49 protein-coding genes, 4 tRNA genes and 1 pseudogene are annotated in these 55,981 nt (G+C 70.5%); 19 read left to right on the top strand and 35 right to left on the bottom strand.

Annotation, left to right across the window (positions count from 1 at the left end; all coding sequences use genetic code 11):
* Positions 1-1,443: 1,443 nt before the first annotated feature.
* The 4 genes from ABGB17_RS30345 to ABGB17_RS30360 form a co-directional block, all read right to left on the bottom strand.
* Positions 1,444-1,517 (bottom strand) — tRNA-Phe (locus ABGB17_RS30345).
* A gap of 26 nt (positions 1,518-1,543) precedes the next feature.
* Positions 1,544-1,618 (bottom strand) — tRNA-Asp (locus ABGB17_RS30350).
* A 107-nt stretch (positions 1,619-1,725) separates the two neighbouring features.
* Positions 1,726-1,798 (bottom strand) — tRNA-Glu (locus ABGB17_RS30355).
* 84 nt (positions 1,799-1,882) lie between these two features.
* Entirely contained in the window at positions 1,883-3,478 is a 1,596-nt protein-coding gene (locus ABGB17_RS30360) for a metallophosphoesterase (RefSeq protein WP_347635647.1), read from the bottom strand.
* Between the two features lie 138 nt (positions 3,479-3,616).
* Between ABGB17_RS30360 and ABGB17_RS30365 the strand changes: the two genes are divergently transcribed.
* Together ABGB17_RS30365 and ABGB17_RS30370 are read left to right on the top strand one after the other, a co-directional pair.
* A complete protein-coding gene (locus ABGB17_RS30365; protein WP_347635649.1) occupies positions 3,617-3,958 on the top strand; it encodes a metallopeptidase family protein in 342 nt (113 codons plus the stop codon).
* Positions 3,959-4,107: 149 nt separating this feature from the next.
* Entirely contained in the window at positions 4,108-5,400 is a 1,293-nt protein-coding gene (locus tag ABGB17_RS30370; RefSeq protein ID WP_347635652.1) for an MFS transporter, read from the top strand.
* Here the strand turns inward: ABGB17_RS30370 and ABGB17_RS30375 are convergent.
* Positions 5,397-5,789 carry a PspC domain-containing protein gene (locus ABGB17_RS30375; protein WP_347635656.1) on the bottom strand — a complete coding sequence of 131 codons (393 nt, stop codon included), beginning with the start codon at positions 5,787-5,789 and terminating at the stop codon, positions 5,397-5,399. The two genes, ABGB17_RS30370 and ABGB17_RS30375, sit on opposite strands and share 4 nt — an antisense overlap.
* Positions 5,790-5,932: 143 nt before the next feature.
* Between ABGB17_RS30375 and ABGB17_RS30380 the strand changes: the two genes are divergently transcribed.
* Positions 5,933-6,004 (top strand) — tRNA-Lys (locus ABGB17_RS30380).
* 571 nt (positions 6,005-6,575) lie between these two features.
* Positions 6,576-6,650: pseudogene (locus ABGB17_RS30385) on the top strand (acyl-CoA dehydrogenase family protein); the annotation flags it as partial.
* A gap of 208 nt (positions 6,651-6,858) precedes the next feature.
* Here the strand turns inward: ABGB17_RS30385 and ABGB17_RS30390 are convergent.
* On the bottom strand, positions 6,859-7,605 hold the full coding sequence (locus ABGB17_RS30390; RefSeq protein ID WP_347635659.1) for a hypothetical protein: 747 nt from the start codon (positions 7,603-7,605) through the stop codon (positions 6,859-6,861).
* A gap of 419 nt (positions 7,606-8,024) precedes the next feature.
* A complete protein-coding gene (locus ABGB17_RS30395) occupies positions 8,025-8,510 on the bottom strand; it encodes a transposase (protein ID WP_347635663.1) in 486 nt (161 codons plus the stop codon).
* 688 nt (positions 8,511-9,198) lie between these two features.
* On the opposite strand from ABGB17_RS30395, the gene ABGB17_RS30400 reads away from it, so the two are divergent.
* Positions 9,199-9,492 carry a hypothetical protein gene (locus ABGB17_RS30400; RefSeq protein ID WP_347635666.1) on the top strand — a complete coding sequence of 98 codons (294 nt, stop codon included), beginning with the start codon at positions 9,199-9,201 and terminating at the stop codon, positions 9,490-9,492.
* On the opposite strand, the gene ABGB17_RS30405 is transcribed toward ABGB17_RS30400, so the two are convergent.
* The 5 genes from ABGB17_RS30405 to ABGB17_RS30425 are packed head-to-tail and all read right to left on the bottom strand — an operon-like array spanning position 9,489 to position 11,019.
* Positions 9,489-9,740, bottom strand: a complete 252-nt coding sequence (locus ABGB17_RS30405; RefSeq protein WP_347635670.1) for a hypothetical protein — start codon at positions 9,738-9,740, stop codon at positions 9,489-9,491. The genes ABGB17_RS30400 and ABGB17_RS30405 overlap by 4 nt on opposite strands.
* Complete coding sequence (locus ABGB17_RS30410; RefSeq protein WP_347635673.1) at positions 9,727-10,137, bottom strand: RNase adapter RapZ; 411 nt, start codon at positions 10,135-10,137, stop codon at positions 9,727-9,729. The genes ABGB17_RS30405 and ABGB17_RS30410 overlap by 14 nt, the downstream gene beginning before the upstream one ends.
* Positions 10,134-10,373 carry a hypothetical protein gene (locus ABGB17_RS30415; protein ID WP_347635676.1) on the bottom strand — a complete coding sequence of 80 codons (240 nt, stop codon included), beginning with the start codon at positions 10,371-10,373 and terminating at the stop codon, positions 10,134-10,136. Before ABGB17_RS30415 ends, ABGB17_RS30410 begins: the two co-directional genes overlap by 4 nt.
* Positions 10,370-10,597, bottom strand: a complete 228-nt coding sequence (locus tag ABGB17_RS30420; protein WP_347635680.1) for a hypothetical protein — start codon at positions 10,595-10,597, stop codon at positions 10,370-10,372. The genes ABGB17_RS30415 and ABGB17_RS30420 overlap by 4 nt, the downstream gene beginning before the upstream one ends.
* Positions 10,597-11,019, bottom strand: coding sequence for a hypothetical protein (locus ABGB17_RS30425; RefSeq protein ID WP_347635684.1), 423 nt, complete (start codon positions 11,017-11,019; stop codon positions 10,597-10,599). The genes ABGB17_RS30420 and ABGB17_RS30425 overlap by 1 nt, the downstream gene beginning before the upstream one ends.
* A gap of 18 nt (positions 11,020-11,037) precedes the next feature.
* Here ABGB17_RS30425 and ABGB17_RS30430 point away from each other — a divergent pair, with 18 nt between their 5' ends.
* The 3 genes from ABGB17_RS30430 (at position 11,038) to ABGB17_RS30440 (ending at position 16,697) form a co-directional block, all read left to right on the top strand.
* The gene (locus ABGB17_RS30430) at positions 11,038-11,208 is read left to right on the top strand and encodes a hypothetical protein (RefSeq protein ID WP_347635687.1); all 171 of its coding nucleotides are present in this window, start codon (positions 11,038-11,040) and stop codon (positions 11,206-11,208) included.
* A 455-nt stretch (positions 11,209-11,663) separates the two neighbouring features.
* On the top strand, positions 11,664-14,261 hold the full coding sequence (gene rph, locus ABGB17_RS30435; RefSeq protein ID WP_347635691.1) for a rifamycin-inactivating phosphotransferase: 2,598 nt from the start codon (positions 11,664-11,666) through the stop codon (positions 14,259-14,261).
* Between the two features lie 102 nt (positions 14,262-14,363).
* Positions 14,364-16,697, top strand: a complete 2,334-nt coding sequence (locus ABGB17_RS30440; protein ID WP_347635695.1) for a hypothetical protein — start codon at positions 14,364-14,366, stop codon at positions 16,695-16,697.
* Between the two features lie 19 nt (positions 16,698-16,716).
* Here the strand turns inward: ABGB17_RS30440 and ABGB17_RS30445 are convergent, their stop codons facing one another.
* Both ABGB17_RS30445 and ABGB17_RS30450 read right to left on the bottom strand, forming a co-directional pair.
* Positions 16,717-17,535 (bottom strand): sugar nucleotide-binding protein, encoded by an 819-nt coding sequence (locus tag ABGB17_RS30445; RefSeq protein WP_347635697.1) that lies wholly within the window; start codon positions 17,533-17,535, stop codon positions 16,717-16,719.
* A 264-nt stretch (positions 17,536-17,799) separates the two neighbouring features.
* Positions 17,800-18,246: an ester cyclase gene (locus ABGB17_RS30450; protein WP_347635699.1), complete on the bottom strand. Its 447-nt coding sequence runs from the start codon at positions 18,244-18,246 to the stop codon at positions 17,800-17,802.
* A gap of 216 nt (positions 18,247-18,462) precedes the next feature.
* Here ABGB17_RS30450 and ABGB17_RS30455 point away from each other — a divergent pair, with 216 nt between their 5' ends.
* A complete protein-coding gene (locus ABGB17_RS30455) occupies positions 18,463-19,395 on the top strand; it encodes a hypothetical protein (protein WP_347635701.1) in 933 nt (310 codons plus the stop codon).
* Between the two features lie 61 nt (positions 19,396-19,456).
* A complete protein-coding gene (gene nhaA, locus ABGB17_RS30460) occupies positions 19,457-21,253 on the top strand; it encodes a Na+/H+ antiporter NhaA (protein ID WP_347635703.1) in 1,797 nt (598 codons plus the stop codon).
* 8 nt (positions 21,254-21,261) lie between these two features.
* On the opposite strand, the gene ABGB17_RS30465 is transcribed toward nhaA, so the two are convergent.
* Positions 21,262-21,639, bottom strand: coding sequence for a VOC family protein (locus ABGB17_RS30465; RefSeq protein ID WP_347635706.1), 378 nt, complete (start codon positions 21,637-21,639; stop codon positions 21,262-21,264).
* A 90-nt stretch (positions 21,640-21,729) separates the two neighbouring features.
* Positions 21,730-21,978 carry a hypothetical protein gene (locus ABGB17_RS30470; protein WP_347635708.1) on the bottom strand — a complete coding sequence of 83 codons (249 nt, stop codon included), beginning with the start codon at positions 21,976-21,978 and terminating at the stop codon, positions 21,730-21,732.
* A 141-nt stretch (positions 21,979-22,119) separates the two neighbouring features.
* Here ABGB17_RS30470 and ABGB17_RS30475 point away from each other — a divergent pair, with 141 nt between their 5' ends.
* Positions 22,120-22,734, top strand: a complete 615-nt coding sequence (locus ABGB17_RS30475) for a hypothetical protein (RefSeq protein WP_347635712.1) — start codon at positions 22,120-22,122, stop codon at positions 22,732-22,734.
* A 4-nt stretch (positions 22,735-22,738) separates the two neighbouring features.
* On the opposite strand, the gene ABGB17_RS30480 is transcribed toward ABGB17_RS30475, so the two are convergent.
* From ABGB17_RS30480 to betA, 8 genes are all read right to left on the bottom strand, one after another.
* Positions 22,739-25,918 carry a 2Fe-2S iron-sulfur cluster-binding protein gene (locus tag ABGB17_RS30480; RefSeq protein ID WP_347635716.1) on the bottom strand — a complete coding sequence of 1,060 codons (3,180 nt, stop codon included), beginning with the start codon at positions 25,916-25,918 and terminating at the stop codon, positions 22,739-22,741.
* A complete protein-coding gene (locus ABGB17_RS30485) occupies positions 25,915-26,181 on the bottom strand; it encodes a sarcosine oxidase subunit delta (protein ID WP_347635718.1) in 267 nt (88 codons plus the stop codon). The genes ABGB17_RS30480 and ABGB17_RS30485 overlap by 4 nt, the downstream gene beginning before the upstream one ends.
* 13 nt (positions 26,182-26,194) lie before the next feature.
* The gene (locus ABGB17_RS30490; RefSeq protein WP_347635722.1) at positions 26,195-27,391 is read right to left on the bottom strand and encodes a sarcosine oxidase subunit beta family protein; all 1,197 of its coding nucleotides are present in this window, start codon (positions 27,389-27,391) and stop codon (positions 26,195-26,197) included.
* A 14-nt stretch (positions 27,392-27,405) separates the two neighbouring features.
* Positions 27,406-29,826 (bottom strand): FAD-dependent oxidoreductase, encoded by a 2,421-nt coding sequence (locus tag ABGB17_RS30495; RefSeq protein WP_347635725.1) that lies wholly within the window; start codon positions 29,824-29,826, stop codon positions 27,406-27,408.
* Between the two features lie 159 nt (positions 29,827-29,985).
* The gene (locus ABGB17_RS30500) at positions 29,986-30,981 is read right to left on the bottom strand and encodes an ABC transporter substrate-binding protein (RefSeq protein ID WP_347635729.1); all 996 of its coding nucleotides are present in this window, start codon (positions 30,979-30,981) and stop codon (positions 29,986-29,988) included.
* 80 nt (positions 30,982-31,061) lie between these two features.
* Positions 31,062-33,032: an ABC transporter permease subunit gene (locus ABGB17_RS30505; RefSeq protein WP_347635733.1), complete on the bottom strand. Its 1,971-nt coding sequence runs from the start codon at positions 33,030-33,032 to the stop codon at positions 31,062-31,064.
* Complete coding sequence (locus ABGB17_RS30510; protein WP_347635872.1) at positions 33,029-34,051, bottom strand: glycine betaine/L-proline ABC transporter ATP-binding protein; 1,023 nt, start codon at positions 34,049-34,051, stop codon at positions 33,029-33,031. Before ABGB17_RS30510 ends, ABGB17_RS30505 begins: the two co-directional genes overlap by 4 nt.
* A 242-nt stretch (positions 34,052-34,293) precedes the next feature.
* Positions 34,294-35,949 carry a choline dehydrogenase gene (gene betA, locus ABGB17_RS30515; protein ID WP_347635745.1) on the bottom strand — a complete coding sequence of 552 codons (1,656 nt, stop codon included), beginning with the start codon at positions 35,947-35,949 and terminating at the stop codon, positions 34,294-34,296.
* Positions 35,950-36,074: 125 nt separating this feature from the next.
* On the opposite strand from betA, the gene ABGB17_RS30520 reads away from it, so the two are divergent.
* A complete protein-coding gene (locus ABGB17_RS30520; protein ID WP_347635749.1) occupies positions 36,075-36,845 on the top strand; it encodes an IclR family transcriptional regulator in 771 nt (256 codons plus the stop codon).
* On the opposite strand, the gene ABGB17_RS30525 is transcribed toward ABGB17_RS30520, so the two are convergent.
* Positions 36,835-37,950, bottom strand: a complete 1,116-nt coding sequence (locus tag ABGB17_RS30525; RefSeq protein ID WP_347635753.1) for an aromatic ring-hydroxylating dioxygenase subunit alpha — start codon at positions 37,948-37,950, stop codon at positions 36,835-36,837. The two genes, ABGB17_RS30520 and ABGB17_RS30525, sit on opposite strands and share 11 nt — an antisense overlap.
* A gap of 603 nt (positions 37,951-38,553) precedes the next feature.
* On the opposite strand from ABGB17_RS30525, the gene ABGB17_RS30530 reads away from it, so the two are divergent.
* Together ABGB17_RS30530 and ABGB17_RS30535 are read left to right on the top strand one after the other, a co-directional pair.
* Positions 38,554-39,303: a GntR family transcriptional regulator gene (locus tag ABGB17_RS30530; RefSeq protein WP_347635876.1), complete on the top strand. Its 750-nt coding sequence runs from the start codon at positions 38,554-38,556 to the stop codon at positions 39,301-39,303.
* A 120-nt stretch (positions 39,304-39,423) separates the two neighbouring features.
* Positions 39,424-39,801, top strand: a complete 378-nt coding sequence (locus tag ABGB17_RS30535; RefSeq protein WP_347635757.1) for a hypothetical protein — start codon at positions 39,424-39,426, stop codon at positions 39,799-39,801.
* 124 nt (positions 39,802-39,925) lie between these two features.
* Here the strand turns inward: ABGB17_RS30535 and ABGB17_RS30540 are convergent, their stop codons facing one another.
* Positions 39,926-41,248, bottom strand: coding sequence for a hypothetical protein (locus ABGB17_RS30540; protein WP_347635761.1), 1,323 nt, complete (start codon positions 41,246-41,248; stop codon positions 39,926-39,928).
* Positions 41,249-41,407: 159 nt separating this feature from the next.
* On the opposite strand from ABGB17_RS30540, the gene ABGB17_RS30545 reads away from it, so the two are divergent.
* Both ABGB17_RS30545 and ABGB17_RS30550 read left to right on the top strand, forming a co-directional pair.
* Positions 41,408-41,977, top strand: coding sequence for a gamma carbonic anhydrase family protein (locus tag ABGB17_RS30545; RefSeq protein ID WP_347635764.1), 570 nt, complete (start codon positions 41,408-41,410; stop codon positions 41,975-41,977).
* 42 nt (positions 41,978-42,019) lie between these two features.
* On the top strand, positions 42,020-43,372 hold the full coding sequence (locus ABGB17_RS30550) for a hypothetical protein (RefSeq protein WP_347635766.1): 1,353 nt from the start codon (positions 42,020-42,022) through the stop codon (positions 43,370-43,372).
* A gap of 673 nt (positions 43,373-44,045) precedes the next feature.
* On the opposite strand, the gene ABGB17_RS30555 is transcribed toward ABGB17_RS30550, so the two are convergent.
* The 7 genes from ABGB17_RS30555 to ABGB17_RS30585 all read right to left on the bottom strand — a co-directional run bounded on the left by ABGB17_RS30555 (position 44,046) and on the right by ABGB17_RS30585 (position 50,864).
* Positions 44,046-44,327: a metal-sensitive transcriptional regulator gene (locus ABGB17_RS30555; RefSeq protein WP_347635770.1), complete on the bottom strand. Its 282-nt coding sequence runs from the start codon at positions 44,325-44,327 to the stop codon at positions 44,046-44,048.
* A 28-nt stretch (positions 44,328-44,355) separates the two neighbouring features.
* Positions 44,356-45,432: a glycosyltransferase gene (locus ABGB17_RS30560; RefSeq protein WP_347635774.1), complete on the bottom strand. Its 1,077-nt coding sequence runs from the start codon at positions 45,430-45,432 to the stop codon at positions 44,356-44,358.
* Positions 45,429-46,238 carry a hypothetical protein gene (locus ABGB17_RS30565; RefSeq protein WP_347635778.1) on the bottom strand — a complete coding sequence of 270 codons (810 nt, stop codon included), beginning with the start codon at positions 46,236-46,238 and terminating at the stop codon, positions 45,429-45,431. Before ABGB17_RS30565 ends, ABGB17_RS30560 begins: the two co-directional genes overlap by 4 nt.
* A 94-nt stretch (positions 46,239-46,332) precedes the next feature.
* Positions 46,333-48,480, bottom strand: a complete 2,148-nt coding sequence (locus ABGB17_RS30570; protein WP_347635782.1) for a (Fe-S)-binding protein — start codon at positions 48,478-48,480, stop codon at positions 46,333-46,335.
* Positions 48,481-48,651: 171 nt separating this feature from the next.
* Positions 48,652-49,245: a TetR family transcriptional regulator gene (locus ABGB17_RS30575; protein ID WP_347635785.1), complete on the bottom strand. Its 594-nt coding sequence runs from the start codon at positions 49,243-49,245 to the stop codon at positions 48,652-48,654.
* Positions 49,238-50,035 (bottom strand): class I SAM-dependent methyltransferase, encoded by a 798-nt coding sequence (locus tag ABGB17_RS30580; RefSeq protein ID WP_347635789.1) that lies wholly within the window; start codon positions 50,033-50,035, stop codon positions 49,238-49,240. Before ABGB17_RS30580 ends, ABGB17_RS30575 begins: the two co-directional genes overlap by 8 nt.
* Positions 50,036-50,048: 13 nt before the next feature.
* A complete protein-coding gene (locus tag ABGB17_RS30585; protein ID WP_347635793.1) occupies positions 50,049-50,864 on the bottom strand; it encodes a sugar phosphate isomerase/epimerase in 816 nt (271 codons plus the stop codon).
* A 145-nt stretch (positions 50,865-51,009) separates the two neighbouring features.
* On the opposite strand from ABGB17_RS30585, the gene ABGB17_RS30590 reads away from it, so the two are divergent.
* From ABGB17_RS30590 to disA, 3 genes are all read left to right on the top strand, one after another.
* A complete protein-coding gene (locus ABGB17_RS30590) occupies positions 51,010-51,708 on the top strand; it encodes a class I SAM-dependent methyltransferase (protein ID WP_347635797.1) in 699 nt (232 codons plus the stop codon).
* Positions 51,709-51,744: 36 nt separating this feature from the next.
* Positions 51,745-53,175, top strand: coding sequence for a DNA repair protein RadA (radA, locus tag ABGB17_RS30595; RefSeq protein WP_347635801.1), 1,431 nt, complete (start codon positions 51,745-51,747; stop codon positions 53,173-53,175).
* Between the two features lie 96 nt (positions 53,176-53,271).
* On the top strand, positions 53,272-54,360 hold the full coding sequence (gene disA, locus ABGB17_RS30600; RefSeq protein WP_347635805.1) for a DNA integrity scanning diadenylate cyclase DisA: 1,089 nt from the start codon (positions 53,272-53,274) through the stop codon (positions 54,358-54,360).
* 7 nt (positions 54,361-54,367) lie between these two features.
* Here disA and ABGB17_RS30605 read toward each other — a convergent pair whose 3' ends face one another.
* The gene (locus ABGB17_RS30605; RefSeq protein ID WP_347635809.1) at positions 54,368-55,009 is read right to left on the bottom strand and encodes a hypothetical protein; all 642 of its coding nucleotides are present in this window, start codon (positions 55,007-55,009) and stop codon (positions 54,368-54,370) included.
* A gap of 75 nt (positions 55,010-55,084) precedes the next feature.
* Positions 55,085-55,960, bottom strand: coding sequence for an A/G-specific adenine glycosylase (locus ABGB17_RS30610; RefSeq protein WP_347635812.1), 876 nt, complete (start codon positions 55,958-55,960; stop codon positions 55,085-55,087).
* Between the last annotated feature and the right edge of the window lie 21 nt (positions 55,961-55,981).

Genomic DNA, 55,981 nt, shown 5'->3' on the forward strand with positions numbered 1-55,981 from the left:
ACGGCCATCGCCTTGGTTCTCCTTCGATCGTGGAACATCGAAAAGGATCACGCGATGGCCGTCCTCGTTTCACGACGCCACGCTGACTACCAGCCGAAACTCGTACACCACCTCCGTGGACGCAACCAGGGTTCGAACCCCGAGCTGACAGGCGCGCACGATGGTGGAATCCACCGCCACCAGCCAGTCGATGTCCCCCCCACACGTCCACATCCGCCTGCATGGCCTGCAGCGTCGCGGTGAAGGTGCCATCCAGGGCCCATCGACGGAACCGCGTGTACAGACTCTGCCAAGATCCGTACCGGGGCGCTCCCGCTCCCCTCGATCTGCGTAGAGCGCTCATAGAGCACCGCAAGCGGCAGTTCGCCGACCGGCCGGACCGCTCATACCGCCCCAGGTCGTCCGCGACATCGTCGGCCACAGCGACATCCAAGTCACCATGACGATCTACGCCCACGCCTCCCTTGATGACAAACGAAACGCGCTCGGCAAACTTGGTGAGGCACTGCAGTGAGGCGTACGCCACGCCCGGCACTCGTCCGGGCGTGGCTATCCACATACTTGTCCACAGAAAATTTGTGTGTCACGATCTCAGGCAGCGGAGCTATGCCTTCGCTAGGCCTCACACCATGTGCGGGCCTTTTTTCATGTGTGGACTCCGTGGCAGAAAGCCACTGGCGGAGGGTCCAATCGCATACCCCGCACCACACGGTGTGGGGTTTTTATTTCCCACACCAGGAGATCCTCGGGTGCACGTCCTCGGTTACCTGGCATCAGGGGGAGCCGTCACGGCCGTAGCTTGGGCCGCCGTACAGATCGTGCGCGCTGTGCTCAACTACCGCCTGGCTCGGCTTGCGCTTCAGCGCACCCCCGAAGACCAGATGGCCAACACACTTCGCGCGCTCAACGGTGCTCAGCGCATCCGTAAGAGCTAACCGAAGCTAAGGCCAAAACCGGACATGTCGCCTGAGCGGCGAAGCTCTAGGCTTCGTTGCAGTCTTAAAACTGCATGGAGTCTTAATGGCGAACGAGGCAGTACGTCTCTCAGATCACCTTGGACAGCTGACAGCAGCACTGCACACAGGCGCCCACGTACCTGCCGGCAGGCTCTGGGGCCTGCCGGATCTTGGAGAGGACGACTGCTGGGTGGATATCGCTGGAGCTTCAGCACTCACTAGCTGCCTGCCGAAGACGATCAGCGGGTGGCTGAGCCGTCAAGGGCCGAAACGAAACCCGTTCCCAACCCCGCAGCGACTCTTGTATCGGCTCTACTGGCGTCGTTCTGCCATACAGGAGTGGCTGGTGCGAGAGCAGACCTTGTGAGAACCGCTTACAGCCGACTCAGTTCTTACATAGAGCCATTGCTGTCAGCGTTGCTGTCACTGAAGATCAAAAACGCCCCGTAGCACTGATGCTCGGGGCGCTTTGGCTGTTCAGGTGATGTGGTCAGGGGCGGGGTCGAACCGCCGACCTTCCGCTTTTCAGGCGGACGCTCGTACCGACTGAGCTACCTGACCTCGGTGGTGACGGGCACCTACCAGAGCGGTCCTGACGGGACTTGAACCCGCGACCTCCACCTTGACAGGGTGGCGAGCACTCCAAACTGCTCTACAGGACCTTGCTGTACTGAACCGGGGCGGCTTGCCCCGGTTGCGCTCGCTTAGCTTACCAGTTCGGCGGAGATCGGTGACCTCCGGTCGTTCCGGTGAGCGGTTAGCTCACGCGTGCCCCCAACGGGATTCGAACCCGTGCCGCCGCCTTGAAAGGGCGGTGTCCTAGGCCGCTAGACGATGGGGGCTCAGGACTTTCGCCCTGGTTCCGTGACGCCGTCCGTCGGGGACCTCTGAAGCATAGGGGACCATGGGCCCTGATGCCAAAGTGGTCATCCTCTGACCGGCGTGGCGGTGGCGGTGGTCTTCTCTCCCGATGGCGTCGGGGTGGAAGACGGCTCCGGAAGAATTGTACGACCAGGGTTGCTCTCCAGGTGACGCTGTATTTGTACCCACTGCTCCCCGAGGCCGCCGAGGGTGACGTCGTCCCAGGCCTGCAGGCGTTGGGTGGTGCGGTCGAAGTACAGGACGGAGGCCTGGATGGGGGTGGGTTCGTCGTGTTCCAGGCCGCGCAGGCCCGCGCTGCCTGTGGAGCCCTGGATCATCAGCCGGGTCCCTGACGGGAGCATTTCGGTCGACCGTTCGTGAACGTGGCCGCTGAGGACGAGTGGCACGGCGCCGTCGAAGGCGCGTCCGATGGTCGGGTCGTGCACGGCGACCACACCCACAGGAAGCTTGGCGGCGGCTGCTTCCGTACCGCTGGCCTTGCTGGTGGCCGGCGAGGGCGTTTTCGTGCTCTTGGGGACGGACGGGGGCACCAGACGGGACGCGTGGGAGCGGCCGAGGCGTTCGAGGGCCGCGGGGTCGGAGTCCACTTGCACGCTTTTGTCGGGGGTGAACCGCGGGTCGCCGACACCGTAGATCCGCAGGCCGTCCACGTTCTTGACGGCGCCGTCCAGGACGACGGCGTTCTTCTGGCGGGCGATGGCGCGCTGGGTGTCCATCGAGTCGTGATTGCCGCGTACATAGACGTACGGCACCTTCAGCTTGCCGATCTCCTCGACGAACTTGTTCTCCGCCTTGGTGCCGTGGTCCGCGATGTCCCCGGTGTCGATGATCATGTCGATCTGGAACTGTTCCATGAGCGAACGGATTGTGCTCCAAGCCACCGGGTTGAGGTGGATGTCCGAGACATGCAGCACGCGCAACGTGTTCGGGTCGGGTGAGTACACCGGCAGCGTGCTGCCGGCGTGGTAAAGCTGCGAGACGTTCGTGACAAGCTTGGCGAGCTGCGCCTGGTACTCGGAGAACCGGTTGACGATCGACTGGGCGTTGCCGATGAGTGACGGCACGCCCGTGAGCAGGCCGGTGTACCGAGGCTCGGAGATCGAAGCCGGGTTGAAGGTCATCGCGGCCAGCGCTCCCGCCAGCACCAGGCCGCAGAGGCTGGTCAGCCCCGTCAGCAGGGCCCTGCGCCACGTGCGGAAGACGACCAGGCCCACCACGATCGCCCCACCGACCGACCAGAGGGCCGCTCTGACGAGCAGATCGCGCAGCCCGGACTGGAGATCGGCCTCGATGAGGCCGGGCAGCGTCTCAGCCCACCGCGGGCTCTCCAGGAGCCGCTGAGCGATGTCCGTGTGGATGCCGTTCAGGCTGAGCTGCAGTTGCAACGGCCCCTGATGGGAGTCGAAGCGCAACGTGCCGAGCGGCCGGACGTCCAGAACCGTCTGCCCCCGCCACGAGGGCTGGAGGCTCATACCGATCTCGGCGGGCCCGACGGCCGTGCTCACATGGGCGCCTACGGCCAGTCCCAGCCACGCGCCGGCCAGGGCCGCGATGCCGACGAGCAGGACTGATGCCGTACGCCGTACGGCCCGCCGTCCGGCGAATCGCCGGCCCGCGTCCCTCCACCGTGTGACAGTCATCGACGCCTTGCTACCCGAAAACGCCGCACAATTCATAGCCGACACGAGTCAGCTCGAGTTCATCTCCCGGTCAAGTCCGCTACGGGGCCACACAGGACGGCGTGCGCGCCCGGCGCGGTGCGGTGACACGATGGCAGAGTGATCGAGGTTTCGCGGGGCAGGTTCGAGGAGCTCGTGGCCGAAGCTCTGGACACCGTTCCGCCTGAACTGGCCCAAGTGATGGACAACGTCGTCGTGGTCGTCGTAGACGACCCACCCGAGCCGGGCCTGCTCGGGCTCTACACGGGCATCCCGCTGACCGAACGTGGCGACTGGTATTCGGGCGTGCTCCCGGACCGGATCGAGATCTACCGGAACCCCATCTGCGAGATGTGCCGTACCGAGGATGAGGTCGTGGAGGAGGTGCAGATCACCGTAGTTCACGAAATAGCACACCATTTCGGAATCGACGACGACCGCTTGCACGAATTGGGCTGGTAACCCTTTCACCTGGTCGAACACTCCCATACTGGGTGGTGAGCAGAACCTATCCTGCGATTGGGCTTGCGCAACGACGCCTGCCATGGGCACCGTAGGTGACATACTGAACACGGTCTGTCAGGACGGCCCAGCGAGCCCAGCGGAGACATATGGCGGCCACAAGGCCAGGCCGGCTGCCCGGGCGGCACCGCCGCTCGCCAGAAAGCCAAGCGACGTACGGCGAAGTCATCGCCATCGGCGAATTTCGCGCGTTGTGGGGCGGTCAGTGCCTTTCCTTGCTCGGCGACCAGCTCGCCCAGGTCGCCCTCGCCCTGCTCGTCTACGACCGCACCGGCTCCCCGCTCGCCACCGCAGGTGTGTACGCCCTGACGTACCTCCCGCCGATCGTCGGAGGCCCGTTCCTGGCCGCTCTGGCCGACAAGTACGCGCGCCGTCGCATCATGATCGTGTGCGATTTAGCACGTGCCGCCCTGGTCGGGCTCATGGCCGTGCCCGACATGCCGTTCTACGCGCTGTGTGCCCTGGTATTCCTGGTGGTGCTGCTCAGTTCCCCGTTCACGGCGGCCCGGGCCGCGCTGCTGCCGGAGATCCTGGAGGGCGACCGGTACGTCGCGGGCTCCGCACTGCAGAACATGACGAACCAGGCGGTCCAGATGCTGGGCTTCGCCGCGGGCGCCGGGGTCATCGCGGCCATCGGGGCCCATTACGGCCTGGCCCTGGACGCGGCGACCTTCCTGGCGTCCGCGCTGATCATCGCCCTGGGCGTCCGCCGCCGACCGCCGCCTGAACCCGACACCAGCGTGCCGATCTCCATGTGGGCCATGACCAAGACCGGAGCGCGACTCGTCTTCGGCGACCGCCGCCTGCGCGTACTGGTGCTGTTCGCCTGGCTCTGCGGCTTCTACGTGCTTCCCGAAGGCATCGCCGTCCCGTACGCCGCGACTTTCAGCACCGACCCGCGGACCGTCACGCTGCTCACCGGCCTGCTGATGGCCGCCATGCCCACCGGCACGGTGCTCGGCGCGTTCTTCTTCGGCCGTTTCGTCACCCCCACCCGGCGCCTGCGGGCCATGGGCTGGATGGCGATGCTGAGCTGCGCCCCCTTGATCGGCTGCGCGATGCGGCCACCCGTGGCCGTCGTCCTCGCGCTCTGGGTACTGGCCGGAATCGGGGGCGCCTACCAATTGGCGGCAAACGCCGCGTTCGTCCAGTGTGTCCCCGCCAACCGACGGGCCCAAGCCTTCGGCCTGGTGCAATCCGGCCTGCTGGGCGTCCAAGGCATCGGCATCCTCATCGGCGGCGCCGCGGCCCAAGCCCTCGGCCCAGAGCCCGTAGTAGCCCTGGCAGGCGCCGCCGGGCTGGCCGCGGCCGCACTGCTGGCCATGCTCTGGACCGAGTCCCGTACCGAGATAATCACCAGAGTCCGCACCCAGGTGACCTAGAACTTGGCCGGCGGCTCATCCGTCGGCGCCTGTCGCGGCGCGTCCTGCACCGACCCCTCACCCGGCTGCTTCCACTTGGTGGCCGCCTGCTGCCAGTGCCCCGAAGCCTGGTGCCACACCGAGTTCGAGTCACTCTTCTGCCGGTTGATGAGGTCCTGGACGATCGAGGTGCTCTTCCCCTCTGCCGGGATCAGCAGCCAAGCGACCGCGTAGATCCCGATGCCGAGCCCCCCGAAGAAGGTGGCGACGGCAAGCCCGAGCCGAAGGATGTTGGCGTCGACCCCCAGGAACTCCCCCGCCCCCGAGCACACCCCCGCTATGATCTTCCCCTGGCGAGTGCGCCGCAGTTCCTTGGCCGACTGGTACCCGTAGCTCTTCATCTCGTTCATGCCTCCAGACTGCCCCCCACACCGCCAATAGCACATAGGGATTCCCCCTGGCCCAACCCTGGCCACCCCCTGAACCCCCCACCACCCCGCAACGGCAAGCCAGTCGCGCAAGTCACGGTACGCTCAGTACCCTGCATCTATGCGGGCCGCTAGCTCAACGGCAGAGCTGCGGACTTTTAATCCGTAGGTTCAGGGTTCGAATCCCTGGCGGCCCACCTGCTGAAGTACCCCTAGTGGATCTTGCCCCGACTAGCACTACAGCCACTTGCTACAGCCAAGAGGCGGCGTCCCGGGCCATAGCCGCACCGCGCGCCCGCTGGACCGAGCGAACCGGCCGACCGTACCGGGATGATCGCAATTCCAAGCCCGAGGTCCCGGAGCGGCTGAGGTGGAAGCCTGATCACCCCGCCGGTTGCAGTTTGGGTTGCAGTTCAGAGGAGTTCAGAGCTGTTCAGGCCGGACTACTTATGCCCACTGACCTGCCACGGACGCCGGATCGCGTGGTCAGAGCCGCAGAGCTTGATCGAATCGTCTTCTTTTAATCCGCAGATCACCCGCGGCGGCTTGCATAGGATGGCCTGCCGTACAACGACTTGCCCTTTTCGACTTGGATAACACTCTCGTTGATCTCGACCAGGCCTCAAGGCGTGCGGTCGCGAGTGCTCCGGGTCATGGTCTGTTCCGTATGAAGCTGGAAGGCACCAGCAAGAGACAGAAGAGGCCGGAAGGCGTACAGCCTGGTCAGATGCTTGATCGAAGGATCTGACCAGGTGGCCGGGCTTCCTGTCGGAGATCACCCAAATCTACGAGGGCACCAACCAGATCCAGCGCATGGTCATGGCCCGCCGGCTCCTCAAGTAGGCCGCTGAACAGCGAGAACCCGGCCCTGAGGAAGCTCCGGGACCGGATTCACCATGTCGGTGCATGATCTTAGGGGAAGGCTCGTTCCGTCCTGTTCCGTGGGACGCCGCGGGATTCCGTCGTGGACCATGCGGCCGACGCGCCATGACCGTGCAGGGCACTGGCGCGGCGGTTCCGGTCTTTGCTCGCCGGGGCTCGCTGCGGATCCCTATGAGACGGCGGCCAGGGCGAGCAGCGGCTTCTCCAAGGTTTCAGCGATCTCGGAATTGGTTGCGCGTAGCTCGCGCAGAAGCGCTCTAGTCGCTGCTCCAAGGGCGCGGGAGAGTTCGTCGGCGTCGAGGGTACGTACGAGCGCTTCTTGGACGGGCCCGGTGACGTCAGGAGGCAGATGGTCGGCGCCCTTGGCGTGAGCCACGGGGTGGCCCAGCCGAAGACAGGCAAGGGTCAGAGTGTGGTCGCGGACGCCGCTGATCCAGTATTCCGCCTGCCACAGAGCTCCACGCTCGACAGAAATCCGGGCGTGGAGAACATGGTGCCAAGCAAGGCCGATCAGGTGTCCAGGGTCGACGGATCCGGGTCGCCGCGCCACCGCGTCGCCAAAGACGACTCGAAAGCCTCCGGTGCCGAGCGGACCGAACGCAGCAGCAGGGGTGAACCCCAGATCGATCTCGAGCAGTTCCCCAAGAAGGAAGGCCCGATAGATCGCAGAGCCGGCGCGAAGGTCGAAGTGGTGTATCGCGCCGAGCTCGCGGTACACGAAGGCGCTCCAGTCGCTCAGTGCCTCCTCTACCGCGATGCCGTCCGCCACTCCGAAGAAGAGGTCGACATCGGACCAGCGGTCCTCGGCGTCTCGTGCGGCGGAGCCGGTGATCGCGGCACCGACGATCCGCTTGTCCTCCTGGGCTCGCTCCAGCAGCTGCGTCCGCACATGCTGGCGTCGATCCACCATGAACATGATTTGATCATAGTGGGTGACGTTCTCATGTTCTGTGGTATTTCGTGACCATGCGGGCGCACAGGGCAACGGACTGGCCGCCGGGACCGCTTCGGCTCTCAAGCCGTCGTGACTTCACGCATCAAAATCAGTGACCGGCAGAAACCACCCGGTGAACCGAGACCAGGTTGACTCAGGGAACTGCCGCGGCCCTCTTTCGTCGGGCCTTGCCATCGGGCAACAGGGGTGAGGTGACAGCAGCAGTGGCAGCAATATCCCCCACGAGAACATCCTTCGGCAGCCGTTCACAACTTCTGACCACGATCACCGGTGCCCGAGATAAGCGGGAAGGTCCTCGCTGGAGATCAGCCCCATTGCCGCAGAAAGATGGACGCGTTGACTAAAGGATAACCGTGCTTAGAGAGGTTTAATGGCTGGGATTACGGGGGTCGGAAGTCCAGGCCGGTCTTGGCGAGGAAGCCGGTGAGGCGGGCGGGGCGGTATTGCATCCGTTTGAGCCGGTTCTTCACCAGGGCGATCAGTTGGTCGACGGTGCGTATGGCGAGGTTGGCCAGGCTCTTCTTCATGTGCGCCCATACGGCCTCGACCGGGTTCAGCTCGGGGGCGTGGGCGGGCAGGTAGAACACCGTCAGCCATGGGCGGGCGGCGATCAGCCGTCGCATCTCCGCCGAGGTGTGGGTGTTCAACTTGTCCCACACCACCACGATCGGCCCGGCGAGCTGCTGATGGGCGGCGTCGAACAAGGCGGCGTAGTCGGCCTCACAGAACCCTCGGCGTTCGCCCGTGCGCCCGCGGTGGGCCCGCATCCGGTAGATCAGCCGCGGCCGCGCCTGTGGGGTGCCGGGCCGGGGGGCGATCAGGCCGGCGATCGACACGCGTCCGGTGCCCTTGACCGGCAGCGACACGCTCGGGGTGTGGCCCTTGCGGCCCCAGGTGCGGCGCTTGGGGGACCTCAGGGTCTGCCCGGCCTCGTCCTCGAAGCACAGCCACGCCTCCAGCGTCCACAGACATGGATGGACATCAGTGGATGATGATGTAGAGGTAGCACGCCGTGGGCAGGCGTCGCGCACGTCGATGGACGTCCAAGGACGTTCCTCGGCCGACTTTCAATCCGTAGGTTCAGGGTTCGAATCCCTGGCGGCCCACCTGCATATCCCTTGATCAATGGTCCCGGGAAAACGGCCTTAACGATCTCCCGCCGGACCATTGCCGGACCATCCCGCAGGCGATCATGCGGACCTGGTGTCTTGGCACGCTCTCCCGGCACGCGGGATCATCGCCGCCGTGGCCGCCACCGCGAGCTCGGGTACCACACTGGTGTAGGTGTCCGCAGTGCACCAGTACTGCCGGTGCCTCAGCGTCGGCGACACCACCTTCATGTCGACGCCGGCTGAAGTTTTCACGGCTGTCGTGGGGGTTTCCTCCTGGACTGTCCGGTGAAGTTGACGCACGGGGGAGCGCGTGAAACAAGGACTGCGGATGTGGCCGAGCTCCTTGAGGAAGCGCCGCTGTCCCGAGCGGCGATCATCGCCATCGCGCCAGCGTTGCTCCTAGGGTCATGCTCGGCGGGTGGTTGGCCTTAACCGAGGGGACATGATGCGTCGACTTCGCACGGCTGTTGCACTTGCCGGCATCGCCACCGGACTGCTGATGGGCCTGGGGACCCCGGCCCAGGCCGCCGCGCCCACGGATCGCTCCGCCGTCACCACAGTCGCAGCTCCCGGCTGGTGGCGGTTCGGCGTGTATTACACCTTGGACGCCTGCCAGTATTTCGGCAACAGCCTGACCCAGAGCCCTCAGTTCTCGTCGTACTACTGCAGTCAGTCGGTGTGGGATACCGTCGATCAGAGGTATTACTGGGGCCTGTGGGTCTACCAGGTCGCCTAAGCGGCTTGGCCGGCGGGTGCACGGGTGATACGGATGCCCAGCCGCCGGGCCGTGCGCTGTGCCCAGGCGCGGCCGCTCAAGGTGACCAGCACCTCGCAGATCAGGCCGCTGGCGAAGAGGAGCACCGGGGGCGTGGTCCCGGCGTGGGTGGCCCATAGGTAGGCACCCAGCCGACCAGAGCAGCGGCCGTCATCGCCGACCAGGACGCCGAGCGCGAGCGGGCCGGGCGGGCGATCACTGCTCGCCACCCGCGCCGTGCGTGGTGAGCGGCAGCAGCGGCTTGGCCACGTCGCGGTGTACCACCTCGGCCGGCACGCCCCCGGCGCGCACCCGGGCGGCGACCGCCTCGGCCAGGGCGACCGCGCGGTGACGGCCACCGGTGCAGCCGATCGCTACCCTCACCACCTGGCCGCCGGCGGCGCGCATGCTCAGTGCGTACGCCGCGGCGATGTCGATGACGCACGTCGCGCCGGGGGTGGCAAGGACGTGGCGGCGTACCGCGGCGTCCAGGCCGGTCAGGTCCCGCATGATCGGGTCGTGGTGCGGGTTGCGCAGCTGGCGGCGCGTGTCCACGGTGAGGTCGGCCATCGGCGGGGCGTCGGGGTGGCCGTACCCGAACGAGATGATGCGGATGTGCCCGGTCATCGGCGCTCCCCGCGGCCGCAGGGCTGCCAGACCAGGCGCCGCAGCACGCGGACCGGCGCCGGGACGTGCAGGCCCAGGTACAGCGCCACCACGGCGACCGCGGCGGGCCGGCCGTAGGGGGCGGGTAGCGCGATCCAGAACTCGACGGCGAGCACGGTGGTCAGGGCCGTGGTGTAGGTGCCGTGCATGAGGCGCCAGACCTGGCGCATGGTCCAGGGACGGGGGTGAGGGGTCATGAGGTTCTCCAGTGGTTGCGGGCCCGCAGGCCGAGCACCAGGCCGAGGGCGGCGCCGGCGGCAAGGACGGCGATCCACGCGGTGAACACGGTCGTGGTGGGGGCGTCGGCCAGGTGCAGGGCGGCGCCGACGCCCCCGGCCAGGACGGCGGAGATGGCCAGGGCGGCGGCGACGTAGCGGACGGGGCGGGGGCGGTCGGTGTCGTCGGTGCTGTGGCGGCCCATCAGGGGGTCCCTCCGGAGGTGGTGGTGTGGGCGTAGGGGCCCGGCCCGTTGACCGGCGCCGGCGATGCGGGCGGGAGAGCTTGGGCGGTCTGTGCGGCTGTCTGCCGGGCGGCTTCTTCCTCGCGGTCCACTTCGACGTCGGTACGGATCCGCCCGGCCGTCCGGGAGCTGATCTGGCAGGCCTTGGCGAGGCGGTCGCGGCCCACCGTCATGCCGAGGTCCGGGGCGATGCCGTAGACGATGCGGGCGATGTCCTCGCGGCCGGCCGGGGTGGGCTGGTCCGCCTGGTCGGTGGTGTCCTGGCCGTCGGCCGCAGGCTCGGTGGTGACGGTGGTGGGGAACAGGCGGCGCGGGGTGTGCACGAACAGGTGCGTGCCGCAGAAGATCATCCCGATGGCCAGGAACGCGACCACCAGCACCACGCCCCAGGGCAGCGGGGCATGAATGATGATTTGCAGGCTTTCCGCGCGCTCAAGTCCGCGGTGCGCAGGCATAGCAAGGACGCGCCGGTGGTCGAGCGGGCCATCGCTCTGTGCCACCTCATCGATCTGGCCACGGTGCTCGGCGAGCCCACCGATCCCTGGGTGCCGATTTGCGTGGTCTGGAACTGACCTCCAGCGACAGGCAGCGCATCGAGTCGGAACTCGGGCATCTGGCCGGACTTCAGGAGTGGCTGCCCTGACGGCAAGGAGATCTCACTCCTTGCCATTTCCAACGTATAGCGCATGGGGGGGCTTGCGGCAAGACCGGGGTCTTGCCGCAGAATCGGCGGCCGGACACGGCACCGACGAGGAAGTTGGGGGCACGACGTGGGGGTGTTGTCGATGGACGGGGGACGTGGCGACCTCGGACCGCTGATGGGATCGGCGGTGCGGGTGCGGAGGGCTGACGCGGAGGTGCGGGGGTGCGCGCCGCACGACCGGGCGGAGCGGGCGGTCGGCTCGGCAGAGGGAAACCGGCCGGAGATGAGGAGGTGCCTGACAGGAGGTTCGGCACAGCTTGGGGCGCCGGTGAGTCGATCGGCCGTCGCAGTGCGGGGGGGCGCGGCTGCGCCGGAGGTGGCGCGATGAGCGAGCGGTATGTGTTGGATCTTCGAGAGGTCGACGAGGCGCAGGTCGCGGTGGTCGGCGGCAAGGCGGCGCATCTGGGCGGGCTGTCGCGGATCGAAGGTGTCCGCGTGCCGGCGGGGTTTTGCGTGACGACGGCCGCCTTCCGGCGGGTCATGGCGGAAGCGGCCTCGGTCGACGATCGGCTCGATCGGTTGTCGCGCCTGGGCCCGGATGAGCGGGAGGCGATCCGCACGCTCAGCGCGGAGATCCGGCGGATCATCGAAGGGGTCGCCGTCCCGGGTGATCTGGCGGCGGCGATCACCGGCGCGCTCGCCCGGCTCGGCGGGCAAGGCGCCTACGCGGTGCGATCCAGTGCGACGGCTGAGGACATGCCGGCGGCTTCCTTCGCGGGCCAGCAGGACACGTACTTGAACGTCGTGGGGGCGGCGGCGGTCCTTCAGCACGTCAGCCGGTGCTGGGCGTCGCTGTTCACCGAGCGGGCCGTGACCTACCGCTCGCGTAACGGCTTCGACCATCGGAAGGTCCACATGGCCGTGGTCGTGCAGCAGATGGTCTTGCCGGATGCGGCCGGCATCCTGTTCACGGCCGACCCTGTCACGGGTGACCGGAAGGTCGCCACCGTGGACGCCGGCTTCGGCCTCGGCGAGGCGTTGGTTTCCGGCCTGGTGAACCCGGATGTGTTCAAGGTGCGTGACGGCGAGATCGTCGCCAAGGTGATCGCCGCCAAACAGCGCGCCGTTCACGCCCTGCCGGGCGGCGGGACGCGGGAAGTGGCGATCGACCCGCGGCGGCAGGAGCAGCCGGCGCTGACCGACGCGCAGGTCGTGCGGCTCGTGCGGCTCGGGCGGCGGATCGAGGCGCATTTCGGCCGCCCCCAGGACATCGAATGGTGCCTGGCCGGCGATGACTTCCAGATCGTGCAGAGCCGGCCGATCACCACACTGTTCCCCGTCCCCGCGGCCCGCGACCAGGAGAACCACGTCTATCTCTCCGTCGGTCATCAGCAGATGATGACCGACGCCATGAAGCCGCTGGGACTCTCCATGTGGCAGCTCACGGCCATGGCGCCGATGCACGAGGCAGGCGGGAGGCTGTTCGTCGACGTCACCCGGCACCTGGCCTCGCCCGCGAGCCGTGCCGGCTTCCTGGAGATGGCGGGGAGGTCCGATCCGCTGATCAGGGACGCGCTGGAGACCGTCCTCGGCCGCCAGGGTTTCGTCCCGGCGCTCCCGGACGGCGGCCCCGGCGGGCCGCCGGCCGGCGGCGCGTCCGCCCCGATCGAGACCGATCCGGCCATCGTCACCGAGCTGATCGAGCGCAGCCAGGCGTCCCTCGCCGCCCTGCGGCGCGACATCCGGACGAAGACCGGACCGGCGCTGTTCGACTTCCTGCTGGAGGCCTTCCAGGAGCACAAGCGGGTCCTCAGTGACCCATTGAGCATGCAGGCGATCATGGCGGGGATGGAGGCCACCTGGTGGCTCAACGACCGGCTGGGTGAATGGCTGGGCGAGAAGAACGCGGCCGACACCCTCACGCTGTCCGCCCCCGGCAACGTCACCTCGGAGATGGGACTGGCGCTGCTCGACGTCGCGGACGTGATCCGCCCCCATCCGCAGGTGGTGGCGTTCCTGCGGGGCGTCGAGGACGACGGCTTCCTGGACGAGCTGCCGAAGCTCCCGGGCGGGACAGAAGCACGCGACGCCATCGAGGCCTACCTCGACCGGTACGGCATGCGCTGCGTCGGCGAGATCGACATCACCAGGCCGCGTTGGCGCGAACGCCCTGCCACGCTCGTGCCGGTGATCCTCGACAACGTCAGGAACTTCGAGCCGGGCGCCGCCAAGCGGCGTTTCGAGCAAGGACGGCAGAAGGCGCTGACGAAGGCGCAGGAGGTGCTCGAACGCCTGCGGGCGCTGCCGGACGGGGAGCACAAGGCCGACGAGACCAAGCGGATGATCGACCGGGTCCGGACCTTCATCGGCTACCGGGAGTACCCGAAGTACGGCATCATCAGCCGCTACTTCGTCTACAAGCAGGCCTTGCTGGCCGAGGCCGAGCGCCTCGTGCAGGCCGGCGTGCTCCGCGAGAAGGAGGACGTCTTCTACCTCACGTTCCAGGAGTTCCACGACGTCGTGCGCTCGAACCAGGTCGACGACGAGCTGATCCAGCAGCGCAAGGACGCTTTCCTGTCGTACCACGCGCTCACGCCGCCCCGGGTGCTGACCTCGGACGGCGAGGTCATCGCCGGGGCGTACCGACGAGACGACGTGCCGGCCGGCGCCCTGGCCGGCCTACCGGTCTCCGCCGGGACCATCGAAGGGCGCGCCCGCGTCGTCCTGGACATGGCCCAGGCTGATCTCGAACCGGGTGACATCCTCGTCACGACCCACACCGACCCGAGCTGGACCCCCCTCTTCGTCGCCATCAAAGGCCTGGTGACAGAAGTCGGAGGATTGATGACACACGGCGCGGTGATCGCACGGGAGTACGGCCTGCCGGCCGTCGTCAGCGTGGTGGACGCCACTCGGCTGATCCCCGACGGGCAACGGATCCGCGTGCACGGAAGCGACGGGTACGTCGAGATCCTGCCCTGACCGGCCGCTCAGGGAGAAGGCCGGCACCTGCCACGGTTGATCAACTTTCCGGCGGCTCGCTAGGGTTGCTCGCTTTGACCGCTTCACTCCGATGAGATGGCCATGCGTCGATACCGTTTCGGCAGGATCGCCACCCTGATCGCGCTGGGTTATCTCACCGTGGTCGCCGGGTTGGGCGTCTACGCGCTGACCACCGCGCAGGGTGGCCTCCTCTGGGAGATCGTCACCCGCGACCCTGGCATGGAGTGGTTTCTCGGCCCCGGGGAGAAGACCCTCACCGTCCCGTGGGGGCTGACGGTCGTCCTGATTCTCATCGGAGCGCTTCAGGCGTGGGCCCTGTGGCAGGTGCTGCGCGGGCGCGCCAGGGGCGAGCTGACACACCGGGGCAGGAAAGTCGGCCTGCTGCGGCTCGCCCTGTATCTCAGCGTCGGCTACAGCCTGATCAGCATCGCCGGCATGCCGCTGATTCACGCATGGAGTATCTACTGGGTCTGGTCAGTGACGGGAATCGCCTGCGGTTGCGTTCAACTGGCCATCGTCTGGCTGTTCTTCCTGGTGCTCCGGGACACCGTCTCCCAAAGGTTGCGGCTGTTTTCCCTGGTCGTCGGAACCATCGCCGTCGTGAGCAACCTCGGTCAGGAAATCACCGACATCTTCGACCTGCACTCCGCTGGGTGGATCTTCGACCTGGCCGGGGGGTACGGCTACGTCTGGGTGGCATGGTCGGTGTCGATTCTCATCGCCCAGGCCGAGGATCCACGCTGGAGCGCGGCGACCGTCCGGACAGGCGTCGTCGCGCAGACGATGTCGGTCCTCCAGCCCACCGGGACGGTCTCGTTCGGCGACAGCGGGTTCCCGAGCATCCTCACGGTCTACACGCTCCTCGGTGCTGCCAGTGTCTTCGGACTGGTCTGGGACGCCAGGACCGCCCACGAGCTGGCGGCCCCCCTTCCCCAGCCGGACCCGGGACGCGTGCCGGTACGGCAGGCGGCCAGGTGGTGGCCGTTGGCCGCCGTGGCCGTCGCGCTGCCGCTGATCCCTGCCGTCGTCAACTTGGTGAACGGCACGTACCTCTGGATCGGCCCCAGAGGCGTGATCGAGCGGTTCGTCCGCGTGGACGGGGGCAGCGGGAACGCTCTGGCCTGGCTCGGCCTGGACGTCTTCGTCGGCGTCGGCGGCCCCGCGCTGCTGATCTTGGCCGCTGTTCTGCACCGGACCCGCCGTACCCTGCGGTTCACGACGCTGTCGCTGGTCATCGCCGCTGCCGTGGGCTTCGCCAGCGCGCTCACAGCGACGCCCGTGCCTGAAGACTTCGGCGATTTCTACGAAGGCACACAGATCTACCCGGAGAGCCTGTTCAGCCAGAAGCACGCCGGTGAGATCTTTCTCGGCATCTCACCGGCGTGGTACGGCGCGGCCTTGCTCGTCTCCGCCCTGCTCCTGCTGGTGCTGTACCCGATCCCACCGGCCCGGCGCGTGAGCCGCCGCATGCTCCTGCCGGCCCAGGTCGCCACGCTGGTCGCGCTCGTGTTCGTGCCCGCGGCGGACCTGGTCCCCGGCCCGGTCACCCCGGCCGAGGACTGCACCCCACGCGAGGCGTGGAGCGGCGAGCCCGAGGGTCCTGAGCTCACCAGGGACCAGCGACTCGTGTGCTCCCTCCGGCAGGGAAATGTGATCAAGCTCCCCGCCGCCACGCCTGACGCCATGGTCCTCACCCACGCCCGCTGGCTGTGCGGCATCTACACCCGCAACGATCCCCAGGAGGTCGCCCGCCTTCAGACGACGCAGGGACTGACGCGCGACGCTCTGACCTACCCGCTCGCAGAGATCTGCCCCAGCGCCGGCGCCGTGGTCAAGGCCGCGGCCGCTGAACAAGACCGGGAGTTCCAGGAGTGGGAGGCCGACGCGCAGCGCATGTGCGACTCGAGCGCGCCCCACCGTCCGCTCGTCGAACCAGCCAAGACGATCCGCATGAAGGAACCCCAGTGGACGGACTACGGGGTCGTGGAGGCGTACGAGCCCACCGAGGACGGTGGGGACCCGTACGAGGACGGTCTGCTCGACAAGGCTCAGGACAACGGTCTGGTGGCCGCCCTTCCCGGTCACCTGACGATCCTGACGCACTCCGACTTCGACCTCTGCGTCACCCTGGAGACCTACACCCGCCGCCCACCGGTGGAGACCAAGGGCTGGGACCACGTCGTCGAGGTCGGCTACGAAAGCCCCACCGGCGAGATCGTGCTCAGGGACGATCTCAGCGGAACCGAGTTTCCCGACCTGTCGCTCAACGGCCGGGCGGGTCACTACCGGATCCGCGTTCACTACGACTGGTTCAAGTGGCAAGGACCACAAGAGGGCGGCCAGCGTCTGCTGATCATGGCGTTCCCCGGGAAGGGCGACAAACCGGTCACGTACCGCAAGCCGTCTCAGCGGTGACACGCACCCTTGGGGCGGCTCAGGTCAGGAACTGCCGGGCGCCGCGCAGCTTGGTTGTGAGGCGCTGTTGGGTCATGGTGCAGTCCAGGCGCACATCCAGGGGGCCGGGGATGGTGGTGTCCGCTCGTCGGCCTGGTGGCAATCGGGCCGGGTCCAGGTTGTCGCGCCGGGCGATGAGGAGGCCCAGTTCGTAGCGGCTCAGGGCGTCGGTGCCGGCGATGTGGTGGATGCCGTGGTGTTCGGATGCGGCCAGTTCCAGGAGTGCGGCGGCCAGGTCGGTTACGTGTACGGGGCATCGTATGTCGTCGGTGAACAGCGTTCCTCTTGTTGCGCCGGTGGCGAGTGAATGCACGAGGGTCTCGTGGGGGGAAGTGCCGTCACCGATGATCAGGGATGTGCGGGCTGTCACCGCGGTTGGTGCGATCGCGGCCACCGCTGTTTCGGCGGCGGCTTTGGCGGCGCCGTACGGGGTGATCGGGTCGGGGAGGCATGTCTCGTCGTAGTGGATCGCGATGCCGGAGAAGACCGCGTCGCTGGACACCTGGACCAGGCGGCTGCCTGACGCGGAGGCGGCCAGGGCGACGTTCACGGGCCCGATGGCTGTGGTCGGCCAGTCCGTCTGGCGGTACGCGGCGTTGATGACCACCTGTGGGTGAGATGCGGCGATCAGGGCGTTGACGTCTTCTCGGCGGCGCACATCGAGTGGCAACCAATCGACACCTGCGGTCTGTCCTGATCGGGTCAGGTAGGTCGCGGCCACCTCGTGATCGGCGGCCAAGGACTGGCGGACCAGTTCGCTGCCGAGGAGACCGGTGCCGCCGATGATGAGGAGTCTCATGGGGGGTCACCGTAGTTGGTCGCTTCGATTGGTCCAGTCGGCGGGCTGCAGAAGAGTCCCTGGCCCTTCTGACCAGCCATAGCTGGTAGAGGGCTTCTTCCGTGGGAGGGGGAATGGGGATTTCGAGGGTTGAGGGGGTTGTCCAGGAGCATTTCCAGGCGCTGTGCGGCTTCGAGAAATGACAGGATGGCAGCTTTTCGCGCAGAGGGCGTTCTGCTTGGTGTATATCTGTGCCGCTTATGGAGGGCTAGGGCAGTTGCCGTATCAGGGGGAGGGGTCGCCGTGGGCTGGGAAGTACAGGGTGGCGCCTAGTTGGGCGGCGAGTTCCATCTGGTCGTAGAAGATGCGGTGGCTGGCGATCAAGCCGGTTTCCAGGTGGGAGACGCTGCAGGCGCGGACGATTATGGGGCGGGCGGTGGGGGCGGCGTAGTCGCCGCCGGGGATCAGCCAGGGGCCGTTGTGGGTGCCGGTGAGGGTGTATTCGACGATCACGGAGTCGGCTTGGACGGTTACGGTCTGGGGGGTGCATCGGGAGTCGGGGAAGGCTTCGATGAACTGGGCGTAGTAGGAGGCGATCTCTTCGCGGCCCTGGCCTACGCCGTCGGGGGCCACCAGGACGGCTCTTGGGGTGAAGCAGCCGGACAGCAGGTCCAGGTCGTGGTGGTTGAAGGCCTTTCTCAGCTGGATCAGGGCGGACACGGGGTCGTACATGGGGGACGGTCCTTCGCAGTGCCGGCACTTCCGCTGGTAGGGCTTGTGATAGTTCATCACGGTTGTGATGGGTGTTGAGTAAAGGAACCTTAGATCCTTCTTGGGCTGGGCACTGGGCGGTGTCCGGATCTGGTCAGGTGCGCTCTCGCCATGGGTGGCGCGGGGGTAATACGGTCTGATCCGCCGGACGGTGGGAGAAAGGGTGAGAGGGCGGAAATGACAGAGAACGTTCCTGAGGAGTCGGGGAAAGAGAAGGAATTAATCTTCAAGGACAAGTTCTCCGGGCCCACCGGGGAGCATGTGAAGGTGCAGAACGAACGGGTCGCGGAAGCGTGGCGGATATTCCAGGAACTGGACCGCGTCCCGGTGACCGGGAACGAGCGCACGGAAGTCGAGAAGGCACTGGGACGTGAGACGCCCGCGACGTTCACGCAGCCGTTGCTGGAGAGGATCGAGCGGGTGACCGGGCAGGGGCCCAGGCTGAGCGGGACGGTCGCGGCCAGGTACGGCGGGACGTGGGCGAACACCAGCCTCTTGGCGACACCCAAAGGGGGGCACCAGGTGGACGCCACCGGGTACAACGCGGTGCACGTCTTCGGCTCGGCGCTCGGCGAGGTCCCCAAGGAGGAGCGTCACGAGGTGGTCTGGCGGGTGACCGTCGAGACGGTCATCCCGAAGTATCCGCTGGCCGTGCAGGACACCGAGCCGTGGGCGGGGGAGGTCGGTGAGTGGCTGGAGGTCTTCGTGCACGAGTTCACGTTGCACGCCGAGACCTATGTCAACGCGATCGGCGCCTACCTGGCGGGGGCCGTGTGGCCGACCACCTTCCAGTCGACCGAGCATTGGTTGTTCGTGCAGCAGGGGTTACCTCGTTATCTGCTCCTGCTGCACCGGATTCGCCAGAAGTACCCCGCCCATGAGAACGCTTACATGAAGTCGCTGCGGCCCTGGGCGTTGACACAGACCAAGGTCCCCCCTGCCGTCGCGAACGTGGTGGGGGGCAACCCGAACATCGAAAATCTTCGTGAACTCGCGTTGTTCTACGGCAAGGAACAGCCGGCGGAGGTGGACATGAAGCTCAGCGCCTGGCTGAAGGAGCGTCTCGCCCCGCTCGTCACGGCGCCTCCGCTGGACGGCTGGCTGCGCTGAGCGGGTACCCGGCCGTGTCCCCGGCGAGGGTACTCGTACACTCGCCGGGGGGAATCACACGATGCGCACCTTTCTCAAGACCGAGGTGGGTAGCACCAGCGTGCTGCTCGTGGCCACACTTGCCGGGCTGGTGTGGGCGAACTCGCCGTGGGCGGATACGTATGAGCGGTTCTGGCATCTCACGCTGGGGATCTCGTTCAACGGGGACACGTTCTCGCTGGATCTGCGGCACTGGGTGAACGACGGGCTGATGACGGTGTTCTTCTTCGTCATCGGGCTGGAGATCTCCCGTGAGGTGGCTGTGGGGCAGTTGCGGGACCGGCGGCTGATCGCGGTGCCGGCGGTGGCGGCGCTGGGTGGGATGGTGGTGCCGGCGGGGGTGTACCTGCTGGTGAACGCGGGTGGGGCGGGGGCAGGTGGGTGGGGGGTGCCGATCGCCACGGACACGGCGTTCGCGCTCGGGGTGCTGGCCATCGTGGGGGCGCGGTGCCCGGAGCCGTTGCGGGCGTTCCTGCTGACGCTGGCGATCGTGGACGATGTGCTGGCGATCCTCGTGATCGCCGTGTTCTACACCGAGGACCTTTCGGTGGCCGCGCTGCTGTGGGCGGTGGCGTTGCTGGCGTTGATCGTGACGTTGCGGTGGTTGCGGTTCTGGCGGGCACCCGCGTATGTGATCCTCGGGTTCGCCCTGTGGCTGGCGGCGCTGCGCAGCGGGGTGCATCCCACGCTCGTGGGGATCGCGCTCGGGGCGCTGGTGCTGGTGTACGCGCCGCGTGAGCACCAGGTGATGCTCGCGGGTGAGGCGGTGCAGGAGTTCACCAGCAAGCCGAACGCGCGGCTGGCGGTCCAGGCGGCGCGGACGGTGCGGCAGGCGGTGTCGGTCAACGAGCGGCTGCAGGTCATGCTGCATCCGTGGAGCAGCCACGTCATCGTGCCGATCTTCGCGTTGGCCAACGCGGGGGTGCGGCTGGACGGCGGGTCGCTGCGCCACGCGGTGGGGTCCGCCATCACGTGGGGGATCGTGCTCGGGCTGGTGCTGGGAAAGCTGGCCGGGATCTCGCTCGGTACGTGGATCCCGTTGCGCCTCAACTGGGGTGTGCTGCCGGGCAACCTGGTGTGGGGGCAGATGCTGGGCGGGGCGGCGGTCTCCGGCATCGGGTTCACGGTCTCACTGTTCATCGTGGACCTCGCCTTCACCGACGCCGTGATGCGCACCGACGCCAAGATCGGCATCATCGCGGGGTCGCTGGTCGCGGCGATCCTCGGCTGGGTGATCTTCCGCATGGCGTGGGACCAGGGTGGCGTCTGCGCGCCGCCGCGCACCGGGCCCGAGGAGATACTCCCCGAGACGCTCGCCGTGCCGGTCCACGAGGGAGATCACGTGCGCGGTCCCGAAGATGCCACGGTGACGCTGGTGGAGTACGGCGACTTCGAGTGCCCGTACTGCGGGCGGCTGCACCAGGTGCTGGAACGGCTCCAGGAGCGCCATCCCGATCTACGGGTGGTCTTCCGGCACTTCCCGCTCCGCGAGTTGCACCCGCACGCCGCCCCGGCCGCGCTGGTCGCCGAGGACGCCGCCGACCACGGCAGGTTCTGGGAGATGCACGACACCTTGTTCGCGAACCAGCGCCACCTGAACCACCCCGACCTGGAGAAGTACGCCCGTTCGCTTGGTGTGGAGCCGTGGCGCCGGGTGCCCGAGCATCTGGAACGCATCGCCGCGGACGAGGAGTCCGGCCGGAACAGCGGCGTCCGCGGCACTCCGACGATCTTCCTCAACGGCGCCAGGTACCACGGCCACCACGACCTGGAGTCGTTGTCCAAGGCGGTCGCGGAGCTCCAGCGCGCCACGCGCTAGGACCGGGGTCAGGGGATCCAGAGGCAGAAGGGGTGGCCGGCCGGGTCCAGGTAGACGCGGACGTCGTCCTGCGGCTGGTACGGCGCCAGGGTCGCGCCGGCCGCCTCGGCGTGCGCCCCTGCCGCGTCGAGGTCCTCGACCTCTATGTCCAGGTGCGTCATCATCTGCTGGTCGCCGGGGCCGGCGGGCCAGGTGGGACGGACGTACGCCTTCTCCGTCTGGAAGGACAGGCCGGTGCCACCGCCGGGAGGGCGGAGGGTGACCCAGTCGCCCTCGTCGTCCTTGATCGGCCAGCCGAGGAGACGCTGGTAGAAGGCGGCGAGTTCGCGAGCGTGCGGGGCGTCGAGCACCGTCGCGGTGAGGGTGAGGCGGGGCATGTCGGACATGTCATCTCCTTCCGGACGTCTGGAGGGCGACGATATCGCGGGCGACCGTGCGGTGGATGTGGATGATGAGGCGGCAGGGCCGGAGGCCGCTCACGACATGGTGCGGCCAGAGGTGGGGCACGCCTGAGCGAGGGTGACTTCGAGCTGGGACTCCGCGGCCAGGTGGGCGGCCAGTTCCTCCAGGGTCGCGGCGCAGCGGACGTTGGAGAGGCCGTGGCGGAGGAGGAGGGCCGAGAGGCCCTGGCGGCGCACGGCGTACCATCCGCCGCCCACGGCGTCGGAGACGAGCCAGCGGCGGCTGTACTTGGCGTTGAGCTCGGCGATCGTGACTGTGGTCACCAGGTCACCGTGCCATCAGGGGGTTCTGTGCGGTCGGCATGGGTCAAAGAGTAGTCACTCGTCGGTAGCGAATCAATCACGAAGAGTTACCTGGTGGGGCGGTGTGGCGGGCCGGGGGTGGGGTCCAGCAGGCTTGTCCTCATGAATGCGAACGAACCGGTGGCTACGCGTAAGGCGCTGCATGCGGTGGCCGAACTGGTGATGGCGGGGCCGCAATATCGGCGTAGTGGGACGATCCGGCTGGGGGTGACGCCGGGGGGGTTCGCGACGGTGGCCGAGCCGGTGCTGCGGGTGGAGGGTGTCGTCCTGGTGGCCGGGGAGACGCGGGTGGAGTTGAACGGGCGCACGCTCCGTGAGCTCGGGGAGGTCACGGGGAGCGGGGCCGGGGCGCCTGAGGGGTTGTACCACGACGGCTCGGGGGGCGCGCCGGATGACGTGGTCGTGGTGGACGCGGAGGCGGCGGGGGTGCTCGCGGAGGCGCTGGGCCGGGGGGACGCGGCGTTGCGGGCGTTCGCGCCGGGGGTGACGCCGGTGTTGTGGCCGGAGCACTTCGATCTCGGGATCTCGGTGGACGAGGTCAACTACGGGATCTCGCTCGGCGACGGTCACCTCGACGAGCCGTACGCCTACGTGGGGCCGTGGCAGCCCCGGGAGGGCGAGTTCTGGAACGCGCCGTTCGGGGCGGCGCGGCCGTTGTCGGAGGTGGACGATCTGGCGGCGTTCTTCGCGGAGGGGCGGCGGCTGGCGTCCGGCTGAGCCGTCACCGGACGGGGTCCACGGCGGCGTCCGCGAGCCAGGCGGTGAGGTAGCGGGCGAAGGAGGCGCGCACCAGGAGCCAGAACTCGTCGTGGGCGCGGGCGAGGAGGATCACCTGGGCGCGGGCGACCGTCGTCTGGGCGCAGCTCCCAGCGGGGAACGCCGACGGGTGCAGGTCCAGGGAGCAGCCGTGGGAGAGGAGGTCCCGGGCGCCTGGGCCCTTGACGGCGATGGTGGTGCGCTGCGCGGAGACGTCCGTCACGGCGACCTCCGCGGAGCGGGCCGGGATCTCGTCCCCGATGACGAGCCACTCGCCGGGGCCCAGCCAGGCGACGTCCGTGGTCCCCCGGGTCTCCCAGGTGCCTGCGGGCAGGGCCTGCTCGCCGTGGACGCCGGTCATGCGGAGGTAGGGGATCTCGTGGATGTGGACGCGGGGGGTGGAGACGCCGGGGAAACCCTCCGCGGGGGTCGTGCGGGTGGGGTCGGGGGGCGGGGGGACGTCCAGGACGGCTTCGGCGGGGGCGCCGTCGCGGCGGGTGCCCTCGGGGTCGTACAGGACGGGGGTGGTGACGGTCACCGGGATGCTCGTGCCGCCTGACACGGCGTGGAGGCGGGTGCCGGTGCGGTGGTCGCCGCCGGCCAGCAGGGCCAGGGCGAAGGTGCGGCCGAGGGCGGCGCTGCGGTAGCTGGAGGTGACGTGGCCGAGCATGGGGACCGGCGGCGGTGGCAGAGGGTCGTGTTCCACGAGCTGGGCGCCCTCGGGGACGAGGATGTGGGGGTCCTCGGGGAGGAGGGCGACCAGGCGGCGGCGATCGGGGCGGATGGTGTCGGCCCGGGTGTGGGAGCGTTTGCCGATGAAGTCGGGCTTCTTGCGGGAGACGATCCAGCTCATGCCGAGGTCGTGCGGGGTGACGGTGCCGTCGGTGTCCTGGCCGATGATGGAGTAGCCCTTCTCGGCGCGCAGGACGTGCATGGCCTCGGTGCCGTACGGGGTGACGGCGCCGGTGCCCATGACGGCGTCCCAGAGGGCCTGGCCGTGCCAGCGGGTGACGTTGATCTCGTAGGCGAGCTCGCCGGAGAAGCTGATGCGGCAGACCCGCGCCGGGATGCCGGCCACCGTGGTGTCGCGCCAGGTCATGAAGGGGAAACTCGCGGCGTCCACCGCGAGGTCCGGCGCCAGGGCGGCCAGGACCCGGCGGGAGTGCGGGCCGGCGAGGGCCACCGTGGCCCAGTGGTCGGTGACGGACGTGCAGCGGACCCGGAGGGCGGGCCACTCGGTCTGGAGCCACTCCTCCATCCAGTCGAGGACGGCGGCGGCGTTGCCGGTGGTCGTGGTGACGAGGTAGTGGTCGGGGGCGAGCCTGATGGCGGTGCCGTCGTCGAACACCATGCCGTCGGCGCGGCACATGAGGCCGTACCGGATGGCGCCCACCTTCAGGGTGCTCATCATGTTGGTGTAGAGGCGGTCGAGGAACTCGGCGGCGTCCGGACCCTGGACGTCGATCTTCCCCAGGGTCGAGGCGTCCAGGGCACCGGCGGCCTCTCGCACCGCCGCGCACTCGCGCCGGACGGCCGCCGCCATGTCCTCCCCCGGCCTCGGGTAGTACCAGGGGCGTCTCCACTGGCCGACGTTCTCGAAGACGGCGCCCGCCTCCGCGTGGCGGTCGTGCATGGCGGTGACGCGGATCGGGTCGTGCAGGTCTCCTCTGTCCCGGCCCGCCAGGGTCGCGAAGGACACCGGGACGTACGGGGCACGGGCCGTCGTCGTCCCCACGGCGGCGACGTCCGCGCCGAGGAGCCGCGCGACGATCGCGGCGGTCAGGACGCCGGACGTCTTCCCCTGGTCGTGGGCCGTGCCCGCCGTGGTGTACCGCTTCACGTGCTCGACCGAACGCAGGCCCGCCCCGAGGGCACGCTGGAGGTCCGCCACCGTGACGTCCCGCTGGAGGTCCACGAAGTGCGTCGAGTAGTCGTCCGCCGGGACCAGCCACAACGGCTCGGTGGACGTCCCGGCCGGGACGTCGACGGCGGACTCGCCGTCGGCCAGGCAGTCGTCCAGGGCGTGGAGGCCGCGGGCGGCGCCGGCCACCCTCACGGACTGGCCCGGCGGGGATGTCGTGGGGACGAAGGCGGCCAGGGACCGGTCGTAGCGAAGCCGGCCGCCGGCTTGGGAGTACAGGTGGGTGACCGGGTTCCAGCCGCCGGAGACCAGGAGGAGGTCGGCTTCCACGGTTGCCGGCCCCAGCCGGACGGCGTGAAGCCCTTCGTCAGGGGTGGCGCACACCCCCGTGACCAGGTGGGGGGAGCCGGGGGTGACGACGTCGGCGACGGCCAGCCCGGCGGCGGTGAGGTCGCCGTAGGAGGCCTCCGGGGCGGTCGTGAAGATCACGGCGCGGCGGCCGGGGAGGACGCCGTAACGGTTGACGTACGCGCGGGCGGCGGAGAGCAGCATCACGCCGGGGGTGTCGTTGCCGGCGAAGGCCACGGGGCGTTCGGTGGCGCCGGTGGCGAGGATCACGTGCCGGGCGCGGATGTGCCAGGTGCGTTCACGGGTGACGGCCCGTTCGCCCCGGCGTTCCACGGCGACCAGGTAGTTGTGGTCGTAGTAGCCGATGACGGTGGTGCGGGTCAGCACGCGGACGCCGGGGAGCGTCGCCAGCGTGGCCGCGACGTCGAGGGCCCAGGCCGCGCCGGGACGGCCCTCCACCTGGTCCGCGGTGTCGGGCAGGGTGCCGCCCGGGACGGGACGGTCGTCGGCGAGGACGACGCGGGCACCGGAACGGGCGGCGGCGCGGGCGGCGGTCAGGCCGGCGGGGCCCGCGCCGACCACGAGGACGTCGCAGTGGGTGTGCACGGCGTCGTACCTCGCCGGGTCGGGGGCGGCCGCCAGGCGCCCGCGGCCGGAGAGTGACGTGGCGGCGAGGCCGTCGTACAGGGGAACGGTGGTGGCCTGCACCATGGGCTCGGGGAACGGGTGCTCGATCTGGACGACCGCGGTGGGGTCCTCGGTCCACGAGCCGTAGATGCCGCGGGGACGGCCGAGGGTGACGCTGGTGCCGATCCGCCGCACGCCGCCGGCCAGCAGCGCGGCGGCCAGCGTGTCGCCCTCCCGGCCCTCGTACGGCCGCCCGTCGAACGTGAAGCGCAGCCGCTCCCCGCCGTCGCGCCCGAGACGCCGGCTCATCGCGCCGCTCCCGAAGCGCCGGACGGCAGGATCTCGTTGGTCACGGTGTCCCGCGTCACGGTGAACCAGCGGCGGCAGCCGGCCGCGTGGCTCCAGCGCTCGTGGAACGGCCCTCTGGGGTTGTCGCGGTAGAAGAGGTAGCGGGACCACTCCTCGTCGGTCAGGCCGGACGGGTCCGCGGGGTGGGCGACGCCGGCCTGCCCGCCGTAGGTGAACTCGGTCTCGTCGCGGGGGCCGCACCACGGGCACGGGATGAGCAGCATCGAAAGGGTTCCTTCAGTGGGCGACGGCGGCGGCGCCGTGCTCGTCGACGAGCGCCCCTGTGGTGAATCGGTCCAGCGTGAACGGCGCGTTCAGCGGGTGCGGCTCGCCGGTGGCGACGGTGTGGGCGTAGCACCAGCCGACCCCGGGGGTGGCCTTGAAGCCGCCGGTCCCCCACCCGCAGTTGACGTACAGGTCCTCGACGGGCGTGAGCCCGACCACCGGGGACGCGTCCGGCGAGACGTCCACCACGCCGCCCCAGGTGCGCAGCACGTGCGCGCGGGCGAAGACGGGGAACAGTTCCAGCGCCGCCGCCATCTGCCGTTCGATGACGTGGAAAGCGCCCCGCTGCCGGTAGGAGGTGGCCGCGTCGATGCCGGCCCCCATGACCAGCTCTCCCTTGTGGGCCTGGCTGACGTACACGTGCACGGCGTTGGACATCACCACGGTGGGGTGCACCGGTTCGAGCAGTTCGGAGACCAGCGCCTGCAACGTGTGGCTCCGCACCGGCAGCCGCACCCCCGCGGTCGCCGCCACCACCGACGAGTGCCCGGCGGCGGACAGCGCGACCCGCCCCGCGGCGATGCGCCCCCGCGTGGTCCGTACGCCGACGGCCCGCCCGCCGGAGACCTCGATCCCGGTGACCTCGCAGTTCTCGATGAAGTGCACGCCGAGCGCCGACGCGGCCCGCGCGTACCCCCAGGCGACGAGGTCGTGCTTGGCGATGCCGCCCCGCGGCTGGTAGGTGGCGCCGAGCACCGGGTAGCGGGTGTCCTGCCGCACGTCCACGACGGGACAGACCTCGGCGACCTGCGACGGGGTCAGCCATTCGGCGTCCACCCCGTTCAGCCGGTTGGCGTTGACGCGGCGCATGCCGTCGCGCACGTCCTGGTGGCTGTGCGCGAGGTTCACCACGCCGCGCCGGCTGAACAGCACCTCGAAGCCGAGCTCCTCTTCCAGGCCCTCCCACAGCTTGAGCGCGTGCTCGTAGATGCCCGCGCTCTCGTCCCACAGGTAGTTGGACCGGATGATGGTGGTGTTGCGCGCCATGTTGCCGCCGGCCAGCCACCCCTTCTCCAGCACGGCCACGTCGGTCACGCCGTGGTTCTTGGCCAGGTAGTAAGCGGTCGCGATGCCGTGCCCGCCGCCGCCGACGATCACCACGTCGTAGGCGGCCTCCGGGTCGGGGCTGTGCCACAGCGGTCCGTTCACGGTCCTCCCGTCCGTCATGCGCGCAGCCGCGTCATCGCGGGGTCGAAGAGCGGCTCGGCGGCCACCACGGCCGGGACGCGTTCACCGAAGTAGCCGATCTCGACGGCCCGCCCTGGCTCGGCGAGCGCGGCGGGCAGCCAGGCGTAGGCGACGGCCCTGCCGATCGTGTACCCGTAGGCGGCGCTGGTCACGTACCCGACGGGGGTGGCGCCGTCGTACACCGGCTCCTTGCCCATCACCACGCCGGCGGGGTCGTCGACGGTCAGGCAGGCGAGGCGGCGGGTCACCGACGCGCGGCGCCGCTCCAGGGCCTCCCGCCCGACGAAGTCGCCCTTGTCGAGCTTCACGGCGAAGCCCAGCCCGGCCTCGTACGGGTCGTGCTCGTCGGTCATGTCGACCCCGAACGCCCGGTAGCCCTTCTCCAGGCGCAGGCTGGTGAACGCCCCGCGGCCGCCCGCGAGGATCCCGTACGGCCGCCCCGCCTCCCAGAGGGTGTCCCAGAGCCTGAGCCCCATGTCGGCCGTGGTGTAGAGCTCCCAGCCGAGCTCCCCGATGTACGACAGCCGCAGCGCGGTCACCGGCACCGCCCCGATGTACGCCCGCTTGGCGTGGAAGTACCGGAAACCCTCGGCGGAGAAGTCGGCGTCGGTGAGCGGCGCCACCACGTCGCGGGCCCGCGGCCCCCACACCCCGACGCAGCAGGTGCCGGGCGTGAGGTCCCGGACGGTCACCGAGCCGTCGCGGGGCAGGTGGCGGGTGAGGCGGTCGAGGTCGAGGTTGCCGTTCGCGCCGACCTGGAACAGCTCGGGACCGAGCCGGGCCACGGTGACGTCGCTGCGGATGCCGCCGTCCTCCCCGAGCAGCAGGCAGTACGTCACGGTGCCGGCCGGCCGGTCCACCCTCCCGGTGGACACCCGGTCGAGGAAGGCGGCGGCGCCCGGCCCGGCGACCTCCAGCCGTTTCAGCGCGGTCATGTCGTACAGCGCGACACCCTCGCGGGACGCCTGGGCCTCGGCTCCGACGATGGGCGACCAGTGGCGGGCCGCCCAGTCGCCGGGTGTGGGCACGTCCCGGCCTTCCAGCAGGGGGGCGTTGGCGCCGTACCACTGGGGGCGCTCCCAGCCGTTCGCCTCCAGGAAGTACGCGTCCAGCTCGCGCTGCCGGGTGTGGAAGGGGCTGACCCGCAGGGGGCGCAGCAGCTCCGGCGGCTGGAGGGGATGGATGATGTCGTAGACCTCGTCGAAGTTGCGGCAGTCGCGGGCCAGCACGTAGGCGGGGGCGAGCTGGTGGGGCTCGAAGCGGTTGACGTCGCATTCGTGCAGGTCGAACGTGGAGTGGCCGTCCACGAGCCACTCGGCCACCGCACGGCCGACACCCGCGGAGTGGGTGACCCAGACGGCCTCGGCCACCCAGAAGCCCTCGACGTCCGGGGACGGGCCGAGCAGGGGCATGTTGTCGGTGGTGAAGGAGAACAGCCCGTTGACCCCCTCCTCGATCTTGGTGTCCCGCGTGCACGGCAGGAGCGAGCGGGTCTCCTCCCAGGCGGGGGCGAAGTCGCCGGCGGTGAAGCGCAACAGCGAGGGCATCACCTCGGCCTCGTCCACCGGCAGGATGTCCTCCGGGCGCACCGGCATGGCCCGGTGGCCGTAGTAGCCGACGGCGAGCCGGTCGCCCCGCTCGCGGTAGTACAGGTCGGCGTCCTGGTGGCGCAGGATCGGGCGGACGGCCTCGCCGGCCCGGCCGCGCAGGGCGGGCACCGGGCCGGTCCAGGCGAGCTGGTGGGCGAGCGGGGTGAGGGGCAGCGTCATGCCGGCCATGGCGGCGACCTTGGGCCCCCAGATGCCGGCGCAGCAGACGACGACGTCGGCGGGGATGTCACCCCGGCCGGTGCGGACGCCGGTGACCCGGCCGCCCCTGGTGAGCACCTCCAGCACCTCGTGCCGGTCGAGCACGCGCACGCCGCGTTCGCGGGCGGCGGCGAGCTGCACCTCGACGGCGCGCACGGCTTCGGCGATGCCGTCGGTGGGCACGTGGAAGCCGCCGAGCACGCGGGCGGGGTCGAGCAGGGAGTGGCGGGCGACGGTCTCCTCGGGGCCGAGCAGCTCGGCGTCCACGCCCCAGGAGGTGGCCCAGCCGTGGCGGCGGGACAACTCGCGCAGCCGTTCGGGGGTGGTGGCGATCTCCAGGCCGCCGACCTGGAGGAAGCAGCCGAGCCGCAGGAGCTTCTCGACGGTGTAGCGGGCGAGGGCGGTCATGGTCTTGGAGGGGTTGGTCTGGAACACCAGCCCCGGCGCGTGGCTGGTGGACCCGCCGGGTGCGGGCAGCGGCCCCTGGTCCAGCACGGTGACGTCGTGCCACCCGCGGGCCGACAACTCCTCGGCGAGCGCCGCGCCCACCACGCCGGCCCCGATGACGACGACCCGTGGGCCTGCCATACGCCACCTCCGTTGCGCATGATGGAACTAAGTAGCGCTTGCCGCAACAAGCCTGACCCGCGCTGGGAGGGGTGTCAAGAGATCCCGAACCCGGCCGGACTGAGCCCTGGAGTCCGGCCGGGCCGAGCATGGGTGACGGGACGGGCCCGTCAGGGAAGGTCAGCCGGTGGGGAGCCAGGCCTTGACCTTGTCGGGGTTGTCGGTGACCCACTTCTCGGCGGCCTGCTCGGGGGTCATCTTGTCCTCCGAGATGTACTTGGCCACGAGGTTCTGGTCGTCGTTGGTCCAGGTGAAGTTCTTGACCAGGTCGTACGCGGGGCTGCCCGACTGGGCGAACTTCGTGCTGACGATCTTGTCGAGCTCGTACGGCGGGTAGTCGCAGGCGACCTTCTCGGCGTCGGCGTCGCAGCCCTCGGTGTAGGCGGGCAGGTTGACCTTGACCAGCTTCACCTCGGCGAGGAACCACTGCGGCTCGTAGAAGTAGCCGAGCATGGGCTTCTTCTGCGCCTCGGCCTGCCGGAAGCCGGTGATCAGCGCCGCCTCGCTGCCCGCGTACACCACCTTGTAGTTCAGCTTCAGATTCTTGACCAGCGCCGCGTCGTTGGTGACGAACGAGGGATCGCCGTCCAGCAACTGGCCCTTGCCCCCGGACTCGGAGGTCTTGAACAGGTCGGCGTACTTGTTGAGGTTGTTCCAGTCGGTGATGTCGGGGTATTTCGCGGCCATCCACGGCGGCACGTACCAGCCGATCACGCCCTTGTTGCCGGTGGGCCCGGCCTCGACCGCGACCTTCTGCTGCTCGATGTACTTCTCCTTCAGGTCGTCGTGGCCCCAGTTCTCGACGACCGCGTCCACCTCGCCGGTGGCGAAACCCTGCCAGGCCACCTCCTCCTTGAGGTCCTTCTTCGTCACGGTGCAGCCGAGTTGCTTCTCGGCCACGTACGCGATCACCGCCGCGTTGGCCTCGTACCCGACCCAGGGGTTGATCGCGATGTTCACCGCGCCGCACGCCTTGCCGCCGGACGCGGAGGCGGCGCCGGACGAGGGCGTGCCCTCCCCCACCTTCGCGCCGCCGCAGCCGGAGACAAGGAGGCCGGCGGCCGCGAGCGCGACCGCTCCCGAGGCCTGACGCCGCGCGATCCTGGAAAGTGTCACCAAGGTCCTCCTCTATCCGAAAGCCGCCTGAGGCGGCCGCCCCGCACCCGCGTGTGCGAACCCCCGAGAAACCCTTCTCATCAGTGCCTCCCGTGCGCCGCGGCGTCCGCCCTGCGGGCCGCGGCCCGGGTGACGGCGGCGAGCAGGGTGCCGAGCACGACGATGGCGAGCCCGGCGGCCAGGCCCTTGCCGCGCAGTTGGAGCTGCGCGAAGCCGGACACGACGTCGTACCCGAGCGCGCCCGCGCCGACGAGGCCGCCGACCACCACCATGGCGAGCACGTAGCAGATGCCCTGGCTCGTGGCGAGCGCCACCGACGCCCTGGCCATCGGGAGCTGCACCTTGGAGATGAGCTGCCAGGTGCTCGACCCGGCCGCGGTGGCCGCCTCCACGGCGCTCGCCGACACGCCGCGCACGCCGTCGGCGACCAGCTTGACCGCGACCGGCGCGGCGTACGCGACGGCGGCGAGGATGGCGGTGAACCGGGTGGCGCCGAACAGGCCGAGGATGGGCACGAGGTACACGAACGCGGGCATGGTCTGCCCGGCGTCCAGCACCGGGCGGATCACCCGGTCGGCCCGGTCGTCGCGCCCCATCCAGACCCCGGCGACGACGCCGAGCAGCATGACGAGCACGGTGGCCACGAGCGTCGAGGCGAGGGTGACCATGCTGTCCTGCCACAGGCCGAGCGCCACGAGCAGCACCAGGCACACCGCGCAGACGGCCGCGATGCGCGCGCCGCCGACGACCAGCGCCACGGCGGTGACCCCGGCGGTGACGAGCCACCACGGCGACCCGGCGAGCAGCGCCTCGAACGGGTTGAGCAGGCCGTAGGTGACGAGGTTCTTCAGACCGTCGGTGGCGGCGTACAGGTGGGTCTGCGCCCATTCGCTGGCCCCTCCGGTGGCTTGGCGCACCTGCGCGCCGAGCTCGCCGGCGCCGGGGAACACCGCGGCCCACACGTAGATGTGGGACAGGTGGACGAGCACCGCGGTGACGGCGAGCACGGCGGCGATCCCGGCGCGGCGCCACCACGGCGGACGGTCGCGCCGGCGGGTCTCGACGCGGCGCCCGGCCGCCGTGGTGACCCGGTCGAGCACGATCGCCATGATCACGATGGCGAGGCCCGCGTTGAACGACGTGCCGACGTCCAGGGTCTCCAGGGACTTCAGCACGGTCTTGCCGAGACCGGGCGCGTCGATGAGCGCGGCGATGGTGACCATGGAAAGCGCCGCCATGATGGTCTGGTTGACGCCGACGACGATGGTCCGCTTGGCCAGCGGGAGCCGTACCTTGCGCAGGATCTGCCCGGGTGTCGAGCCGAGCGACACACCCGCCTCCACACTCTCGCGCGGCACCTGGCGTATGGCGTGCGCGGTGATGCGGATGGCCGGGGGGATGGCGTAGATCATGGTGGCGACGGTGGCGCTGGCCGGGCCGATGAGGAAGAACAACGTCAGCGGTGCGAGGTACACGAACGTCGGCATCGTCTGCATGAAGTCGAGCACCGGCGAGAACACCCGCTCGACCCGCGTGTCCAGCCCCGCCCAGACGCCGAGCGGCACACCGACGGCCAGCGAGAGCAGCACGGCGGACAGGGTGAGGGCCAGGGTGTCCATGCTCTCCTCCCACAGGCCGAGCAGCCCGAAGGAGGCGAAACCCGCGGCGGTGAGCAGGGCCACCCTGACGTTGCCCCACAGCAGGGCGGCGGCGGTCGCGACGGCCGTCACGCCGAGCCAGCCGACCACCGGCACCGGGCGGCCGAACGACGGGCGGCTGATCAGCGCCTGCACGAAGGAGACGAACTCGTCGATGAACAGCCGGATGTAGTTCACGAAGTACAGGAAGAACGGGTTGGAGTTCCGGCTGTTGTCGATGGTCTCGGCGGCGGCCCCGACGCGCTGGTGCAGCGGCGTGAGCTCCGCGCCGCCGAGCGGCAGCGTGGCCTGGCCGCGGAACGCGATCCACAGCAGCACCCACACGGCGACGACGCCGCCGAGCAGGTAGGGGCGGGACAGGAACGGCCGGCGCGCCGCCGCGACCGCGGTCACTCGGCGATCACCTCGAGGATCTCGGCGGCGCCCACCACGCCGAGCAACTCGCCGCCGGACACCACCCGCACCGGACGGTCGGCGCGCAGCACGGTGCGCACCGCGTCCTTGATCACCACGTCGGGGCCGAGCTCGGCACCGCCGGGCGCGTCGTCGTCGCGCGGCGGCCGCATGATCCAGCGCAGGGTGAGCACCCCGGCGCGGTCCACCTCGCTCACGAAGTCGCGCACGTAGTCGTCGGCGGGCGCGCCCACCACCTGGTCGGGTGTGCCGGTCTGCACGACGGCGCCGTCCCGCATCACCATGATGCGGTCGCCGAGCTTGAGCGCCTCGTCCAGGTCGTGCGTGATGAAGATCATCGTCTTGCCGACCTCGCGGTGCAGCCTGATGACCTCCTGCTGCATGTCGCGGCGGATCAGCGGGTCGAGCGCCGAGAACGGCTCGTCGAAGAACAGCACCTCGGGGTCCACGGCGAGGGCCCTCGCGAGGCCCACCCGCTGCTGCATGCCGCCGGACAGCTCGTCGGGGTAGGACCCGCCGTACCCGGACAGGCCCACCAGGTCGAGCATCTCGGTGGCCCGCGCGTACCTGGCCTGCTTGGCGGCGCCGCGGATCTCCAGGCCGTACGCGATGTTGTCCAGCACCCGACGGTGCGGCAGCAGCCCGAAGTGCTGGAACACCATGGCGAACCGGTGGCGGCGGATCTCGCGCAGTTCCCTGTCCCCGGCCTTGCGGATGTCCTGCCCGTCAAGCAGCACCTCCCCCGCGGTCGGCTCGACCAGCCGGGTGAGGCAGCGGACCAGCGTGGACTTGCCCGAGCCGGACAGGCCCATGACCACGAACACCTCGCCGCGGCGCACGCCGAACGTCACGTCGCGCACCGCGGCCACGCAGCCGGCGCGTTCCTTCAGCTCGCCGCGGGACAGCTCGGCGAGCGGCGAGCCGGGCACCCGGTCCGCACGGGGCCCGAACACCTTCCACAGGCCGCGCACGTCCAGGACCACCGGTTCCTCGGGCATGGCGGGCCGCGAGACTTCGGCCGGCGACGTCGCGGTCATGGTCACCTCGCGGGTCGAGGGCGCCAAGGCCCTGCGGGCCCTCCGGCCGCCAAGGGAAAGGCCTGGGGCAGGCCTCACCACGCACTTCAGTTGCGTATGACGCACCAGAATGCTTAACGAGGAACAGAATCGACCCTCAGCCGGAGCCCGTCAAGGCCCGTCATGGTTCCCTCGGCGACAAAAAAGCCGCACCACGCGGCACGTCACGAGGTGAGGGGGTGCCGGTAGAACTCCACCGGCTCCGGCGGGAGCGGCGTGTCGCCGCGGATCAGGTCGGCGGCCTTCTCCGCGACCATCATCACCGGGGCGTAGATGTTGCCGTTCGTCACGTACGGCATGACCGAGGCGTCCACCACGCGGAGGCCGTCGAGGCCGTGCACCCGCATGGTGAGCGGATCCACCACCGCCCCCTCGCCCACGCCCATGCGCGCGGTGCACGAGGGGTGCAGCGCGGTCTCGCCGTCCCTGGCGACCCAGCGCAGGATCTCCTCGTCGCTCTCCACCGACGGGCCCGGGGACAACTCGCCGGCGTTGAACGGGTCCATGGCCGGGCGGGTGAGGATGTGCCGGGCCACCCGCACCGCCTCGACCCACTCCTTGCGGTCCTGCGCGGTGGACAGGTAGTTGAAGCGCAGCGCCGGGCGCTCGCGGGGATCGGCCGAGCGTATGCGCACCGAGCCGCGCGCGTCGGAGTACATGGGGCCGACGTGCACCTGGTAGCCGTGCCCGCCGGCCGGGGCCGAGCCGTCGTAGCGCACCGCGACGGGCAGGAAGTGGAACATCAGGTTGGGGTAGCGCACCTCGTCGTTGCCGCGCACGAAGCCGCCGGCCTCGAAGTGGTTGGTGGCGCCGGGCCCGTCGCGCAGGAACAGCCACCGCGCGCCGATCCACGGGCGGTTGCGCCACTTCATCGCGGGCTGCATCGACACGGGCTTCGCGCAGGCGTACTGCACGTACACCTCCAGGTGGTCCTGGAGGTTCCGCCCGACGCCCGGCAGCTCGTGCGCCGGCCGCACGCCCGCGGCCTTCAGCACCTCCGGGTCGCCCACGCCGGACAGTTGCAGCAGGTGTGGCGTGTTGATCGCCCCGCCGCACAACACGACCTCGCCCGCCCGCACCGTGCGGCCGTTGTAGCGCACCCCGACCGCGCGGTTCCCCTCGAACACGATCTCGGTGACGAACGCCCGGGTCCTGACCTCAAGGTTCCGGCGCCGCAGCACCGGATGCAGGTAGGCGCGGGCGGCCGACAGGCGGCGCCCACGGCGGATGTTCCGGTCGAACGGCGCGAAGCCCTCCTGGCGGTAGCCGTTCACGTCGTCGGTCAGCGGGTGACCCGCCTCCTGCACGGCCTGGAAGAACGCCTCGAACAGCGGGCCGCGTGCCGGTCCGCGCTCCAGCACCAGCGGCCCGTCGTGGCCGCGGAACGGCGTGCCCGGGTCGGCGGTGCAGTTCTCCATGCGCTTGAAGTAGGGCAGGCAGTGCGCGTAGTCCCAGGTCTCCATGCCGGGATCGGACGCCCAGCGCTCGTAGTCCAGGGGGTTGCCGCGCTGGAAGATCATGCCGTTGATGCTGCTGGAGCCGCCGAGCACCTTGCCGCGCGCGTGGTAGATGCGGCGGCCGTCCATGAAGGGCTCCGGCTCGGACTCGTACTTCCAGTCGTAGAAGCGGCTGCCGATGGGGAACATCAGCGCCGCGGGCATGTGGATGAAGACGTCCCAGAGGCTGTCGGGGCGGCCGGCCTCCAGGACGAGGACCTTGGTGGCGGGGTCGGCGGACAGGCGGTTGGCCAGCGCGCTGCCCGCCGAGCCGCCGCCGACGATGACGAAGTCGTACATGTGTCCCTCGTCTCGCTCACGCATCAGGCGCGTGCCTACATTCGTAGCGATTGACGCATAAGGGTGCGTAATTCGCAACAGTCCGTCCCGCCTGAGCCGCCCCGGAGCCAAATGGACGACGTCACGGCCGACCGCCTACAGTCCCCGCTATGGGCAACGATTCCTCGGCCGGCGTGCAGTCGGTGGACCGCGCCATCAGCGTGCTGGAGATCCTGTCCCAGCGCGGCGAGGCCGGGGTCAGCGAGATCGCCGCGGAGATCGGCGTCCACAAGTCCACCGCGTTCCGGCTGCTCGGCGCCCTGGAGGCGAGGAACCTCGTCGAGCAGGCCGAGGACCGCGGCAAGTACCGCCTCAGCTTCGGCGTCATCCGGCTGGCCGGCGGGGTCGCCGCCCGGCTCGACCTCACCCAGCAGGGCCGCCCGGTGTGCCGCAGGCTGGCCGAGGAGATCGGCGAGACCGTCAACATCGCCGTCGTGCGGTCCCACTACGCCGTCAACCTCGACCAGGTGCGCGGCCCTTCGGCGGTCACCGCGCACAACTGGGTCGGCCAGCTCACCCCGCTGCACGCCACCTCCAGCGGCAAGGTGCTGCTCGCCCACCTCGACGAGCGCCACCGCGACCAGTTGCTGACCGCGGGCGGGCTGCCGCGCTTCACCCCCGCCACCATCACCACCGCCGAGGAGCTCGTGCCGCAGCTCGACGAGGCGCGGGCCCGGGGGTACGCCGTGACGCTGGAGGAGTACGAGATCGGGCTGAACGCCGTGGCCGCCGCGGTGCGGTCGTACGACGGCGAGGTGGTGGCCGCGGTGAGCGCCTCAGGCCCCGCCTACCGCTTCAGCGAGAAGCGCATGCACGAGCTGGCGCCCGTCCTCATCGAGGGGGCCGCCGACATCAGCCACCGCCTGGGGTTCAGCGGCTGAGGCCGAGCCTGCCCGCCACCCAGTCGTGGAACTCGGCGATGTGGTGCTCGCTCGGCACCAGCACGCCGCCGCCGGCGTACGCCCGGGACGCCATCGCGGGCTGGCAGCGCTCGCACGCCGCGAAGTCCTGCTCGTTGACCCGGTGGAACAGCTCCACCGACGGGCCGAGGTCGGCGCCGCCGGCCACGACCTCGGGCAGGAACAACCAGTCGCACTCCACGACGGTGCGGTCCGCGGCCAGCGGGAACATGCGGTGCACGATCGCGTGGTCGGGCACCAGGTTGACGAAGACCTGCGGCCTGATGGTGATGGCGTAGTAGCGGCGGTCCTGGTCGGCGCTCACCGTGGGGATGCGGGCCACCCCCGGCGAGCCGTCCACGGTGAACCCCTGGATGTCCGTGCCGAACTCGGCGCCGTGCCCCACGAAGTACTGCGCGGCGTACCCGTCGGCGAACTCCGGCAGCACCTCGGTGAGCTCGGGGTGGATGGTCGCGCAGTGGTAGCACTCCATGAAGTTCTCGACGATGAGCTTCCAGTTGGCCTTCACGTCGTAGACGATCCGGCGGCCCACCCGCAGCCGCTCCACGCCGTAGTTCTCGATGGACGCGAGGTCGCCGAGCCGGGTGACCACCGCGCCGAGCACGTCCCGCTCGAACGGCGGCGGGCTCTCGGCCAGGCACACCCACACGTAGCCGAGCCACTCACGCACGTGCACGCGGACCAGGCCGTACTCGACGCGGTCGACGTCGGGCATCTTGCCGAGGTTGGGGGCCGCGATCAGCGTGCCGTCCAGGTCGTAGGCCCAGGCGTGGTACGGGCACTGGAACGCCCGCCGCACCCGCCCGGTCTTCTCCACACACAGCCGCGCGCCGCGGTGCCGGCACACGTTGAGGAACGCCCGCACCGTACCGTCGCCGGCGCGGCTGACGATGACGCTCTCCCTGCCCACCTGGACGGTGCGGAACGCGCCGGGCCCGTCGAGGTCCTCGGCGCGGACCGCGCAGAACCACATGGCCTCGAAGATCAGCTCCTGCTCGCGCCGGAAGACGGCGTCGTCGGTGTAGAGGCCGCCGCCGAGGGTGGCGATGAGGCTCGGGGGAGACACTGGAGTCACCGCGGGCACCCCTTCAGTTGTGAATGACGAAACGCGAATCGCTATGCGAAACAGACTGCGATCCTGGTGAGCGGCTGTCAATACGCCCGCGAGGGGTCCGCGAACACTCCCTGTGACCGCCGCGGCATGCCCGCACGGCATGGCGGACCCTTGCCTCAGCGCCACCTTCCCGTAACCCGACCCTCCGGTCTCCGGCCCGCCCCGGGGTCAGGTGCCGGACCTCCCACCGGAAAGATGTCCGCCGAAACACCGCGGCGGCAACCCCGGCGATATGGCGTGCAAGCCATATTCCTCTGGCTTCACACGGGCCGCGCGAGCCTTCCCGCGCATCGACGCCGCAGGTCCGGAGGGACGCGCGCGGCGGCCTGCCGAACGGGGGCCGCGGCGGGCACCACCGCGCGTGACCGAGGCCTGGGATAGCGGTTGGGACCGGTCCAGGCTAACGGCTCAGCGAAACCCCCGGAGATCACCACACAGGCACGATCCGCGCAAAAGAAGCACGGGACCATCCTGCGTATCTGTGCGATCGTGGACAAGGCGGGGCAAGTTCTCTGGAGACGCAGAACCGCGTTGGTGACTGAGGGTGATAGCGTGATGGAGTCCCCGGTACCACATGAACCCCCGATCTATCGCCGCATCGCGGATCGTCTGCGCCAGGCGATCCTGGCCGGCGATCTGCGGGACGGGGATCGGTTACCGGGCGAGAACGCCCTCATGTCCGAGCACGGCATCGCCCGCGCGACCGCCAGGCAGGCGCTGGCCGTCCTCATCAACGAGGGCCTCGCCGTGCCGAAGCGCGGCTCGGGCGTCTACGTGCGGCGGTTCCGCCCCATCCGCCGGCACGGCTCACGCCGCCTGTCCCGCGAGCAGTGGGGCGCCGGCCGGGCCATCTGGGACTCCGACACCAGCGGCCGTCCCTACACGGTGGACGACCTCACCATCACCAGGGAACCCGCGGCGGACGAGGCCGCGCGCGTGCTGGACTGCGAGGAGGTCTGGGTGCGCCGGCGCCGCTACTCGGTGGACGGCCGCCCCGTGCAGCTCGCCGCGTCACACTTTCCCGCGCTGCTGGTCGCCGACACCCCCATCGTCGTGCCGGACACCGGACCCGGCGGCGTGTACGCCAGGCTGCGCGACCTCGGGCACGCGCCCGCGCACTTCACCGAGGAGGTGCGGGCGCGGATGCCCACGCCGGAGGAGTCGGAGAAGCTCGGACTGCCCGCGGGGACGCCGGTGATCGTGGTGTGCCGCGCGGCGTACGCGGCCGGGGGCACGGCCGTCGAGCTCAACAAGATGATCATGGACGCGGCGTCGTATGTACTTCAGTACGACTTCGACGCCTGAGTCAAGCCCTACGAACCGGCGTTAGATTGACCTGTCCACCCCGAACATTGATTTCTCTAGAGAAGTCCCGCAACGTGAAGGGGAACGGTACAAACCAGGCCCTAGGGAAGGGTGGACGGGATGTCGTTCGACCGGCACCTCGCCGAAATCGCCCGGGAGTTCCCTGACTGGACCATCTGGCGTAGCGATGCCGGACGGTGGTGGGCCACCCGGCACCACCCTCTCAGCGACGCCGAACGCAAGGCCGGCTGCGCCATGACCATCGACGCCGACGACCCGGCGGGGCTGCGCCTCGGTCTGCTGGAACAACAGGGATGCATGTCCACCGCCCACCGCGCCCCGGCCGCGGCCGGGCCCGCCGTCGAGCCGTCCCGCCCGCCGCCACCCGTGACGCCGTCCACCGGCCCGGCCGCCGTGGGGGCGGCCGGGCCGGACCAGGAGCCCCCCGCTCCCGGCCCGGACGACGCGGAACCCGACGGCACGACACCGCCACCCTGAGACCTCGCCGGCCGCTTCGCGCGGACGGCAGGCGCGTAAACCTCCGACCCGATCGGGGGCGAAGGTTTCCGCGACACCGCCCGGCGGGCCCACGGGGTCTGCTCCCGTGGGCCCTCAGGCGTCCCTACGGGGCGTCGGCCGGCCGGGCGGGCTTCTCGAAGAAGCCACGGGCCCGGGCGGGCGAGTCGGAGGAGTCGTAGAGGGAGTCGCGGACGTCGCGGGTGTCGTCACCGGGGTCGAGCGACTCGAACGGGCCGCGGGCCGCGTGCACGCCCGGGGTGTCGTCGGCAGGCGCGCCGTCCACGGGGGACGGGGCGTCCTTCCCGAAGTCGCGGGAATCGTCGCCGTGGTCCGTCCCGCCCTTGCCGAAGGCGGGGGCGTCCTTCTCGTGGTCCGGCTCACCCGTGCCGAAGGCGGAGGCGTCCTTGCCGAAGTCCGGCTCGTCGGCGGTGAAGCCGCCGAACCGGTCGTCGACGTCGTAGGGCGCGTCGGCCGGGGTCTCGGGGGACTCGCCGTCCTTGGCGGCGGCCTCTTCCGTCTTCGCGGCCTTCTCGGACACCGGGGCGTCCTGGTCGCCCGGGTCGTCCACCGTGCCGATGACCGGGCGCGGCGGGAGCACAGAAGCCTCGTCGATCAGCGGGCCCGCGGAGTTCTCGCGCTGCAGCAGGTCGGTCAGCACCGTGCCCATCTCGTTGAGGCGCCGCACGACCTCGGTGTGGGTGTCGGTGAGGAACGTCACCCGTCGGCCGGTGTGGTCGTCCAGGGACGTCGCCCGCCGCTGTGCGGAGCTCAGCATGTCGGCCGCCTCGGCCTTGGCGGACTTCAGCGTGGCCTCCGACTCGGCGCGCGCGGACGTCAGCGTGGCCTCGGCCTCGGCGTTGGCGTCGCTGATCAGCTTCTCGGCGTCGCGCTGCGCGGAGGTCAGGGTGCGGTCGGCCTCGGCGCGGGCGGCACGCAGCGTCTCCTCCGACTCCTGGCGCGCCGCGCCCAGCGTCTCCTCGGCGTCCGACCCGGCCTGGGCCAGCAGGCGCTCGGCAGAGGTGGTGGCCTCGTGCACGCGGCGCTCGGCCTCGGCCTGCGCGGCGGAAAGGATGCGCTCGGACTCGGCCGCGGCGTCCTCACGCACCTTGGCGGCGTCGTCGTCGGCTGCCTGGCGCTTGGCGCGGGCCTCCTCCTCGCCGAGCTTGAGGATGGCGCTCAGCCGCTCGCCGATCTCGTCGTAGTCCTGGGGCGCCTCCGCGAGGCGACGGCGGGCCTCCGCCAGCTCCACCCGGCCCTGCTCGGCCTGATCGATGGCACGTGCCAGCCGCTCCTCGAGGTCGCGGATCTGGTTGCGCATGCGGGTCATGTGATCGTGGACCTGGCGACGGCTGTATCCGCGCATCACCACCTCGAAGCCGAGGTCCTCGTGCATCATGTCGGGAAAGCTGTCGTGCTGGTTCGTCATGGCTGAGCCCTGGGGGTCTGGATGCGGGTGTGTGGGGGTGTTCACGTCAGGACACGACTTTCCTGCGATCGGCCGCGCTCCGCAACCCGAACGGCCGACGTCCCGGCACGGCGTGCGGCCCGGGACCGCGCCGCCTCCGGCGTGACATCATGACGAATCATGTCTGAGCCGACCGGGCCCGCCCCGCACGCCGTGCCGTACGTCGCCGCGCTCGGCGTCGCCGTACCCTCCGTGCACCCGGAAGCCTACGTGGCGCCCACCGCCGTCGTCGTGGGCCGGGTGCGTCTCGGCCGGGCCACGAGCGTGTGGTACGGCTCGGTGCTGCGCGGCGACGACGAAACCATCGACGTGGGCGAGGAGTGCAACATCCAGGACCTGTGCTGCCTGCACGCCGACCCCGGGTCGCCCGCCGTGCTGGAGGACCGCGTGAGCCTCGGTCACCGCGCCACGGTGCACGGCGCCCACGTGGAGACGGGCGCTTTGGTCGGCATCGGCGCCATCGTGCTGAACGGGGCGCGCGTCGGCGCGGGCTCCCTGGTCGCGGCCGGCTGCGTGATCGGGCCGGGCAAGCAGATCCCCGCCGGCGTGCTGGTCGCCGGCATCCCCGGCAGGGTGGTCCGCGACCTCACCGACGCCGACCGCGACTCGTTCGCCCGCACCCCGGCCAACTACATGGCCAAGGCCGTGCTCCACCGCACCGCCCGGCCCCTGCCGTACACGGCGGAGTGACACCCCGGGATCGCGGACCCTCCCGGCAGTAGCATTGCCGCCGTGCAGTGGGATCCTTTCGACGCCATCGAACGGGATGTCCGCGCCATGGTGGCGGACCCGCGGTGGGCGGACGTCCCGGCTTCCACGCAGACGCAGGCGATGGCGGCGCGGCTGCTCGCCACGCCGGACGGCGCGTGCTGGCTGTTCGGGGCGCACGCGCGGTGGTACCGCCACGACGGCACCGACGGGTTGTGGCACCTGGCGGCCCCGCCGTTCTCCGACGACGCGCGCTCGGCGGCCCGGCCCGCCTACCCGGCGCCCGCCGTGCCCGAGCACCTGCTGCCCCGCGCCGCCCACCTCGCCTTCGACCGCGGGTCGGTGCAGGCGTTCGTCGGGCCTGACGTACCGCGCGCGATCACCGAGAGCGTGCGCGGGCTGCTGGACGCGCAGCGCGGCCTCCGCGGCGAGTTCCTCGGGGTCGCGGGGCCGCTCAGCGAGGCGTTCTACAACGACGTCCCCGCCCCGGTGGCGATGGTCTGGGGCACGATCATGTGGTGCGCCTACGCCCCGGCGTTCGACGGCAACGAGGTGCTGCTGTCGATGTTCGGCGAGTTCCTCGCCCGTCCACTGCCGGGCGACGACTGGGTGCGGTGGCTGCCGCCGGTGCCGCTGTCCGCGCTGATCGAGATGTACGCCGGCCCGCTGGCCCGGGGCGCGCAGGGCGCCGCGCTGCGCCTCGCGGGGCTCGCGGCGTCGACGGCCAGGGTGCTGCGCTCCGACCCGCGCTTCGCCCCCCGCGCCGAGGCGCTGCTCACGATGGTGGAGCCGCTGGCGGCCCGGCCGTGGCTGGACCACCACGCCAGGGACGCCGCCACGCTGCACCGCACGTGGCTGGCCCGCTGCCCCGCCCACCTGGCGCCAGCCGTGCTGCCGGAGACGGCGCCGGGGGAGCACTTCAGGCACGTGCTGTACGACCTGGTGCAGGCCCTGGCGTTCGTCGGCGGCCAGGGCGGCGATCCCCGTGCGACGGCCGCGGCGCTGCTCGCCGCCGACGTGCAGACGGTCGCGCCCGAGGCCGCGGGGCGGCTGGACCCGTGGCTGGACGCCGAGTCGCGCCGCACGTACCAGACCGCGTTGTCGGCGCCGGAGGACCCCCTGCGCGACTGCTGGCCGCGCGCGGGCGAGCCGGCCCCGGACCTGCTGCCGCCGGACCGCGCGTCGGCGGCGGCGCTGCTCGGCGCGGGGTACGCCACGGGCCTCGCGTGGTGCCGGCTGACCGGCACCGAGCCGCCCGCCCACGGGTTCCCGGTGTCCGCCGCCACGGTCCGGTGCCTGATCCATCAGCGGGACGACCCCGCGGACCCATTACCTGGAGTCCCAGATGTCTCGCCGGAATGGATACGTCACTCCTGACGAGCTTGGGCCTACGCAAACAGGTTATTGGGCTATTTTTTACTTACTTCGCGTATATCATTCCCCGCCCTCCTATCAGGGGTTTTGACGGAATTGTGATCTCGGAACCGGGAAATGGTCTCCACAGGGACACGGGAGGGTCTGGCGAATGGTCACGATGGGCCATGTCGTCGAATGCCGCCCGGTCGTAACCTCGAAGTGGGTGTGGGCTGCGGAAGGAAGGACGACGCGGTGGGGCACGACAACCTGGACTCACGGGTCCATGACCGTGTCGCGTTGGACGAGATCGCGCTCTACGCGGAGGTGCTCAGCGCCGTCGCTGTCAGCGAACGCGAGCTGACATTGGATGAGCTCGACAACGCGCTCGGATTGCGCACTTCGGTGAGTCACTGAAGGAGCTCGCAGAACTGGTCCCGGACTCCCTGGGAGTTCGGGACGGTTTTGCGAAGAGACCCCCCGCTCGCGACACCCGCGCCGCCATCGGACTAGTCCTCACGGGCCGCCGGACCCATGAGAGCCCACGCGGCGCACTACTGCCGAACCAGCGCCGAACTAGCCCGCCGGCTAGGCCTGTTTTCCGCACGAGCCCGAGCGCCCCTGATCAGGTGTCGTGCGACATCCGGTGCGGTGAGTGATCGGTCCAGGTCGCCGAGGGCGAGGTCGGAGAACGGGGCTAGGACCTGACCAGCCTGGCGATCGCCGCCGAGGCTTCCTTGACCTTCGCCTCGGCCTCCGGGCCGCCCGCGCTGATCGCGTCGGTCACGCAGTGGCCGATGTGGTCCTCCAGCAAGCCGAGCGCCACGGCCTGGAGCGCACGGGTGGCCGCGGACACCTGGGTCAGCACGTCGATGCAGTAGGCGTCCTCCTCCACCATGCGCTGAAGCCCCCGGATCTGGCCCTCGATCCGGCGAAGCCTGGTGAGATAGGCCTGCTTGTCGGCGCTGTACCCATGCATACCGCCCACGATACCTGTTCGGGGTATCTCAGCGGGTGCGCAAACGCTCCACCAGTTCCTCCCAGCGCGCCGCGACGACGGACGCCTCGTGCGCGGCCGCGGCCTCCCTGGCGCCGGCCGCCAGCATCATGCGGCGCCGCCCGTCGTCGATCAGCGCGAGCAGTGCCGACGCGTACGCCTGGAGCTCCTGCTCGCCCCGGGAGACCAGCACGCTGTCCCGCCCGGCGGTGACGAACTCCCCCGGCCCGCGGGTGCCCTCGAACCCCACCACGGGCACGCCGCAGGCGAGCGCCTCGATCACCGTCATGCCGGGCGACTCGGCGTGCGAGGTGACGGCCACGATGGACGCCTTGGCGAACTCCCCCTGCAGGTCGGGCGTGATGCCCATGAAGTACACGTTGTTGTGCAGGCTGAGGTCGCCGACCAGCGCGCGCAGCCGCTTCTCCTCCGGGCCGCCGCCGTACAGGCGCAGCCGCCAGTCGGGGCGCTTGTCGGCCACGATGGCGAACGCGCGGATCAGCGTGTCGAACGCCTTGCCGGGCAGCCACCGCCCGCCCGCCGACACGATGCGGTTGTCCATGCGCGACCTCGGCCACGGGCCGCGCGGCAGGGCGTCCGGGATGACCTCGACCGGCGGGCCCTCGCCGTCGAGCAGCCGCAGGAACTCGTCCTTGGTGGTCTCGGTGGACGCGACGACGGCGTCGAGCTTGGGGTAGAACCGTCGCACCGCGCCAGGGATGGACGGCCGGCTCCACTCACGGGTCAGCCGCACCACGTCGCGGGACACGTGCCGGGCCGCCTGCACACCGAGGCTCGCCCGGGTCGTGACCAGCACGTCCGCCCGCAGGCCGCGCAGGGTGCGCCACAGGGCCATCTCGGTGCGCATCTGGCCGCGGGGCAGCAGGTGGCGCACCCCGGGCCGTGCGTCCACCAGCCAGCGCACCGTGATCTTGGGGTCGATGGGGAAGAACGGCGCCTCCCGCACCCTGCGGACGCTGACGATCTGCACGTCGTGCCGCGTCGCCAGCTCGGCGGCGAGGTTGAGCACGGCCCTGGTGTCGCCACGCATCCCGTAAGCCGAGGGGAGCAGGAAGCAGATCCTCATCCGCCCACCTCGAGGCGCAGCTCGTCGTCCGCGGTGTAGCAGGGCCGGATCGGCACGCCGTCCACCTCGGTGTCGGGGTACTGCACCCGGCGGCGTTTGCCGTCCACGTCGTCGATGCGGGCGCCGAGCGGCAGCGGCTCCGTCAGGCCGTCCACCTCCAGCGACGGTTTCCACAGGCCCTCGTACTCGGGTGTGGCGGCGAGCACGTCGCACAGCGACAGGGCGGCGTGGAACCGCACACCCTGCACCGTCGCGGCGGCGGTCACCACGCCGTCGGGGCCGGCCGGGGGCCGCAGCGCGAGGCGGGCGGGCCGGTGGGCGTCGTCGTCGGTGAAGCCGGTGTACGCCAGCAGGCCGGTGACCTCGAAACGGCCCTCGCGGAACCACACGGCGCGGACGTCGGCCACCGGGTCGGCCGCGACGACGCGCAGCGCCAGGTAGCCGTTCAGCGTGCGGTAGGCGCGGTACGCCAGGGTGCGGCGGCTGAGCGCGTAGGCGTCCAGGCGGTCCAGCGAGAAACCGGGGTCCACGCAGTGCACGCGGGTGCGGCCGCCCCTGCCGGGCTCGCCGTTCTCCAGGTAGGTGTCCCAGCGGCCGGGGCCGAGCGCGAGAGGGGCCAGGGAGACCGCCACCGACACGTCGTGCGCCTCCGCGCCCGGCGTGCCGAGCACCACCGTGCTCTCCGCGCCGCTGCCCCGCTGCCGTAACACCAGCCGCGTGCCTTCGGGAAGGGGCTCCTCGATGGCAAGGCGAAGCGAGAGGACGTCGGCCATGGTGACCTCGGCATCGGTAACGACAACGCGCACCGGCGCCCCCTCCCCGTCGATTGAGCCGCGACGTTGAGGTTACCGTGATTTCTCTGTTATGTGGAGAAAGGGTTTCGGGCCCGCCGCCGGGCGTTCAGGCGGTGGTCGTCCCACCTTTCACAGAGGTCACTAGAAGCTGCGCGACGTCCACGACCTCCAGCGTCTCCTTGGCCTCGCCGCTGTTCTTCTTCTCGTTGATCGCGTCGCCGAGCATCACGAGGCAGAAGGGGCACGCCGTGGACACGCGGTCGGGATCGGTGGTGAGCGCCTCGTCCACCCGTTCGGTGTTGATGCGCTTGCCGATGCGCTCCTCCATCCACATGCGCGCCCCGCCCGCGCCGCAGCAGAACCCGCGGTCCTTGCAGCGGTGCATCTCCTGGGACCGCACGCCGGGCACCTTGGCCATGATGTCGCGCGGCTGCGCGTACACCTTGTTGTGCCGGCCGAGGAAGCACGGGTCGTGGTAGGTGATCTTCTCCTCGATCGGGGTGACCGGGGTGAGCTTGCCGTCCTCCACGAGCTTGGCCAGCAACTGGGTGTGGTGCACCACCTCGAAGGCGCCGCCGAGCTGCGGGTACTCGTTGGCCAGGGTGTTGAAGCAGTGCGGGCAGGTGGCCACGATCTTGGTGACGCCCGCCTCGTTCAGCGTCTCGATGTTCTGCTGGGCGAGCATGTTGAACAGGAACTCCATGCCGAGACGCCGCGCCGGGTCGCCCGTGCAGGCCTCCATCGGGCCGAGCACCCCGAAGCGCACGCCGGCCATGTGGAGCAGCTCGGCCACGGCCTTGGTGGTCTTCTTGGCGCGGTCCTCAAGAGCTCCCGCGCAGCCGACCCAGAAGAGGTACTCCATGTCCTCGGGCATCTTGTCCTCGATGACGGTGACCTCGATCGGGTCGATCTCGCGGGAGGCCAGCTCCTCGATCCACTCGGCCCGCTTCATCTCGGACATGCCCCACGGGTTGCCCTTGTTCTCCAGGTTCTTCAGCATCACGCCCGCCTCGGACGGGAAGCTGGACTCGATCATCACCTGGTAGCGGCGCATGTCGATGATGTGGTCGATGTGCTCGATGTCCACCGGGCACTGCTCGACGCACGCGCCGCAGTTGGTGCAGGACCACAGGACGTCCGGGTGGATCACCCCGTTCTCGCCGACCAGCGGCTTGCCGGCCAGGGCGAGCACGTCCTCGGGGAGCTTCTCGCGCTCCTGCTCGGAGGCCAGCAGGTACGGCGCGATGGCGAACGCGTGGTCGCGCTGGTCGAGGATCAGCATCTTGGGCGACAGCGGCTTGCCGGTGTTCCACGCCGGGCACTGCGACTGGCAGCGGCCGCACTCGGTGCAGGTGTAGAAGTCGAGGAAACCCTTCCAGGTGGTGTCCTCCAGCTTGCCCCGGCCGAAGACGTCGGTGTCGGGGTCGGCCTCCTCGAAGTCGAGCACCTTGCCGTTGCTGCGCATCTCGGGCACGGCGCCGAGGCCGTCCGGACGGCGGGCGAACATGACGTTCAGCGGCGCGGTGCCGATGTGCAGGTGCTTGGAGTTGACCACGATGACGAGGAACACCAGCATGACGCCGAGGTGCAGCAGCAGGCCGAAAGGTTCGAGCACCTCGTTGACGCCCTCGCCGAGGGGCCGCAGCAGCGCGGCCACGCCCTGTGAGGCGAAGGCGCCCGAGTCGTAGGGGAAGTTGCCGGTGTTGATCGCCGCGCCGCGGAACAGGAACAGCGACCAGATCACGTTGAAGATCATGAACAGGATCAGCCAGGCGCCGCCGAGGTGCGAGCCGCTGAACCGGGAGTCGCGGCCGAGCTTCTTCGGCGAGTTGGCGACGCGGATGGCGGCGAAGCCGGCGAGGCCCGCGAGGCAGGCGACCGCGATGAGGTCCTGGAGGAACCCGAGCACCGGCCAGGTGCCGATCAGCGGGATGTGGAAGTCGGGAGTGCCGGTGACGGCGCCCTGGATCAGCGCGCCGTACGCCTCCAGGTAGACGGTCGCGAGGATCACGAACGCCCAGAACACCACGAAGTGGGCGACGCCCGAAGGCGTCCACTTCAGCAGCTTCTTCTGCCCGAACACCTCGACCAACTGGGCCTTTAGCTCGGCGCCGACGTTGTCCCTGGCGTAGGCGAGACGCTCAGGGGCGGGCTGGCCGCTCGTGGCGAGGCGCCGCAGGTAACGCACGCGGCGCCCGGCGATCGCTATCGCGGCGGCGGTCATGACCAGCCCGATGATCGCTACAAGGAGCACAGGCCCTCCCTATCTACGGCGTGGCCGCCCGGTCACCGCTCGTCTCCACCGGCCGGCACCCGAATAGTACCCGCGGGTAACTTATGGGCGTGACCGGCGGCTCACGCGGCGGCGATCGCTACCAGAACCGATACTAGAAGAGTGCTCTGGTGGCCGTCCCGGCAGGGGCGATCATTGCTCGGCGAGGTAGCGCTGGATCGTCGGTGCCAGCAGCTCCACCAGCTCCTCGATCTCCACCGACGCGATCGGCTCGAGGCGCAGGACGTACCGCAGCACGATCACGCCGAACATCTGGGCGAACGCCACCTCCATGCGGATCGGCGCGATGCCGAGCGCCTCCACGACCCGGTTCAGCACCGACCGGGTCAGGAACTCGCGCAACATCGCGACCACCTGCTCGTTGGTGGTGGCGCTGCGGACCAGCGCCAGCACCGGCTCGCGGGCCGCCGGCTCGGACGTCAGGGTCAGGATGAACCGCACCAGGCGCTCGCCGACCTGCTCGCGCGGCCCCTGGATGATCATCGGGACCGCCTTGGACGGGTCGATGGGCAGGCTCAGCGCCGCGACGAAGAGGCCCTCCTTGGTGGAGAAGTAGTGGTGGACCAGCGCCGGGTCCACCCCGGCCTCCCGGGCGATGCCGCGGATCGTCGCCTTGTCGAAGCCCTTGTCCGCGAAGGTCTTGCGGGCCGCGGCGATGATCTCGTTCCGCGTGTCGGTCAGGCCGGGACGGCGGCCCGGACGCCGGCGCGCCGCGCCCTCAGCCATCGGCGTCCCGGGGCGTGCGGGCCATCGCGAGGTAGACGCGCATGGGGACCTCCAGCTCGCCGTCCAGGGCCGCCTTGCGCAGCTCGTCCCGCTCCCGCACCACCACGGCGGTGGCCGCCTCGTCGCCGAGCGAGGCCACGAACGCGTGGGAGCGCAGGTCGAGCAGCATGTCGTCCACGCTGATACGCCGTACCCAGTGGATCCACGCCTCCTGGACCGAGAGGCCCGCCTCCCCCATGGCGCGGGCCACCTGCGGCACCCGCCACTGCGGCAGCGCCGGGCCCCAGTACGCCGGGCAGCTCTCCGCCAGCCGCCGCTCGAACGCCACCAGCCAGTCCGCGCCGGTGCCCTGCGCGTCGTCCGGCGTGGCGCCGAGATCGACGGTGTTCCACCACGCCGCCACGACGCCGCCCGGGCGCAGCACCCGCACGGCCTCCCTGATCGAGTCCACCGGGCGCAGCCAGTGCCACGACTGGGCGTAGCACACCAGATCGGCGGTGCCCGAGCGCAACGGGAGCATGTTGCCGTCCCCCACGACCACGCCGGGGCGGGCCGAGTGGGAGACCAGCCGGGCCAGCATGCGCTCGCCGGGGTCGATCGCCGTCACCCGGGCGCCCCGGGCGAGCAGGCCCCTCGTCGCGATGCCCGTGCCCGCGCCGACGTCGACCACGACGGCGCCGTCCAGCGTCATCTCGCACAGCGCGGCCACCGCGTCGTACACGCCGTCGGGGTAGCCGGGCCGGGCGGCGTCGTAGTACTCGGCGACGCGGTCGAACACCTCATGACTCATGGCGACGAGTAGATCACGCCGTGGAGGACGCGGCGAAGTGCAGACGGGCGAACGCGAGACCCTCGGCCAGGTCGTCGATGCGCTCGCTGCGGCCGGCCGCCTTGCGGGTGTTGATCTCGAGGACGATGAGGCCGCCGTAGCCGTTGGTGGCCAGCCGCTCCAGGATGCGGGCGCACGGCTGGCTGCCCCGGCCCGGCACCAGGTGCTCGTCCTTGTTCGTGGTGCCTATGCCGTCGGCGAGGTGGAGGTGGGCCAGCCGGTCGCCGAGCTTCTCGGCCATCTCCAGCGCGTCGGAGCCGGACACGGCGGTGTGGGACAGGTCGAGGGTGACCTGGGGGTAGTCCTGGTCGATGGGGTTCCAGCCCGGGGAGTAGGGCACGACCTCGGCGCCACGGGCGCGCAAGGGGAACATGTTCTCCACGGCGAAGGTCACATCGGTCTCCTCACGCATGCGGGCGAGACCGGTCTCGAAGTCGCGGGCGTACTCCCGCTGCCAGCGGAACGGCGGGTGGACCACCACCGTCCGCGCCCCCAGCCGCTCGGCGGCCTTACGGGCACGGACCAGCTTGGCCCACGGGTCGCGCCCCCACACCCGCTGCGTCACCAGCAGGCACGGGGCGTGCACGGCCAGAACCGGCACGTGGTAATGGTCGGACAGCCGTTCCAGCACGTCGATGTCCTGACTCACCGGATCGGCGCCCACCATGACCTCGACACCGTCGTAGCCCAGACGCGCGGCCAGCTCGAAGGCGTCCGGAGTGCGCTCCGGATACACCGACGCGGTGGACAGAGCGATCTTGGCATTCGGCACTCGGATGACGTCGGTCACAATTGCCAGCCTAAGCCGGTCCACGCCCCCCCGGCGCTCCGCAACCCCCAACCTGTCAAGATCATCCTTCCCGCCCCACCTCACCTCACGGCGGCGACGCCGTGCGATGGCCCGCCGGATCACCCGGGCGCACTAGCCTGTGCCCATGGCGCGGATCGCGAGAGGGGCCATCCCCAGTCCCAACATCTGGAACACACCGGAGGTCTACGAGCTGGAGAACCGCGCCGTCGACCCCGAGGGGGTCGCCGACGCGGCCATGCGGGCGATACGGCCGTGGGACGGCGGGGTCGTGCTGGACATCGGGTGCGGCACGGGGTTCCACCTGCCGGGGTACGCGGCCGGCGCGCGCAGGGTCGTCGGGGTGGAGCCGCATCCCAAGCTGGCGGAGCGGGCCGCCGACAGGTGCCGGGGGATGGCGAACGTCTCGGTGCGCACCGCCACGGCCCAGGACCTGCCGCTCCCCGACGCCTCGGTGGACGTCGCCGTGGCCCGATGGGCGTACTTCTTCGGCCCCGGGTGCGAGCCGGGCCTGCGCGAGCTGTCCAGGGTCGTGCGCCGCGGCGGGGCCGCGTTCGTCGTGGATCTGGACGGCGCGAGGGGCGCGTTCGGGCGGTGGTTCACCAGGACCGTCCCCGCGTACTCCCCCGAGCGTGTGGAAGCCTTCTGGACACGCCAGGGATGGATGCGCCGCGACCTCGACCTGCGCATGGTCTTCACCGCGCGGGCCGACCTTGAGGCCGTGCTGCGCATCGAGTTCGCCCCGGACGTGGCCGAGGAGGCCGTCGCCGCCACCCCCGGACTGGAGATCGACTACCCCAATGTCCTGCGCTGGCGTCTTTTCTGACCCCGGACTGTCGCCGGGGCGGGATAGCGTGCCCGCATGACCAAGACGCAGAAGCCCGGGTACCGCTGCGCCGAGTGCGGCTGGCGCACCACCAAATGGGTGGGGCGCTGCGGCGAGTGCCAGGCGTGGGGCACGGTCGACGAGGAGGGCGCGCGAGCGGGCGTGCACGTCGTCCAAGGAGGGGCCGTCTCCTCGCCGGCGCTGCCGATCGGGCAGGTCAAGGCCGAGTTCGCCCGGGCGCGCACCACCGGGGTCGGCGAGCTGGACCGGGTGCTCGGCGGAGGGCTGGTGCCGGGGGCGGTGGTGCTGCTGGCGGGTGAGCCGGGCATCGGCAAGTCCACGCTGCTGCTGGAGGCCGCGGCGAGCCTCGCCCGGCACGAGACCGTGCTCTACGTCACCGGCGAGGAGTCCGCGGCCCAGGTGCGCATGCGCGCCGACCGCATCGGCGCCATCCGCGACCAGCTCTACCTCGCCGCAGAGACCGACCTCGCCGCCCTGGTCAGCCACGTCGAGAAGGTCCAGCCCCGGCTGCTGATCGTCGACTCGGTGCAGACCATCGGCTCCACGCAGACCACCGGCGTACCGGGCGGCGTCACCCAGGTGCGCGAGGTCACCGGCAACCTCGTGCGCCTCGCCAAGGAGCGCGGCATGTCCACGGTGCTGGTCGGCCACGTCACCAAGGAGGGCTCGATCGCCGGGCCCCGCGTGCTGGAGCACCTGGTCGACGTCGTGCTCCACTTCGAGGGCGACCGCCACTCGCGGCTGCGCATGGTCCGCTGCATCAAGAACCGCTTCGGCCCCACCGACGAGGTCGGCTGCTTCGACCTCAACGAGCGCGGCATCCAGGGCCTGCCCGACCCGAGCGGCCTGTTCGTCTCCCGCCGCTCCGAGCCGGTGCCCGGCACCTGCGTCACCGTCACGGTCGAGGGCACCCGCCCGCTGCCCGCCGAGGTCCAGGCCCTCGTCGGGCCCACCGACGCCCAGCAGCCCCGCCGCTCCACCTCGGGCCTCGACCCGTTCCGGGTCACCATGATCCTCGCGGTGCTGGAGCGGCGCCTCAACGCCCGGCTGAGCGGCTGCGACGTGTTCACCGCCACCGTCGGCGGCATCCGCCTGAACGACCCCGCCGTGGACCTCGCGGTCATGCTCGCCGTGGCCAGCGCCGCAGGCGACCGCCCGCTGCCACCCGGCCTGGTGGTGCTCGGCGAGGTCGGGCTGGCCGGTGAGCTGCGCCCGGTACGCGACATCAGGCGCCGGGTCGCCGAGGCGGCCCGGCTCGGCTTCACCCGCGCCCTGGTGCCCATGGGCTCGCTCGACCAGGACACCCCGCCGCCCGGCACCGAGGGGAACGACGCCCTGCGTCCCGTTCCCGTGGGCCGACGACCGGCCCGCACCACGGCGCTCACCTCCGGTTTCGAGGTCACCGAGGCGGAGAACGTCTGGGACGCCCTCACCCACGTCACCTGACCTCCGGGTGAGACCGCCGGGTCCGGGTGGCTTCACCCAGGCCCGGGCGGGCCCCTCCCCGGTAAACTGGCGACGTCAGCGACCAGCGGGGGCCATGTGGCTAACATCGACAAGGGGATCGACGAGCGGCGAAGATCCATCCTTGCCGCGCTCGCTCCGGGCACCGAGCTACGCGACGGCCTGGAGCGCATTCTGCGTGGCCACACGGGGGCACTGATCGTCCTCGGTTACGACACCGAGGTCGAGAGCGTCTGCACCGGCGGCTTCACACTCGACGTCGAGTTCTCCGCCACACGGCTGCGCGAGCTGGCCAAGATGGACGGCGCCATCGTGGTCGACCAGGCCGCCGGCAAGATCGTGCGTGCCGCCGTGCACCTCGTGCCGGACTCGGCCCTGCCCACCAACGAGTCGGGCACCCGCCACCGCACCGCGCAACGCGTCGCCCGGCAGACCGGCTTCCCCGTGATCTCCATCAGCAAGTCGATGCGCATCATCGCGCTCTACCTCGACGGCGTGCGGTACGTCCTGGAGGAGTCCGCCGCCATCCTGTCCAAGGCCAACCAGGCGCTGGCGACGCTCGAACGCTACAAGATGCGCCTGGACGAGGTCTCCGGCACCCTGTCCGCCCTGGAGATCGAGGACCTGGTCACCGCACGCGACGTCGCGGTCGTGGTCCAGCGCCTGGAGATGGTCCGCCGCATCGCCGGCGAGATCGAGGGCTACGTCGTGGAGCTCGGCACCGACGGCCGGCTGCTCTCCCTGCAACTGGCCGAGCTGGTGGCCGGCGTGGAGGGCGACCGCGACCTGATCATGCGCGACTACCTCCCGTCAGGGAAGGAACGCCGTCCACGCCGCGTCCCCGAGTCCCTGGCCGAGCTGGACCGGCTGTCCGCCTCCGACCTCCTGGACCTGACCGCCGTGGGCCGTGTGCTGGGCCACGCCGGCTCCGAAGCCCTGGAGTCCCCCGTGAGCCCCCGAGGCTTCCGCCTCCTGGCGAAGGTCCCCCGCCTCCCCGGCAGCGTGGTGGACCGCCTCGTGGACCACTTCGGCGGCCTCCAGAAGCTCCTGGCCGCCAGCACCGCCGACCTCCAGTCCGTCGGCGGCGTAGGCGAGTCGCGCGCCCGCAGCGTCCGCGAGGGCCTCTCCCGCCTCGCCGAGGCCTCCATCTTGGAACGCTACGTCTGACGCCCCGTCAGCGGAGGTGGAAGATCAGTTCGTGGCTGCGCAGGGCGCCGAGGCGGGCGGTCGCCACGTAGGTGCCGGGGCGGGCTCGGGGGCGTTCCGAGTGACAGTCGGGGCCTGAGCGGCGGCGATCCCATCTCACTTCTGTCACGTGTGGGACGCCTCTGCGCAGGGTGTGCATGTCGCGGCCGGGGCCGCTCACGCAGTCGGTGGTGGACCAGATGCGGTCGCCGCCAGAGGTGATCATCGTTTCGACGGCGCGCCGGCCGAGGTCGACGGCGCATGACAGGTGGCCGGTGTTCACCACCGTCAGCAGGAAGCTCGGGGTACGGCCGGCCGCGTACACGCGGGACTCGGCGTGGAGGCTCAGCACCAGGTCGGGGCCGCGGCACGGCTCTTCGGGCTCCGGTGACGGCGGGGGGGCCGCTCCGGGACGTGCCGCCGTCTGGTCGGTGCGCGGTGCCGCGGTGGGGCCGCTGCTCTTGCCGGGCTTCGCGTGGGTTCCCGCGCCCAGGCCTCCGGACGCGCTGCTGCACGCCCATGCCACGACCGCGACCACCACGAGCACGCCGACCAGCACGGCGACTCGCCTGCGCCAGTACACCTCAGGCCCGTCTACTCCTATGTCACCACGGAACGTGTCCGGATCCATACTCATAGTATGGAGAGAACTGGCCATCGAGGAGGTGTCGACCCGCCGATCCGGGAAACCGCCGGACGGGCGGGGTCAGCCCGCGGTGCCGGGGAGGCGGTACGTGCCGTCGGGCATGGGCTCGGCCAGACCGTCGGCGATGAGACCGTCAAGGGCGCGCTCGCGCTGCACGGCGTCGGCCCAGACGGCGTCCAGAGCGGCCTTCGGCACGGGAGCGTGCGCCTCACGCAGGACGGCCAGCAGGCGGCCGCGGCACTGGCGGTCGGTGCCGGCGTAGGTCTGGCCGCGGCGGGCGGGGCCGTCGTACGCGGGGCGGCCGGCCAGGCGCCAGGCGCAGTGGGCGGCGACGGGGCAGCCGGCGCAGCGCGGGGCGCGGGCGGTGCAGACCAGGGCGCCGAGTTCCATCACCGCCACCGCCCAGCGGGGGGCGTCCACCGGGGGGACCAGCGACTCGGCCAGGGCGCGCTCGGCCGCCGTGGTGGTCTTCGGCGGGAACTCCTCGCCCCGCACGGCGCGGGCCAGCACCCGGCGCACGTTGGTGTCGAGCACGGCGTGGCCGGCCCCGTAGGCGAAGCTGGCGACGGCCGCCGCCGTGTAGTCGCCGACACCCGGCAGGCGGCGCAGCTCGTCGTAGGTGGACGGCACCCGCCCGCCGTGGTCGTCCGTGATGGCCCTGGCGCACGCGTGGAGGTTGAGTGCGCGCCGCGGATACCCCAGGCGGCCCCAGTGCCGCACCGCCTCCCCGGGCGGCTCGGCGGCCAGCGCGGCGGGCGTGGGCCAGCGCCGCATCCAGTCCTCCCAGACCGGCAGCACCCGTGCCACGGGGGTCTGCTGGAGCATGATCTCGCTGACCAGCACACCCCAGGCGTCCGTGCCGGGGCGCCGCCACGGCAGGTCGCGCGCCGCGACCCCGTACCACTCGACAATCGCCTCTCGCAGCCCGCCTGCCATGCCCCGAGCCTAGTGGCCGGC

It is taken from the genome of Sphaerisporangium sp. B11E5 (assembly GCF_039871875.1).
Classification (GTDB): Bacteria; Actinomycetota; Actinomycetes; order Streptosporangiales; family Streptosporangiaceae; genus Sphaerisporangium.

What these genes read in the sequence shown, in the direction of transcription:
- ABGB17_RS30495 (WP_347635725.1), bottom strand. Translation starts at nt 29,826, where the DNA reads ATGGCAGGCCCACGGGTCGTCGTCATCGGGGCCGGCGTGGTGGGCGCG.
- ABGB17_RS30610 (WP_347635812.1), bottom strand. Translation starts at nt 55,960, where the DNA reads ATGGCAGGCGGGCTGCGAGAGGCGATTGTCGAGTGGTACGGGGTCGCG.
- ABGB17_RS30560 (WP_347635774.1), bottom strand. Translation starts at nt 45,432, where the DNA reads ATGAGGATCTGCTTCCTGCTCCCCTCGGCTTACGGGATGCGTGGCGAC.
- ABGB17_RS30540 (WP_347635761.1), bottom strand. Translation starts at nt 41,248, where the DNA reads ATGACGAACCAGCACGACAGCTTTCCCGACATGATGCACGAGGACCTC.
- betA (WP_347635745.1), bottom strand. Translation starts at nt 35,949, where the DNA reads ATGCGTGAGCGAGACGAGGGACACATGTACGACTTCGTCATCGTCGGC.
- ABGB17_RS30465 (WP_347635706.1), bottom strand. Translation starts at nt 21,639, where the DNA reads ATGTCCGACATGCCCCGCCTCACCCTCACCGCGACGGTGCTCGACGCC.
- ABGB17_RS30450 (WP_347635699.1), bottom strand. Translation starts at nt 18,246, where the DNA reads ATGTACGACCCCGTGTCCGCCCTGATCCAGCTGAGAAAGGCCTTCAAC.
- ABGB17_RS30590 (WP_347635797.1), top strand. Translation starts at nt 51,010, where the DNA reads ATGGCGCGGATCGCGAGAGGGGCCATCCCCAGTCCCAACATCTGGAAC.
- ABGB17_RS30390 (WP_347635659.1), bottom strand. Translation starts at nt 7,605, where the DNA reads ATGTTCATGGTGGATCGACGCCAGCATGTGCGGACGCAGCTGCTGGAG.
- ABGB17_RS30445 (WP_347635697.1), bottom strand. Translation starts at nt 17,535, where the DNA reads ATGAGACTCCTCATCATCGGCGGCACCGGTCTCCTCGGCAGCGAACTG.
- ABGB17_RS30485 (WP_347635718.1), bottom strand. Translation starts at nt 26,181, where the DNA reads ATGCTGCTCATCCCGTGCCCGTGGTGCGGCCCCCGCGACGAGACCGAG.
- ABGB17_RS30510 (WP_347635872.1), bottom strand. Translation starts at nt 34,051, where the DNA reads ATGCCCGAGGAACCGGTGGTCCTGGACGTGCGCGGCCTGTGGAAGGTG.
- rph (WP_347635691.1), top strand. Translation starts at nt 11,664, where the DNA reads ATGAGCGAGCGGTATGTGTTGGATCTTCGAGAGGTCGACGAGGCGCAG.
- ABGB17_RS30555 (WP_347635770.1), bottom strand. Translation starts at nt 44,327, where the DNA reads ATGCATGGGTACAGCGCCGACAAGCAGGCCTATCTCACCAGGCTTCGC.
- ABGB17_RS30575 (WP_347635785.1), bottom strand. Translation starts at nt 49,245, where the DNA reads ATGGCTGAGGGCGCGGCGCGCCGGCGTCCGGGCCGCCGTCCCGGCCTG.
- ABGB17_RS30605 (WP_347635809.1), bottom strand. Translation starts at nt 55,009, where the DNA reads ATGGATCCGGACACGTTCCGTGGTGACATAGGAGTAGACGGGCCTGAG.
- ABGB17_RS30360 (WP_347635647.1), bottom strand. Translation starts at nt 3,478, where the DNA reads ATGACTGTCACACGGTGGAGGGACGCGGGCCGGCGATTCGCCGGACGG.
- radA (WP_347635801.1), top strand. Translation starts at nt 51,745, where the DNA reads ATGACCAAGACGCAGAAGCCCGGGTACCGCTGCGCCGAGTGCGGCTGG.
- ABGB17_RS30420 (WP_347635680.1), bottom strand. Translation starts at nt 10,597, where the DNA reads ATGGGCCGCCACAGCACCGACGACACCGACCGCCCCCGCCCCGTCCGC.
- ABGB17_RS30400 (WP_347635666.1), top strand. Translation starts at nt 9,199, where the DNA reads ATGATGCGTCGACTTCGCACGGCTGTTGCACTTGCCGGCATCGCCACC.
- ABGB17_RS30535 (WP_347635757.1), top strand. Translation starts at nt 39,424, where the DNA reads ATGTCGTTCGACCGGCACCTCGCCGAAATCGCCCGGGAGTTCCCTGAC.
- ABGB17_RS30475 (WP_347635712.1), top strand. Translation starts at nt 22,120, where the DNA reads ATGAATGCGAACGAACCGGTGGCTACGCGTAAGGCGCTGCATGCGGTG.
- ABGB17_RS30530 (WP_347635876.1), top strand. Translation starts at nt 38,554, where the DNA reads ATGGAGTCCCCGGTACCACATGAACCCCCGATCTATCGCCGCATCGCG.
- ABGB17_RS30430 (WP_347635687.1), top strand. Translation starts at nt 11,038, where the DNA reads ATGAATGATGATTTGCAGGCTTTCCGCGCGCTCAAGTCCGCGGTGCGC.
- ABGB17_RS30480 (WP_347635716.1), bottom strand. Translation starts at nt 25,918, where the DNA reads ATGAGCCGGCGTCTCGGGCGCGACGGCGGGGAGCGGCTGCGCTTCACG.
- nhaA (WP_347635703.1), top strand. Translation starts at nt 19,457, where the DNA reads ATGCGCACCTTTCTCAAGACCGAGGTGGGTAGCACCAGCGTGCTGCTC.
- ABGB17_RS30415 (WP_347635676.1), bottom strand. Translation starts at nt 10,373, where the DNA reads ATGACCCCTCACCCCCGTCCCTGGACCATGCGCCAGGTCTGGCGCCTC.
- ABGB17_RS30545 (WP_347635764.1), top strand. Translation starts at nt 41,408, where the DNA reads ATGTCTGAGCCGACCGGGCCCGCCCCGCACGCCGTGCCGTACGTCGCC.
- ABGB17_RS30520 (WP_347635749.1), top strand. Translation starts at nt 36,075, where the DNA reads ATGGGCAACGATTCCTCGGCCGGCGTGCAGTCGGTGGACCGCGCCATC.
- ABGB17_RS30440 (WP_347635695.1), top strand. Translation starts at nt 14,364, where the DNA reads ATGCGTCGATACCGTTTCGGCAGGATCGCCACCCTGATCGCGCTGGGT.
- ABGB17_RS30455 (WP_347635701.1), top strand. Translation starts at nt 18,463, where the DNA reads ATGACAGAGAACGTTCCTGAGGAGTCGGGGAAAGAGAAGGAATTAATC.
- ABGB17_RS30410 (WP_347635673.1), bottom strand. Translation starts at nt 10,137, where the DNA reads ATGACCGGGCACATCCGCATCATCTCGTTCGGGTACGGCCACCCCGAC.
- ABGB17_RS30370 (WP_347635652.1), top strand. Translation starts at nt 4,108, where the DNA reads ATGGCGGCCACAAGGCCAGGCCGGCTGCCCGGGCGGCACCGCCGCTCG.
- ABGB17_RS30375 (WP_347635656.1), bottom strand. Translation starts at nt 5,789, where the DNA reads ATGAACGAGATGAAGAGCTACGGGTACCAGTCGGCCAAGGAACTGCGG.
- ABGB17_RS30580 (WP_347635789.1), bottom strand. Translation starts at nt 50,035, where the DNA reads ATGAGTCATGAGGTGTTCGACCGCGTCGCCGAGTACTACGACGCCGCC.